General features: G+C 55.7%; 44 protein-coding genes. 11 read left to right on the forward strand and 33 right to left on the reverse strand.

The annotated features are described in order from the left end of the window. Positions 1-176 precede the first annotated feature (176 nt). From AC1Q6J_RS20470 to AC1Q6J_RS20490, 5 genes are all read right to left on the reverse strand, one after another. Positions 177-2,882 carry an ORC-CDC6 family AAA ATPase gene (locus AC1Q6J_RS20470; RefSeq protein WP_492281023.1) on the reverse strand — a complete coding sequence of 902 codons (2,706 nt, stop codon included), beginning with the start codon at positions 2,880-2,882 and terminating at the stop codon, positions 177-179. Beyond that, positions 2,861-3,670, reverse strand: a complete 810-nt coding sequence (locus tag AC1Q6J_RS20475) for a hypothetical protein (protein ID WP_492281024.1) — start codon at positions 3,668-3,670, stop codon at positions 2,861-2,863. Before AC1Q6J_RS20475 ends, AC1Q6J_RS20470 begins: the two co-directional genes overlap by 22 nt. Positions 3,671-3,839: 169 nt before the next feature. Then, a complete protein-coding gene (locus tag AC1Q6J_RS20480) occupies positions 3,840-5,036 on the reverse strand; it encodes a hypothetical protein (RefSeq protein WP_492281025.1) in 1,197 nt (398 codons plus the stop codon). Positions 5,037-5,092: 56 nt separating this feature from the next. Continuing rightward, on the reverse strand, positions 5,093-5,506 hold the full coding sequence (locus AC1Q6J_RS20485) for a very short patch repair endonuclease (protein WP_492281026.1): 414 nt from the start codon (positions 5,504-5,506) through the stop codon (positions 5,093-5,095). A 42-nt stretch (positions 5,507-5,548) separates the two neighbouring features. After that, positions 5,549-6,616, reverse strand: coding sequence for a DNA cytosine methyltransferase (locus AC1Q6J_RS20490; RefSeq protein ID WP_492281027.1), 1,068 nt, complete (start codon positions 6,614-6,616; stop codon positions 5,549-5,551). Positions 6,617-7,437: 821 nt separating this feature from the next. On the opposite strand from AC1Q6J_RS20490, the gene AC1Q6J_RS20495 reads away from it, so the two are divergent. The 3 genes from AC1Q6J_RS20495 to terL are packed head-to-tail and all read left to right on the forward strand — an operon-like array spanning position 7,438 to position 11,202. After that, positions 7,438-8,877 (forward strand): site-specific DNA-methyltransferase, encoded by a 1,440-nt coding sequence (locus AC1Q6J_RS20495; RefSeq protein WP_034459206.1) that lies wholly within the window; start codon positions 7,438-7,440, stop codon positions 8,875-8,877. Further along, positions 8,792-9,256 (forward strand): DUF5681 domain-containing protein, encoded by a 465-nt coding sequence (locus AC1Q6J_RS20500; protein WP_244434391.1) that lies wholly within the window; start codon positions 8,792-8,794, stop codon positions 9,254-9,256. Before AC1Q6J_RS20495 ends, AC1Q6J_RS20500 begins: the two co-directional genes overlap by 86 nt. After that, positions 9,256-11,202 (forward strand): phage terminase large subunit, encoded by a 1,947-nt coding sequence (terL, locus tag AC1Q6J_RS20505; protein ID WP_024921945.1) that lies wholly within the window; start codon positions 9,256-9,258, stop codon positions 11,200-11,202. The genes AC1Q6J_RS20500 and terL overlap by 1 nt, the downstream gene beginning before the upstream one ends. Positions 11,203-11,724: 522 nt before the next feature. Here terL and glcF read toward each other — a convergent pair. The 9 genes from glcF to gor all read right to left on the reverse strand — a co-directional run bounded on the left by glcF (position 11,725) and on the right by gor (position 24,101). Next, positions 11,725-13,026: a glycolate oxidase subunit GlcF gene (gene glcF / locus AC1Q6J_RS20510; RefSeq protein WP_002713027.1), complete on the reverse strand. Its 1,302-nt coding sequence runs from the start codon at positions 13,024-13,026 to the stop codon at positions 11,725-11,727. A gap of 18 nt (positions 13,027-13,044) precedes the next feature. Then, a complete protein-coding gene (locus AC1Q6J_RS20515; RefSeq protein WP_024921944.1) occupies positions 13,045-14,232 on the reverse strand; it encodes an FAD-binding protein in 1,188 nt (395 codons plus the stop codon). Between the two features lie 30 nt (positions 14,233-14,262). Next, positions 14,263-15,693, reverse strand: coding sequence for an FAD-linked oxidase C-terminal domain-containing protein (locus AC1Q6J_RS20520; protein WP_492281028.1), 1,431 nt, complete (start codon positions 15,691-15,693; stop codon positions 14,263-14,265). 98 nt (positions 15,694-15,791) lie between these two features. Next, positions 15,792-16,658 carry a VOC family protein gene (locus AC1Q6J_RS20525; RefSeq protein ID WP_024920872.1) on the reverse strand — a complete coding sequence of 289 codons (867 nt, stop codon included), beginning with the start codon at positions 16,656-16,658 and terminating at the stop codon, positions 15,792-15,794. A 125-nt stretch (positions 16,659-16,783) separates the two neighbouring features. Continuing rightward, on the reverse strand, positions 16,784-17,467 hold the full coding sequence (locus AC1Q6J_RS20530; RefSeq protein ID WP_024920873.1) for a glutathione S-transferase N-terminal domain-containing protein: 684 nt from the start codon (positions 17,465-17,467) through the stop codon (positions 16,784-16,786). Positions 17,468-17,512: 45 nt separating this feature from the next. Continuing rightward, entirely contained in the window at positions 17,513-19,150 is a 1,638-nt protein-coding gene (locus tag AC1Q6J_RS20535; protein ID WP_002713032.1) for an FAD-binding oxidoreductase, read from the reverse strand. 320 nt (positions 19,151-19,470) lie between these two features. Further along, entirely contained in the window at positions 19,471-20,919 is a 1,449-nt protein-coding gene (locus AC1Q6J_RS20540) for an NAD-dependent succinate-semialdehyde dehydrogenase (RefSeq protein WP_024920876.1), read from the reverse strand. Positions 20,920-20,962: 43 nt separating this feature from the next. Next, on the reverse strand, positions 20,963-22,504 hold the full coding sequence (locus AC1Q6J_RS20545; RefSeq protein ID WP_024920877.1) for a class I adenylate-forming enzyme family protein: 1,542 nt from the start codon (positions 22,502-22,504) through the stop codon (positions 20,963-20,965). 211 nt (positions 22,505-22,715) lie between these two features. After that, positions 22,716-24,101 carry a glutathione-disulfide reductase gene (gene gor, locus AC1Q6J_RS20550; RefSeq protein WP_024920878.1) on the reverse strand — a complete coding sequence of 462 codons (1,386 nt, stop codon included), beginning with the start codon at positions 24,099-24,101 and terminating at the stop codon, positions 22,716-22,718. Positions 24,102-24,458: 357 nt separating this feature from the next. Between gor and AC1Q6J_RS20555 the strand changes: the two genes are divergently transcribed. Beyond that, positions 24,459-25,190, forward strand: coding sequence for a FadR/GntR family transcriptional regulator (locus tag AC1Q6J_RS20555; protein ID WP_024920879.1), 732 nt, complete (start codon positions 24,459-24,461; stop codon positions 25,188-25,190). An 88-nt stretch (positions 25,191-25,278) separates the two neighbouring features. Here AC1Q6J_RS20555 and AC1Q6J_RS20560 read toward each other — a convergent pair whose 3' ends face one another. From AC1Q6J_RS20560 to AC1Q6J_RS20575, 4 genes are read right to left on the reverse strand one after another with little or no spacing between them, the layout of a single operon-like run. After that, entirely contained in the window at positions 25,279-26,265 is a 987-nt protein-coding gene (locus tag AC1Q6J_RS20560; protein WP_034459773.1) for a carbohydrate ABC transporter permease, read from the reverse strand. Next, positions 26,262-27,134 (reverse strand): carbohydrate ABC transporter permease, encoded by an 873-nt coding sequence (locus AC1Q6J_RS20565; RefSeq protein ID WP_024920881.1) that lies wholly within the window; start codon positions 27,132-27,134, stop codon positions 26,262-26,264. Before AC1Q6J_RS20565 ends, AC1Q6J_RS20560 begins: the two co-directional genes overlap by 4 nt. Positions 27,135-27,160: 26 nt before the next feature. After that, the gene (locus AC1Q6J_RS20570; RefSeq protein WP_024920882.1) at positions 27,161-28,522 is read right to left on the reverse strand and encodes an extracellular solute-binding protein; all 1,362 of its coding nucleotides are present in this window, start codon (positions 28,520-28,522) and stop codon (positions 27,161-27,163) included. Then, positions 28,482-29,642: an ABC transporter ATP-binding protein gene (locus AC1Q6J_RS20575; RefSeq protein ID WP_024920883.1), complete on the reverse strand. Its 1,161-nt coding sequence runs from the start codon at positions 29,640-29,642 to the stop codon at positions 28,482-28,484. The genes AC1Q6J_RS20570 and AC1Q6J_RS20575 overlap by 41 nt, the downstream gene beginning before the upstream one ends. 269 nt (positions 29,643-29,911) lie before the next feature. On the opposite strand from AC1Q6J_RS20575, the gene AC1Q6J_RS20580 reads away from it, so the two are divergent. The 3 genes from AC1Q6J_RS20580 (at position 29,912) to AC1Q6J_RS20590 (ending at position 34,098) form a co-directional block, all read left to right on the forward strand. Continuing rightward, positions 29,912-31,180 (forward strand): CaiB/BaiF CoA transferase family protein, encoded by a 1,269-nt coding sequence (locus AC1Q6J_RS20580; protein ID WP_024920884.1) that lies wholly within the window; start codon positions 29,912-29,914, stop codon positions 31,178-31,180. Positions 31,181-31,590: 410 nt separating this feature from the next. Beyond that, positions 31,591-33,231, forward strand: coding sequence for a GMC family oxidoreductase (locus AC1Q6J_RS20585; protein WP_024920885.1), 1,641 nt, complete (start codon positions 31,591-31,593; stop codon positions 33,229-33,231). 72 nt (positions 33,232-33,303) lie between these two features. After that, positions 33,304-34,098: a hypothetical protein gene (locus tag AC1Q6J_RS20590; RefSeq protein ID WP_024920886.1), complete on the forward strand. Its 795-nt coding sequence runs from the start codon at positions 33,304-33,306 to the stop codon at positions 34,096-34,098. Between the two features lie 86 nt (positions 34,099-34,184). Here the strand turns inward: AC1Q6J_RS20590 and AC1Q6J_RS20595 are convergent, their stop codons facing one another. The 11 genes from AC1Q6J_RS20595 to AC1Q6J_RS20645 all read right to left on the reverse strand — a co-directional run bounded on the left by AC1Q6J_RS20595 (position 34,185) and on the right by AC1Q6J_RS20645 (position 43,764). After that, complete coding sequence (locus tag AC1Q6J_RS20595; protein ID WP_024920887.1) at positions 34,185-36,014, reverse strand: AMP-dependent synthetase/ligase; 1,830 nt, start codon at positions 36,012-36,014, stop codon at positions 34,185-34,187. Between the two features lie 17 nt (positions 36,015-36,031). Further along, complete coding sequence (locus tag AC1Q6J_RS20600) at positions 36,032-36,904, reverse strand: ABC transporter ATP-binding protein (RefSeq protein WP_034459767.1); 873 nt, start codon at positions 36,902-36,904, stop codon at positions 36,032-36,034. 5 nt (positions 36,905-36,909) lie between these two features. Further along, on the reverse strand, positions 36,910-38,088 hold the full coding sequence (locus tag AC1Q6J_RS20605; protein WP_024920889.1) for an ABC transporter substrate-binding protein: 1,179 nt from the start codon (positions 38,086-38,088) through the stop codon (positions 36,910-36,912). Between the two features lie 19 nt (positions 38,089-38,107). After that, positions 38,108-39,148, reverse strand: a complete 1,041-nt coding sequence (locus AC1Q6J_RS20610) for a branched-chain amino acid ABC transporter permease (protein WP_002713047.1) — start codon at positions 39,146-39,148, stop codon at positions 38,108-38,110. Beyond that, entirely contained in the window at positions 39,148-40,026 is an 879-nt protein-coding gene (locus tag AC1Q6J_RS20615) for a branched-chain amino acid ABC transporter permease (protein WP_024920890.1), read from the reverse strand. The genes AC1Q6J_RS20610 and AC1Q6J_RS20615 overlap by 1 nt, the downstream gene beginning before the upstream one ends. Beyond that, on the reverse strand, positions 40,026-40,826 hold the full coding sequence (locus AC1Q6J_RS20620; protein WP_009737320.1) for an ABC transporter ATP-binding protein: 801 nt from the start codon (positions 40,824-40,826) through the stop codon (positions 40,026-40,028). The genes AC1Q6J_RS20615 and AC1Q6J_RS20620 overlap by 1 nt, the downstream gene beginning before the upstream one ends. Positions 40,827-41,103: 277 nt before the next feature. Next, positions 41,104-41,403 carry a DUF6166 domain-containing protein gene (locus AC1Q6J_RS20625; RefSeq protein WP_002713050.1) on the reverse strand — a complete coding sequence of 100 codons (300 nt, stop codon included), beginning with the start codon at positions 41,401-41,403 and terminating at the stop codon, positions 41,104-41,106. A 71-nt stretch (positions 41,404-41,474) separates the two neighbouring features. Then, positions 41,475-42,245, reverse strand: coding sequence for an SDR family NAD(P)-dependent oxidoreductase (locus tag AC1Q6J_RS20630; protein WP_002713051.1), 771 nt, complete (start codon positions 42,243-42,245; stop codon positions 41,475-41,477). A 66-nt stretch (positions 42,246-42,311) separates the two neighbouring features. After that, positions 42,312-42,503, reverse strand: coding sequence for a hypothetical protein (locus AC1Q6J_RS20635; RefSeq protein ID WP_024920891.1), 192 nt, complete (start codon positions 42,501-42,503; stop codon positions 42,312-42,314). Between the two features lie 15 nt (positions 42,504-42,518). Beyond that, positions 42,519-42,935, reverse strand: a complete 417-nt coding sequence (locus AC1Q6J_RS20640; protein WP_002713053.1) for a hypothetical protein — start codon at positions 42,933-42,935, stop codon at positions 42,519-42,521. A gap of 37 nt (positions 42,936-42,972) precedes the next feature. Beyond that, positions 42,973-43,764: a sterol desaturase family protein gene (locus tag AC1Q6J_RS20645; RefSeq protein WP_002713054.1), complete on the reverse strand. Its 792-nt coding sequence runs from the start codon at positions 43,762-43,764 to the stop codon at positions 42,973-42,975. A gap of 206 nt (positions 43,765-43,970) precedes the next feature. Here AC1Q6J_RS20645 and AC1Q6J_RS20650 point away from each other — a divergent pair, with 206 nt between their 5' ends. Beyond that, positions 43,971-44,672, forward strand: a complete 702-nt coding sequence (locus AC1Q6J_RS20650; protein ID WP_002713055.1) for a GntR family transcriptional regulator — start codon at positions 43,971-43,973, stop codon at positions 44,670-44,672. A gap of 282 nt (positions 44,673-44,954) precedes the next feature. Here AC1Q6J_RS20650 and AC1Q6J_RS20655 read toward each other — a convergent pair whose 3' ends face one another. From AC1Q6J_RS20655 to AC1Q6J_RS20665, 3 genes are all read right to left on the reverse strand, one after another. Further along, positions 44,955-45,320, reverse strand: a complete 366-nt coding sequence (locus tag AC1Q6J_RS20655) for a nuclear transport factor 2 family protein (protein WP_024920892.1) — start codon at positions 45,318-45,320, stop codon at positions 44,955-44,957. Between the two features lie 137 nt (positions 45,321-45,457). Next, complete coding sequence (locus AC1Q6J_RS20660) at positions 45,458-46,108, reverse strand: hydrolase (RefSeq protein ID WP_024920893.1); 651 nt, start codon at positions 46,106-46,108, stop codon at positions 45,458-45,460. A 180-nt stretch (positions 46,109-46,288) separates the two neighbouring features. Beyond that, positions 46,289-47,179 (reverse strand): IclR family transcriptional regulator, encoded by an 891-nt coding sequence (locus AC1Q6J_RS20665; protein ID WP_024920894.1) that lies wholly within the window; start codon positions 47,177-47,179, stop codon positions 46,289-46,291. Positions 47,180-47,394: 215 nt separating this feature from the next. Here AC1Q6J_RS20665 and AC1Q6J_RS20670 point away from each other — a divergent pair, with 215 nt between their 5' ends. Then, positions 47,395-48,342, forward strand: coding sequence for a LysR family transcriptional regulator (locus AC1Q6J_RS20670; protein ID WP_244434419.1), 948 nt, complete (start codon positions 47,395-47,397; stop codon positions 48,340-48,342). 454 nt (positions 48,343-48,796) lie between these two features. On the opposite strand, the gene AC1Q6J_RS20675 is transcribed toward AC1Q6J_RS20670, so the two are convergent. Then, positions 48,797-49,366, reverse strand: coding sequence for a hypothetical protein (locus tag AC1Q6J_RS20675; protein ID WP_002713060.1), 570 nt, complete (start codon positions 49,364-49,366; stop codon positions 48,797-48,799). 215 nt (positions 49,367-49,581) lie between these two features. On the opposite strand from AC1Q6J_RS20675, the gene AC1Q6J_RS20680 reads away from it, so the two are divergent. Both AC1Q6J_RS20680 and AC1Q6J_RS20685 read left to right on the forward strand, forming a co-directional pair. Next, the gene (locus AC1Q6J_RS20680) at positions 49,582-49,857 is read left to right on the forward strand and encodes a helix-turn-helix domain-containing protein (RefSeq protein ID WP_002713061.1); all 276 of its coding nucleotides are present in this window, start codon (positions 49,582-49,584) and stop codon (positions 49,855-49,857) included. Between the two features lie 132 nt (positions 49,858-49,989). After that, the gene (locus tag AC1Q6J_RS20685; RefSeq protein ID WP_002713062.1) at positions 49,990-50,211 is read left to right on the forward strand and encodes a hypothetical protein; all 222 of its coding nucleotides are present in this window, start codon (positions 49,990-49,992) and stop codon (positions 50,209-50,211) included. Positions 50,212-50,459: the final 248 nt, after the last annotated feature.

The following is a 50,459-nucleotide window of genomic DNA, read 5'->3' on the forward strand; positions in this document are numbered from 1 at the left end:
CTCTTCCGTGAACCTGCTCTTACGCATCGTCCGTCTCCTCGATTGGAGAACAGAACCCTAACTTATAATCGGGGGCGTTTCAGGGGAGCAGGTCAGTTTGGTTACCACAACTTCGATTCCCCGACGGAAACTACGCGATCGCCTTCAGTTTTGAACAGTAAGCTTTAGCCGCGCACCTATACGTCGCTTCGATCCAGCCGAAAGTAACGCGTCTCGCCCGCACCCTTTGTAAATCTCGCTGAATCGAATTTGGCCGGGCGTACGTACCAGCATTGCGTGATCTTACAGACTGACGAGACCGAGGCGCATGCTACGGCCTCCATTTTAGAGCCGGTAAGCCCGACCTCAAAATTAAAGCCCTGGCGTACATACCATTTGTTGAAGCCCCTGAGCAGGAATGCCGTCGCCTTTTCCAAGTCATCCGAATTGATATACGTCACCTCCGAACTGGCGCTGTCCGTCGCCGCAATCTCGGCAATTTGCTTGGCCACTCGGTTCCGAGGAGTTGATCCCTCCGGTGCGACCACCTCAAGACGGTCAATCATATGGTTGTCGATTAAAGAAAGAAGGCGCTCATGCTTCGGAGATGCGAATGCAAACAACACATTGCGCCTTGTTTCGTCGGCGTCGGCCTGAAGCAGCGGCAGACATTCATAGGGCCCGATCTCGCCAGTTAAGATGCCCGAGAGGGTATCGAAGAATTTTTGCCGGTTATGCTGCTCTTCCGCCTTGAGCAGGGCTTTCATATCGCGATCAGTCGGATAGTAGCTCTTTGCCTGCGTATGAGCGACCAGAACCGTGCCAGATTTTTGCAATCCATCGCGCACGGCATGAAATATGACGGGTTTGGCTAATCCCGTTACATCAATCAACGCGGGTTCACTTGTGAGCGGCAACCCGTCGGCAATCGCGGTGCGATATGGGATGAGCTTGATCTCGGCCCCCCAGTTCTTGAGGGTATCCAAAATCTCTTTTGACCGGCCCGAGTCCTCATATTGGATGGCAAGCACTTTTGTCGGCGGCAGCGCCTTGGTCAGGGCGCGCACGGACGCCAACGTGCGATCTTCAAAGCCGAGGCCAATGACAATTTGTGTCGGCTTTGCCGCGGCCGCTTCTCGACCGTTGAGTGTCTTAACTTTGATGCTTTGCGTCGGAAGGCGGGCGAGGTCCGGAGACGGCTCCTCCAGAGTCTTTCGCAGCGCGGGCTGTGCTTGCGGCAGATTCTCAAAGAGATCCATTGTGGTCTTGGCCGCAAGTGTCGTGACCGTCGGCTCGATGGCCGGTTCCTCCGCTTCGGTATCGTCCTCTTCCGCGAGAGGCCCCCCAAGGTTGCGCATCAGAATTTCTTTGCCGGCCGCCGGATTTGCGAGCCATTCTTCTAAGTTCGCTCCGGACAGCTCGAACCGATCTCTTTCGGCGAGACCGATGAAATTGGTCAAACCGTAGATGCGCCTGAAGGTAAGCTTGAATTGGAGTATCGGATCGGAGTCCTTTGTCTTCGTTCGCGGGCTTCCGCCTGTGAAGACGAACACTCCGGCATCGATCAGATCGCGAAGTTGGGCCATCTGCTTGCCAGTGTCGCCCGTGGTAACGCGTACATAGATGGAGGAATATTGCCGGAGGCGGCGCGCAGTCTTTCCGTTCTTCCTTGCTTCCTTGAAAGACTTGAGAAGTAGTTCGTAAGAGGCTTCCGCAAATGACCGCGCCACATCCTTCAGCTCGCTACGACGGCGGTTGAGATCGTAGAGACGATGCGAGCAGTGGTCCTGGAAGCAGTCGCACTGGACTTGCGCCGGGACGGGAATTCGGCCGTTTGCGGCTTTGATGATCCGTTCATACAGGCTGATTACGTCGCCGATGTCGCCGACGCAGACGTGGGCGAGCGCCGTGATGCCGCGATAGACTTCCTTGCGTTTGCTTGAGGTAGAAGCGCTCTCGGCGATTTCCCGCGCGATCGTCTCCATGTTCTCGTCGCCAAGCAGTTGTGACGGTGTCGCTCGCGGATGAGCGGAGAAATGTTCGGCACGCTGCTCCAGAATTCGCTCGACGAACTGCTTGCCCTGCGGGCCCTTTATCTTGTCGTAGACTTCTGAGCCGAGGTCGAATACGGAGTAATCGCGGCCCTCCCGGGCCGGGAAATTTTCCCCGGGCGTTTTAAGCTCCAATTCCATGGTTTGCACTTCAGAGGTGATCTTGAATGCGCAAACAGGATGTTGGAACAACAACGCCGAAAGCAACTCGCGGATCGGGCCACCTTTGAGGTAGCGGGTTGAAACGTCGTCAAGCAGAAACAGTACGCGACCTGCCATCCAGTGCGGGGAGCACACCCGAATGCTCTCTGCCAGATGAATGAACGCGTCGCTCGGGTTAACCTGCAAGCGCAGACTGTTGCCCGGCTGGCTGTGCTGCACAAGCGCCTTACTCAGGCGGGCATCGAAGTCGTCGAGATCGAGGGCGGCGGCCAGTTCACTAGAATTGGTGAGGATGTCGGTCAACGCCCTGCCGATCACTTTATGGGCATGCTCGTTGACGCCGGCGGCGTTGATATCGCGCAAATGCATAATCGAACGTACGGCTTCGACCGCGTACGCCAGTATCAGGCGCGCAAATGGATCAGCGTTTGTTGTCTGCCCGGGATCGCGCCGGTCGATAAGCCTTTGAGCCGAGACGAACAGGCCCATGTATCCATCGCTGCTGATGCGTCCAATGACGGCTTCGGCGCTTTCCCCGCGCGCCTGTGAAGCGCGTGCGTGAAACTGAAGCGCGCGCAGCAGCATCGTCTTGCCGCATCCGCGCATCCCTGTGATGATCTGGGGACCCGGCGTGCTGATCTGCTTTAGCCATGTTCCTTCCGGATCGATCAGAAGGCCGGCACATGCCACGGTTCGAGAGTCAACGCGTTGTAGGCGGAACCGAAGCTCGTCAAGGCCAGCGGCTGTCGCCAAGACCGCCACGAATGGCGCGGTATCATCTCATAGGCCAGTCGTACTTGGCGGATGAGGTCTTGCGCAGCCGGAAAGCGCGTGTTCTCGGCTGGCGCGGCCAGCACTTGAAAAATGTCTTGTAGCGTGCTCGCTAGGCGGAAATCATGATCGGAAACCTGATCGGGGTTTGCCAACAGTCGCGCGCTCAGGCGGGCAATATGCTCAGCAATCCGACTGATATCGCCTTCGCGTTGCTTGGTGGGATCGCTCTTAGTTTGTGCCGCGGCGGAGCCGAGATCGATGGCAACCGCCCGTATGGAGGGGTCTACCGCGTCAGCGCGAAAGCTGTCCTTCTTAAGCCCCTCGACGATGATATTTCCGGCATGCAAGTCATTGTGAAATACCTGCTTGCGCTCAAGCTCTTCGCGAAGGCGCAAGAGATCGATGGCCATCTGCGCCGCGATGGCCGCGGTCACCTTCTGCTCGCCGTCGAAGTAGTCGGTGAGAAGGGGACCGTCGACAAAATCGAGTTCGGCGACGCAACACGAGAGCGACTGGTCGCCGAATTGAACCTCTACATCGGGAAGCATGTCGCGGATTTTCACGAGGTGCTCGGTCCCCTCCGCCACATCGAGGTGCAACTGGCATTCTTGCTCGAAATTCTTCCCGGGGAAGAATTCGTAGAATGATTTCGGCGTAACCTTCAGAACGGACTTGTTGCGCAGTCCTATTTTGCGCTCGGCCACGTATGTCGCGGCATAAAAGCCCCGACCCAAAGGCCGGAGAATCCTGAACGGTCCTATTTCCGCAGGGGCGCAGCTTAGCGGGAAACCGAAAGGCCGGCCGCAACTCGGGCAGGGATCGGTCATCTCATTGTCGTTATAGGTCGCTGCGGGACAAAAGAAGCAACAATAGCTAGGCACGGACAAATTCCTCCAGACCGACAGCGTAGTCCATCAGCTCGATAACGTGGAAGCATTTCATTAAAGGCTCCGTGCAAGCGGCCCAAAGCGCGTCGGTCGCGCGAACCGATGCAAGTATTTCTCCGTTCTTAACGAAGCTGCCCGGTCTTTTGCGGAGAATCAGGCCGACGTTGTCCGGGAATGACTCTTCGTTGGTGGGCGCGTTCACGGCAACGAATACCGAGCGTAGCCCGGCGAGGTCGAGCGAGAAAAAGCCGCTCTGCCGTGCAGCGATCTCCTTCCGAGGCGATCGTGCAATCGACTCTGCCTTGTTGAGGAAGCCTTCCTCTGTCCCACCTTGCGCGGCAATGTTCTCGAAGAACGGCTTCGCAAGTTCCTCTGTGAGCGGTGATCGGCCGGAACGCAGAGCGCCGACATGCGCCACGAGCAACAAGCATCGATCGGCATGTTCGGAGAGCCAAGGATCGGGGTGACCTTCGACCAACTCACGAAGCGCCAGCAGAGATTCTCCCCGCCCAATGTACGGTTGATAAGGACTGCGAGCATCGGTCAGCCCGGCTACGGCATCAAGTCCCACCGTCTTTGCCGCCAAGCAGAACGATTGAGCCGCCTTCCTCGCTGTGGCGAAATTGCCGCCAAAGTTGCCGTGAGGAGCAACCCGGACATCAAGGCCAGCCAGCTTAACGCCACATGCTATCTTCTTTGCAAGAATGCTGGCCACCGCCAAGGGAGCCACGTCTTGCGCGCCCGCTTGCTGACGATATCGGAAGAGCGCCGCGTCCAGCGGCGTGAAGCTTGGACCGGCGAGGAAATGCGCGTAGCCGCATTGGTCCAAAACGGCCCGCGCTGCGGGAGCATCCAGGTCGGCTGTGTATCCGGGGATTTGGGCAAGGACATCGACACCTCCCGCCGGCCGGCCCGGTACGCCGAGCTTTGGGACCAGGAAACCGAGGTTGCGCAAATAAAGCGGACATAGCAGTGTCGATAGTGATGACGGTGCCCCGGTCGAGGCGACATCCGCGGTCACAACGTCATCGCGAAAAGTAAGAGTGTTTCCGCTGTGCGCCAGTACCTCCGCAAGTCGGCCGATCTCATCGACTCCCCATGAATCTCCGGCCGCCGAGGCAACAACGGATGCCATCGTCTCGTCGGACGGATTTCGCGCAAGGTCCTCGATCAACTTCAACAAGCGTATCTTCCCTGTACCGACTGTTTTTGAACAGGAGCATTGACGCAGCAGGCGGTCTAATCACCGGACCGAAGAATACTGTCGATGCGTCGAACGACTCGCTCCGGCATCCGCAGTTCGTGCTGCCACAGCCGCAACAATGTCCACCCTTGCTTCTTCAAAGTTCTGTTCACCAATAGGTCGCGTTGACGATTGCGATCCAGCTTCCGTTGCCAAAAATCACGATTTGTCATCGGCATTGTTCCATGGCGCGGACAGTTATGCCAAAAACAACCGTCGACAAATACCGCGATCTTCTCCTTTGGAAATACAAAGTCCGGCTTTCCAAAAACCCGTGATCGCCGCCGCCACCCCGTAATCCCGTTGGCGCGAAATATGGCGATAAGCCGCAGTTCGGTCGCCTTATTGCCCGTTCCTCTCACCCGGGACATGATCTCCGAGCGCTTGTGGGCGGAAAAAACGTCTGTCATCTGGCTCTGTCATCGCCGCGTCGTCCGAGGTCCCGGGAATTTTCAATCCCGAAGAGATCGGCGGGCCGCACGGCCGGGTTTCTCTTTTGCGTTCGCCAAGCTCTTTGCGATTTCGCTCGCGTGGCGGCGAATGAAGGTCGGTGGAAGCGCGTTACCGATCATCAGCGCGACTGACTCCTTGCTCTTGTCGGTCGGGAAGCGGTACCGACGCGGGAATGATTGAAGGACTGCCGCCTCGCGCAGCGTGATGGCGCGGTTCTCGGCCGGGTGAAGAAATCTTCCTTTTGAAGGATTGAAGCACCCGCCCGTGATCGTGGGAGCCGGCTCGTGCCACGCCATGCGGCCGTATACGTCGTTAAATCCGTCTGTACGCTTATGGCATGCAAGCTGTCGTGATTTCGGAAGATCGGTCCGGCTGCCGCCGTCTTTGGGAATGGCGCGTATCAGGTTCAGGATTTTCTCGCTCCGGTTCTCCGGCAGGTTCTGCAGCTTGTCACGGCTGCGACCGGGAGCCTTCAAATCACCGATCGCCTTCCAAACCGTCTTGATGTTGTTCGATTCCTTGGCAAGCGGGACATCGAAGCCGCGTCCGGCGACCAATATCAATCGTTTGCGTCGCTGTGGCACGCCATAGTGACGGGCATCCTTGACATCCCATTCGACCCGGTAACCAAGGCTTCGAAGGTCGCGGCAGAGCTTTTTGAACGACCAATGCTCCGCAAGTCCCGGCACGTTTTCCATCATAATCGCCTTGGGCCGGAATGCGCGAGCAAAGCGCATCATCTCAGTGATGAGACCGTTTCTCTTATCGCGCTTTTGCCTCGCGCCGTTTCGCGTGCGCAAGGCGGAGAAGCCCTGACAAGGCGGACAACCGGCCAACAGATCAAGCTCGCCGACCTCAAGCTTCAGGCGCTTACGGAGCGAGGCGGCCTTCACGTCGAGGATGTCATCGTGGCACACGACGACATCGGAATGGTTCGCCTTGTAAGTCTTGACGGCAAGAGCGTCTTTCTCGATCGCAGCGCGGACTTTGAAGCCCGCAAGCTTCAACCCCAGCGTGAGCCCCCCGCATCCGGAAAATAAATCTATCGCAGTATACTTGGCTTTCATTCACAGAACGCAATTTTGCCGAGGCGCGGCCGAAACAGCCGCGGCCGTATCTTTGACGAATCAGAGACCGTCGCTCAAGTGCTCCTGCAAGTCCTTGAAATGCATACGAGATCGCAGTCGCGCAACCGAGGGAGCAACGCACTATTCGCAGAGGTGTCGTATTTGCCGCTGCGGCGGTGATTCGGGCCGATGCTGAGGACACCGACGTATCGATTCGCTCGAGATCCGCCCGCCGAGGTTCCTTCGGCGCGGACAATCCGTGGTCCACCAGCAGGGCTGCCATACAGACCTTCTCGCGCGAGGAGATGCTGGCGACCAAACTCAGGGCCGTACCCCAGATACCCGCAGAAGAATGGGCGCGGGCGGCTGGCATGCGCACGCAGTTCGGGGTTGTAGAGCGCGATGTGCGAGGCTCACAGACTCTCTGCGAGCGCCGTCGTCGAGAACGGGAGAGGGATGACCGACGCGGATGCTTTGACGAGCGCAGTGGCAACCGGTCCGCCAAACGGTCCGCAGCAAAAATGGCGATTTTGCCAACTGCTTGATCTCATTGGTGGTGCACGCAGTGATTACCCAACCAGTCTCGCGGCGGAAATGGGACAAATAATGGGAAAATCGCGCAAATAGTGCGATTCGAATTTGCAAAATGCAGAAAACCCCCTGCGGCAGAGGCCAATTTTGCGGAATCCGGACAAAAAAATAATTGGGAAAACACATCGTAGAATTGGGAAAATCAGCCAAAGAAATGGGAGGCTTTCCCAATATTTTTGATTCGCGATTCGTGAGTGCACAATCTTTGCACATCAGGCTTGGGGGGCGCTTTGAGCACGCTGGCCATCAAATACAAAGACCCGCGCAAGCTCAAACCTCGCCTCAAGAATCCCCGTACGCATACGCCCCGGCAGATCAAACAGATTGCCGCCAGCATCCAGCAATTTGGTTTTATCAATCCCGTCCTGATCGATGGCTCGGACGGCGTCGTAGCGGGCCATGCGCGGATTACAGCTGCCATATCCCTAGGCATGGCGGACGTTCCGACTGTCAGGGTCGACCACCTCAGCCCAACCCAAATCCGGGCCTATGTTATCGCCGACAATCGGCTTGCAGAGAATGCGGGATGGGACCCTAACCTGCTTGCCCTTGAACTGCAGGAGCTTTCCGTCCAGCCGAATTTCGATGTGACGGTCACTGGTTTTGAGATGGCCGAGATCGATCTGATCGTCGGCCAGGCGGGCGACAGTGGACCAGACGAGGAAGATGCCCTCCCTGAGATCGATCGCTCCCTTCCCGCGGTATCGCGGCACGGAGACTGCTGGCAGATCGGCGACCACGTTCTACTATGCGGAGACGCCCTCAAGCCGGAAAATTATAAACGCCTCCTCCAGGGCAAACGGGCACAAGCGGTGTTTGTTGACCCGCCCTACAACGTGCCGATTGCAGGCAATGTTTCTGGTCTGGGCAAAAAGCAGCACCGGGAATTTGCGATGGCATCAGGCGAGATGAACCGGCAGGAGTTCACGAACTTCCTGCGGCGCGCCTTGAAGAACCTCGCCGCGTTCAGCGTCGACGGCTCAATCCATTTCGTATGCATGGACTGGCGGCATATTCGAGAATTGGCCGATGCTGCCGATGATGTATATACGGAACTCAAGAACATCTGCGTCTGGTCGAAAAGCAATGCCGGTATGGGTTCCTTATACCGCTCCGCTCACGAGTTCGTTTTTGTCTATAAGAATGGCCGCGCCAAGCACATCAATAATGTTGAACTGGGGCGCTTCGGACGAAGCAGAACAAATATTTGGCATTATCCCGGCATGAGCAGTTTCGGGAAGGACCGGGACACCGCGCTTGCCGGGCACCCGACACCGAAACCACTTGCACTGGTCAGCGACGCCATTCTCGATTGCTCAAAACGAGGCGGCATCGTTCTGGATGCGTTTGCCGGCAGCGGCACCACATTGCTCGCGGCTGAAAAGACCGGCCGGCATGGATACGGCATTGAACTGGATTCGCATTATGCTGATCTCATCATTCAACGGTTCAAAGAGATCTATAGCCTGAAAGCCATACATGTAGAATCTGGCTTGAGTTTCGATCGAGTTAAGGCCACGCGGACGGAGCACGACAAGAATGGTCAAGCGGGTACAACGGCTAACATCAGAGCAAAAAAGTCGGATCGACAAAAAATCCTCGAAGGAAAAGCAAAGGCCTCGCGCAAGAGCAACGCACGACACCGACGCTCCGGCCGAAAAGAAAGATAAATATTCGGTTGGACGCGGCAAGCCGCCGAAACATACCCAATTTAGAAAAGGCGATGGCCGACCTCGACCGGGTCGCCCCAAGGGCAGCAAGAATATCGTTACTCTCGTAATGGAAGCTGCGCGCGATCAAGTCACCGTCGCCATCGACGGGAAACGGCGGAAAATATCTAAAGCACAAGCAGCGGCGATACATTTGGCAAACGCAGGTGCAACGGGAAATGAAAAGCTATTATTGAAATTCATCGACGTGATTGCAGACATCGAAGCGCGTGCCGAGGCAGCCAGACCTTCCGAATATCCTTTTAGCGATACCGATCAAATAGTGATCCGGGCAATCTACAAGCGCCTGCGGCCATACGATCAGCGGGAGAGCGACTGATGACTCTATCTCCGGCAAGGATGGTGGCCGAAATCTATCGGCAGGATCTGCTTGCATTCATCCATCGTTCCTTTCTTGAGCTCAATCCAGCGGCGACATTCGAATACAACTGGCATCAGGAATTAATTGCTCGAGCCCTCGAAGATGTTGCCCACGGCAGTTGCAAACGTCTGATCATCAATGTTCCGCCGCGGCACTTGAAATCTCACTCCGCATCCATCGCGTTCCCTGCCTGGTTCCTGGGACACTTTCCGGAGAAGCAGGTGGCATGCGTCTCTTACGCCCAGGATTTTTCCGATACTCTGGCCCGACAGTCTCGTCGCCTCATGGGCAGTGCATTTTATCAGGCCCTGTTCAACACCAGAATTTCTAGCAAAAGAGACACCGTAGCTGATTTCGAAACCACACAGGGTGGCTTCCGGTTCTCTACGTCGGTCGGAGGTGGATTTACGGGTCGTGGCGCAGACGTCATCGTGATCGACGACCCTTTGAAAGCTGATGAAGCATTGTCTGACGCACGACGCCAAGGCGTGAACGAATGGTTCAATAACACCTTGCGCAGCCGTCTCAACAAGCAAGTCGAAGGTGCGATCATCATAGTCATGCAGCGATTGCACGCCGATGATCTGGTCGCCCATGTCCAGAAGATGGAAAACTGGCGAGTGTTATCGTTCTCGGCACTCGCCGAAGAAGACGAATCCTATGAAATTCGAACACCGTACCAAACGACCCAGTTTCGTCGAAAGGCAGGAGATATTCTTCAACCATCCCTGATGCCGCGATCGTCCCTAGATACGCTTCGCGCGTCAGTGACGCCATATCATTTTGCTGCCCAGTATCAACAGAACCCGCAACCGCCGGAAGGCCACATCGTCAAGCGCGAGTGGCTAAAATTCTATACGGCAAACGAAAAGCCTGACGATTTCGGAACAATTCTTCAAAGTTGGGATACAGCCGTGAAGGATACTGAAATTGCAAATTTCAGCGTCTGCACGACTTGGGGGGTTAAGGACAAAAAAGCTTATTTGCTAGACGTTTTTCGCAAAAGACTTTCATTCCCCGATCTAAAGAAATCCGTCGAAAGCCAAGCTGAGCGTCACCATGCGACGGTCGTTTTGATTGAAGACATGTCATCCGGGTCTTCTTTAATCCAACAACTCCGCTCCGAAGGCCTTTCGAAAGTGCAGGCCGCGCCGTCCTTGGACGGTAATAAGATCATGCGATTGTATGGCCAAACGTCGGTGATCGAAAGCGGGTTCGTTCTATTTCCAAAGGCAGCAGATTGGCTCGATACCTACTTAACCGAACTGCTTTCATTCCCGAGCTCCAACTATGACGATCAGGTCGATTCCACGGTCTACGCATTAGCTTGGATCGCTCAAAATCCTAGATGGTCCGGCAATCTCATAAAGCAACCGTGGTTTCATTATTACAGCGAGCTACCAGAGGATCAGCAGTATAAGCGCGTTTTTATGTCTTGGGACACTGCCCTTAACGATGGCGGGCAGAGTGACTGGACTGTGTGCACAATTTGGATGCGACTTGGCGACAAATATTATTTGCTGCACGTAGAGCGGGGCATCTACGAATACCCCCAGCTGTGCAAAGTGTTCGTCGAACTCGTACAAAAGTACGACCCAGAGCAGATCCAGATGGAGGAAACTGCAATAGCAAAAGCACTCAAACGCGAGCGCGGCTTACCACGGCGCGCGTCAATTAAACTTCAGCCTATCGAGCAAGATCGAAGAGGTCGGCTCTATACCCAGCAATCCAAATTTAAAGATGGCAATGTGCGGTTTCCCAAACAAGCTTCGTTCATGTCTCTGGTCGAAAGAGAACTTCTCAGCTATCCGCACGGCGAAACCGATGACATCGTAGATAGCATCAGTCTGGCTCTCCAATACGGTGGTACGGGGTATGACACCACTTTGGGTTGGGTAGGATGAGAAATCTTAAAATCTAGCGACTACGCTGGCATTTCTGCGATCCGGAAGTCTCGACAGGCATGCCTGCTATTAATCCAAGTCCGTTAGATGAGCCGTTTCCTCAGCCGTTAAGCTTATGCGAACGACGTAATAACTCATGTTCATTTTCTGGTCTTGATTTACATCGGCTGAGAAAAGCGTGCCGAAGCCTTTGACTTCTGGCATCGTCCGTTGAACGCGGCAAAGCGCATCACAATGGCTGCCCCACGCGTAACTGGTTAATATCTTGCGATGGCACCTTGGCTTCGACAGTTGATTGATAGGTCTCTGGAACGATCAACATCAGCGGCTGGTTGGCATTGGCTCCCCCAACCGCATGGATTTCCAATTGGTGTACAACGCCATCTTGAAGAGCTCGTATGTCGATGCGTTGAGTTGTTCTCCGGCAGCAACTTTGTACTCGACGAGCTCTGCATACTTTCCCTGAATTTCTCTGAGCTCTTTCGCGACCTTACTTCGGACGTCTGATATGCCTCACGCTACTTAGTCGAAATTACCTTCCATTGCATCTGGCAAGGGACCGCCGGTAGCCCAATCAAGCAACTCCACCGTATGAACAATCGGAATAGCCGTGCCGGCGCCGATTTGCGTTATGCACCCGAGATTGCCGCTCGCGATGATCTGTGGCTTCAGCTTTTCGATATTGGCTACCTTGCGCGACCTGAGCTGGCCGGCGATCTCGGGCTGCAGAACGTTGTACGTGCCTGCCGAGCCGCAGCAGATGTGGCCTTCTGGAACATCACTAACAACGAACCCCATTTGAGTCAGAAGGGATTTCGGTTGATCCACGATGCGCTGACCGTGCTGCATCGAGCAGGCCGAATGATATGCGACCAATTGCCCTGTAGCTCTAGTCGGGCCTTGAAGTCGAAGTGTATGAAGATATTCCGAGATATCTTGTGCAAGCTCGGACACGCGCGCAGCCTTGCTAGCATACGCCTTGTCCTCGCGAAGCATGAACCCATAATCTTTGACGGTCGTTCCGCAACCCGACGCTGTGACGATGATGGCATCGAGTCCATTCTCGTCTAGCTCGCGTGTCCAGACATCGACGTTGCGCCGAGCCGCATCCAGGGCTGAATCTTCATAACCCATATGGTGCACAAGCGCGCCGCAACACCCCTCACCACGCGGACTTGTCACCTCGATGCCGTGACGCCTCAACAACCGGATCGCAGCGTCGTTGATACCGGGAGCGATGACCTGCTGGGCGCAGCCTGTCAGGATCGCAACCCTGCCGCGCCGGTTTCCTTCGTTCAATTCCGGAGGAGCATGTTTACGCGGCCTCAAAGCCGGAGCGAGATCGATCATCGCGCCGAGTTGTGTCCCGCCGGGGAGCCGAACCAGCCATTTCTTTATCGGCCTGACAACCGATGCCGCGAACAGCGCAGGCCTGAGCCATTTCGGATTCGGCAACACCGCGGCCAGTGCGCTCCGCAGAACACGATCGATCAAGGGACGTTTGTAGGTCTCTGTAATGTGAGCCCGCGCATGATCCACCAGATGCATGTAGTGGACCCCTGAGGGGCATGTGGTCATGCACGAAAGACAGGAAAGGCAGCGATCGATATGCTTGACCACCTTCTCGCTTGCGGGCTTCTCATTCTCGAACATATCCTTGATGAGGTAAATTCTCCCGCGCGGACTGTCGAGTTCATCTCCCAGCAACAGATAGGTCGGGCATGTGGCGGTACAAAAACCACAATGAACGCAAGCACGGAGAATTTTCTCCGATTCACGCATGTGCGACTCGGCAAGCGCGACCAGCGAGAAGTTCGTTTGCATGGAATTCCTGTTTCTATCTCAGATGCCGGAATACATTCTTCCGAAATTGAGAATACGGTCGGGATCGAACGCGAGCTTGATCCTTCGGGTCAGCTCAGTAAGCGCCGGTGAAAGCGGCTCGAATACATCCACGGTGCTTCTCACCTGGGGCGATGCGCGCAGAAGCGTCGCGTGACCGCCGAGACCGCGCATCGCGTTCCGGACAACCGTCGAGCCCGCATCTTCCGATGCGTTGACAGCGAGCCAAACCAAACTGCCGCCCCAATCGTAGAAATGACGCGCATCCAGCACTCGTTTGATGTGGTCAATGACGCCGGGCGCCTTCGAAGGGGCCAGCGAAAGCCGCCATATGGCGCTCTCAGCAGGATCGACCAGCCACCGCGCATCCCGCACGTCCGACCAGACATCCGTGCCGACCGTCTCTTCCAGAAGATCTGCATCTCCATATGGCCGCCAAAGCTTGGCGATTTCCCCGCAACGATAGATCACGGACGATTCGAAGCCTTCGACGCGGACGATGGTCAGGGGTTCGGACACCACTTCCTTCGGCAGGTGCGCTGCTGCGGAAACGGAGAATGGAGATCCCATGGCCGCCGTCAATGCGGCAATCGCCGTCGCATCGTTCAATCCGCGCAGGACGAGCGAGGATGTCGATTCCGGTTTTGGCAAAACCTTGAAAATAACTTCACTGAAGACACCGAAGGTGCCCCACGCTCCGCAATTGAGCTTGACCAGATCGAGACCTGTCACGTTCTTCATAACCCGGCCGCCAGACTTCACGATGTCGCCGCGGCCATTGACCAGCCGTATGCCGATCAAACTGTCGCGGCAGGCTCCAGCCATGACCCGTCGCGGACCAGAAACATTTCCGGCCGCGATTCCGCCGATCGTCGGCTCGTGATCGCCACCCAGAAGCGCCCGATAATCCATCGGCTCGAACGGCAGCATTTGATTCCGGCTTGCCAGTGTCTCGTTGATCTCGGACAGCGCGGTTCCGGGAAGAGCTCCGATCACCAACTCTGTCGGCTCATAGATCGATACTCCTCGCATGCGCTGGGTTGTAACGGATGTCGCATATCCGTTCGGCCTGCCTATTTGCGATTTGCTGCCTGCTCCGCGGACGACGAGCGGTGCATTCCATGCGCCCGCCATTTTGATCGACTCGGAGAGACTCTTTTCGTCGTGCGGCTTCAAATCTCCTGACATGGGAAATTTCGTCCAGCGTTACGCTTGATTTCAGCAGTCAATAGGAAACACCTTGTCTCTGTTGAGTAACGATTTTGGATCAAACGCTTCACGCAAGCGCATCTGCTGGTCCAAATCGATCCTGTTGAATTGATATCTCATCAGATCGCGCTTCTCCAATCCGACACCGTGCTCTCCCGTGAGACAACCACCGACTTCAACACATAACTTGAGAATGTCGTTGCCTGCAGCTTCCGCTTTCGACTGCTCCGCCGGATCGTTGGCGTTATAGAGAATAAGAGGATGCATATTCCCATCGCCGGCGTGAAAGACGTTAGCTACACGCAATCCGTAGCGCTTCACGATCTCGGTGATCTGCGCCAACACGTAGGACAGCTTCCCCGTCGGCACGGTACCGTCCATGCACAAGTAGTCCGCAACGCGCCCGGTCGCGCCGAACGCCGACTTCCGCCCCTTCCATATGGCCGCTGTTTCAATCGCGGATCTGCTCTCCCGCACCGTCTGCACCCCGTTGGCTCGCGCGATCGATATGATCCGTTCAAGCGTCGCGTCCATTTCCGCCTTCGAGCCCTCCACTTCGATGATCAGAAGCGCTTCAGCGTCGAGCGGATACCCCGCCCTGGAAAAGGCTTCGCAGATTTCGATCGCGGCCTTGTCCATGTACTCAATCGCGACCGGAATGATTCCAGCCGCGATGATTTCCGCAACTGTGTTGCCAGCTCCATCGCATGAGGAAAATCCGAACAGAACGGGGCGCGCGGCTTCGGCAGATCTCAGTATCCGGACGGTAGCCTCGGTCACGACCCCAAGCTGACCTTCAGATCCAACCACGACACCAAGCAGGTCCAAACCGCCGCTATCGTGACTGTTTCCGCCAAGGTCGATGATCGTTCCGTCCATAAGCACCATTCTGACGCCGAGAAGATTGTTGGTCGTCACACCGTATTTCAGACAATGCGCACCGCCCGAGTTGTTGGCGATATTGCCCCCGATGGTGCAAGCAAGCTGTGACGACGGATCCGGCGCGTAGAAAAAGCCCCTGTCCGCGACCGCCGCGGTGATTTTTAGATTGGTGACGCCCGCTTCGACGCGTATGAAGCGATCATCATAGTTGATCTCCAGGACGCCGGTCATTCTTGAAAGCCCAAGAACAATGGAGTCCTCGGTCGGAATTGCCCCTCCTGCAAGCGAGGTGCCCGCGCCGCGTGGCACGACCTTCACATCGTGGTCATGGCAAAACTTGAGAACAGCACTGACTTCGTTCGTCGATGCCGGCAGCACAACGGCCAGCGGCATCTTGCGGTAGGCGGTGAACGCGTCGGTCTCGTACGCCCTGCACTCATCCCTGTCCGTGACAAGCCCATTGGACGAAACAAAGCGCGCCAGATGTTCCACGATGGCTTCACGGCGATCGAGTATGTCCTTGTTCGGCTCGGAAAACATGATCGCGTTCAAGAGCATCCCCTTCATCGGAACACGCGGCTGGGCACTTCAAGGTTCGAGAGAGAATCTTCCATCTCGTCCAACACGGATCTTGATGTCAGTGCACGCTCCAGCCTCTAGCCAGGAGCCAAGACACGCTCCGGGTGTCCGGACCATTTCCATGCGAGCGTCGGCCTGGAAATGCCAAGCATCATTCCATCGAGCGCACTCGGATGAAGCCAGATCTGTTCGGGCTCCCGGCCTTCCTGCTGCTCCTCCCGCGAATCCAGGGTGAGGCCGGCGCCGTCCGCCCGTGCTGCCCGCTCAATGCTGCCTACTTCATGGCTCTCAGCGTATGCCATATAGAATGACGCGCGCTCACGCTCGTAATATCGGCCCATCGTCTTGGACGCATCGGTGGGGGTGATGACTTCGAATCTATCGAGACGATCCGGAGAAAAGAGAGTGAGAACGCCGGTATATCCGAAGAGCTCCGACGTGATCGTAACAAAGCTCTCCTTGTTCAATCCGAAGACGCGCGAAATTTGGTTCACCGCGGCGGCTTGGTCCGCCGCGAGCAATGTGACTTCGTAGAAGAAATCCAGCTTTCCTGCCGGCTTCACGTCGCGTAGCGGCGAGATCACAAAGTGCACGGGGCTGCCTTCGATCTCGATGCGAATGAAATCCTGGTCACCCTCTGTGATGTGCTGGGCACCGGCATTGATCGCATTGCTGGCGAGGCCGGACATATCCAACGATGTCGCTCCGGCGCCGAAAACATGAGACCGCCCGCGCCGGACCAGTTCATGCTCCACAATCCCGGTGCCATCCGGCTCCAGAAGTTCGACTTCGCCTGTTCCTACGCGCAGCGTGGTCCGTCTGGCCCGAAGCGCCTTGATAAGGTCCGAGGAAATCTCCTCGGCGCCCAGTCTGCGGCGCCAGGTTTCCGCAACGCTCTTGGCGTCCCGCGTGGCAATCTGCACGCGATCGATCGTTGTCAACATCCCAAAAATCCCTTGTTGGCATTCTAAGGCAAGGCGCGATTGCTTCCGGTCGATCTACCGCATTCGTTATGTATCTCCGCGACGAACAGCCCGCGGCCGATGGCGTGATTGCCATCTCTTCGTTGTCACGCTTTCGCGCCAAACATGTTTTTCCAGGATTCCGTGCCCGGTTTTGCTTCCCACTTTTTCGTCTCGGACATGACGGCCAACCCCTCCTGCACAGCGGGACGAACCTTGATGGCGTCAAACCAGCGCTTGAGATTGGGATACGTGTCAAGCTCCTGTCCCTGCCATCGATAGGGCCGAATCCAGGGAAAGGTCGCAATATCCGCGATCGAGTAGTCGCCAGCGAGATATTCGCGGTCGGCCAGGCGACGATCGATCACACCATAAAGCCTGGCGGCCTCCTTCGTGTAACGCTCGACGGCATAAGGAATCTGCTCTGGCGCATAACGCCGGAAATGATGAGCTTGACCCAACATAGGTCCGGCGCCGCCCATCTGAAACATCAACCATTGAATGACTTCCATCCGTGCCCGCGCATCGGACGGCAGCAACTTGCCGGTCTTCTCAGCAAGATACAGAAGGATGGCCCCCGACTCGAAAACGGACAGCGGCTTCCCGTCCGGGCCATCATGATCGACAATGGCCGGGATCTTGTTGTTCGGACTGATCTTGAGAAACTCGGGGCCGAATTGATCACCCTTGGTGATGTCAATCGGCAGAACCCGATAATGCAGGCCGAGTTCGGCCAGCATTATCGTGATTTTGTATCCATTCGGCGTGGTCCAAAAGTAGAGGTCAATCATATACCAACGTCCTGCGAAACAGCCGAATGGATAATGTCGTTCGATTTAAGCCTTGGGCTTGTCGAACAGAATGCCTGGATTGAGCACCCAGTTTGGATCGATCTCGCGCTTGTTGGCTTGCATCATGCGGATGAAGCCCGGATCGATCTCCTTGTCATACCAGGGCCGGAAGCTGCGTCCGACGGCATGGTGATGCGTGATGGTGGCGCCGAGTTCGAGCAAGGCGTCGGAAGCCACCTTGTTCAGGGCCGCATAGTGCTCAATGTTCTTCTCGTGAGAAGACGGAGCCATGATCGAGTAGTACGGCGCCGGTCCATCCGGATAAAGGAACGAGAAGCGACGGCAGACAATGCCTCCACCGCAAATCTTCTTTTCCGCTTCAGCCACCCGCCGCATGACTTCCGTGTCGAGCGCCTCAAACTTGTCCCACGTATAGGCCGTTTCGAAGGTGAAGCTGACAATGCCCATGGCCGCGCGAACGTGCATGAGATAGGGCAGATAGCGGAACTGGTTGCGCCAGCTGCCCTGCGCGCCCGATCGGCTGGTTTCGAGAGCATCGCTGCCCGTTCCGGCCTTTTGCTTCACCGTACCGCCGAAATCCCTGCAGATTTCCAGCGAGCGATCCAGCCACGCATCGACCGGATGATCGGCCGATTCATAGCCGATCAGCAGCACCGATTCCGTGCCATCGCCAGCTCCATAGAAGAACGCGTCCTTCTCATCGAGATAGCGGCAGTTTGCGGGATAAAGACCGGCCTGGGTGATCTGCCGAACGGCCTTCGCACCCTCGTAGAAAGTCTTGAACGACACAGAGGCGTTGGCGCGGAACTTCACCCGGCCCTGTAGACGCATCCAGGCTTCGGTGATGATTCCAAGCGTACCTTCTGATCCGATGAAGGCGCGATCTGGGCTCGGACCGGCGCCCGAGGCCGGCAGCCGGCGGTTCGTGATCGTGCCGGTCGGCGTGACGACGCGCAGACTCTCCACCATGTCGTCGATATGAGTCAGATGCGTCGCATAGTGACCGGAAGAACGGGTCGCGATCCATCCACCGAGTGTTGAGAACTCCCAGGACTGCGGGATGTGGCGCAATGTGAAGCCGTGCGGCTTTAGCTGCTCCTCGAGCGAAGGACCGAACGTGCCACCCTGGATACGAGCAGCACGCGAGGTCGGGTCTACCTCCAGAACGCGATTGAGATTCTCGAGGTCGATCGTGACCACGCCCTTGTAGCTGCTGTCGTCCGGTGGATTGATGCCGCCCGTGACGCTTGATCCGCCGCCGAAAGGCACGGCCGCGTAGCCATTTTCACCGCACCAGTCGAGAACGGCCGCAATGTCTTTCTCGTCACGAGGATAGGCCACGACATCCGGCGGATTCGGATACTTGCGCTTGTAGATCATGGCCAGATCGCGGAAGCTCTTGCCATAAGTATGCGAGACGCGATCCCACTTTTCCGTCGTGCAGAAGCTCGCAAGGGACGCCGGTGGCTTGATCCGCGGAGCGCGCAACTCGATCTCGTCAAGAGTCGGATCCGGCAGAACTGTGAAATCGCTCATTCCGAGACGCTTGGCGACGCGTTCGTGCATCGACTTCACTTCAGACTCGGGAATGTCTTGGCCTTCGTAACCCCAACTCCAGAACTTCCTACGCTGCCCTTTTGGCATATTCAGGGGTGCATTCATTGCTTCGCTCCTTGTCCTCGCTTGTGTTGAACCAGAAAGTCAGTCCGACCCGATTCGTACGGCCCGATAATCGGGAGGGAAATCTTTGGTCGACTACTGGCCAATCCAGATTGGTAATACCAATTAATGCCCGGCGAGTTTACTTGTCAAGCGTATCTTCAATCGCCGATCGACAATTTCTTCGCTGCCGCAGGCCTTCTTGCGAGACCATGGCCCCATCAAGCGGGCGTGGCAGAGCAAACCCGCCGGCGTCCGCGCAACGAAGCTCTGGAATTTCAACTGGCGGGAGAAAGCCGCGAAGCCGCGATGACCTTCGCCGCTCAGCTATTCATTTGAGTAACGAACTTGGTGTTCAGATAAGCCTCCATGGCTTCCGTCCCGCCTTCGGAGCCGTAGCCGGAGTCCTTGATGCCACCGAACGGGGTTTCAGGCAGCGCAAGACCATGATGGTTAATCGACATCATTCCGCTTTCGACGCCCGTGCTGATGGCGCTAATGACGGAGGCCGATTTGGTATAAGCATAAGCAGCTAGGCCAAAAGGAAGACGATTCGCTTCCACGATGGCTTCATCGATCTCTGAGAAGACGCTGACAGGTGCAATTGGACCAAACGGCTCTTCATTCATGATGCGCGCGTTCAGCGGGACGTCCGTAAGCACGGTCGGCTCAAAGAAGAATCCCTCGTTTCCTATCCGCTTGCCACCGGCCCTGATGCGGCCGCCGCGCGATGTGGCGTCCGCGATCAGTGCCTCCATTGCCTCGATACGGCGATGATTGGCCAACGGACCCATCTGACTCGCGGCGTCGAGACCGTTGCCAATCACCAGATTCTCTGCAGCCGATGTGAAGTGGTCGACAAATTCCTCGTAGACACTCTTGTGCACGATAAAACGCGTAGGCGAGACGCAAACCTGACCCGCGTTCCTGAACTTCGCCGCCGACAACAATTTGGCGGACTGCGCAACGTCAGCGTCACCGAACACCAGCGCCGGCGCATGCCCTCCCAGTTCCATCGTCACGCGCTTCATATGGGATCCCGCCAGAGCAGCGAGTTGCTTGCCGACCTGGGTCGAGCCTGTGAAGGAAATCTTGCGAATGATGGGGTGAGCGATCAGATACGAAGACACCTCGGCTGGCACGCCGAAGACCAGGGTGAGCACGCCGGGCGGCAGACCGGCATCGGCATAGGCCCGAACCAGAGCGGCACAGCTGGCCGGCGTCTCCTCAGGTCCCTTGAGAATCACGGAGCAGCCGGCCGCGATCGCAGCCGAGATTTTGCGGACAGCCTGATTAATCGGGAAATTCCACGGCGTGAACGCCGCCACCGGACCGACCGGCTCCTTGATCACGACTTGCTGCACTGCTCCGGAACGTGAAGGAATGGCGCGGCCGTAGGATCGGCGAGCTTCCTCGGCAAACCAGTCGATGATGTCCGCACCCAGCAGCACCTCCAGCTTCGCTTCCGCCAGGGGCTTTCCCTGCTCGAGGGTGAGAATGCGAGCGATTTCCCCGGCCCGCTCCCGCAATTTTTCGGCAGCCGACCGCATCAGCTTGTAGCGGTCGAACGCGGACGTCTTGCGCCATATGCCGAAGCCGCGCGATGCGGACTCCAGCGCGCGGTCAAGGTCGTCGATGGAAGCGTGTGAAACGCGCCCAATCGCGAGCCCGGTTGCCGGATTCAGCACGGCGCCCGACTTGCCCTGCGATCCCTCGCACCAGGTCTCGTCGATGAACATTTTGATATCCGGATAGGCCTGTTCCTGATTCATGGCGATGTCCAACGGCGCGTGATGAGAATTGGGTCTGGAAGGACTAGACGGCTAGGCCGGCTGTTTCGGCATATTTCTTCAAGTCATGCTTCCGGATCTTGCCGTTTGGCGCGACCGGAAGTTGCGACATCACGATGATCTGCTGAGGCTTCTTGTATCGCGCAAGCTGTTCCTCGATAAGCGTGAACAGATCGTCCGTTTCTATGCAGCTTCCAGGAACAGGCTCAACAAAGGCGACGATCTCCTCGTTGCCTTCAATCGATCGCCCGACGACCGCAGAGTTGAGAACCATCGGATGCGTGTTAAGCACCGCCTCAATCTCCGGCGGATAAACATTGAACCCGGAACGGATGATCAATTCTTTCGATCGCCCCTGCATAATCATTTCGCCGCGCGCGTTGCGGCTGACGATGTCTCCGGTCTTCAAGTAGCCGTGCTCATCGATAGCATCTGCGGTCAGTTCCGGCTGACCGTAGTAGCCAAGCATCACATTCGGCCCTCGTACGAGAAGCTCGCCAGGCAAACCGTCTTCGACCTCGTTACCGTCCGCTCCGACAATCTTGATCTCGACTCCGGAAATGGGCGGGCCGATATTGATTTCGTCGCTTCCCTTTGCATATTGGGTTCGGCTGATCGTGGGTGACGTCTCTGTGAGACCGTAACCGTTGTGAAGAACGACCCCAAACACGCGTTCGACGTTTTGGCGCAATGAAAGGTCGAGCGGAGCCGTGCCGGTGTAAACATATCGAAGCGTGTTCGGTGTAAGTTTAAGGCCGGCTTGGTCAACGTGAGCGACGATGCGCGCCAGTAACGCGGGAACGGCGGTAAATATCGTGAGCGTCTTGCTTAAGATGGCTTCGATGGCCTGCGTGAGCGAGAATCTGGGCATGATTTTCAGATGCGCGCCTGCGAACAGCATGCCCTGCATGAGCGTCAGTCCATACGAATGGGAAATCGGCATCACGCATAGCGAGACGTCGTCCGGACGAATTGTATCGGTTCTTTTCCCCCGGCACGCGACAAACGCCAGACTACGATGACTGAGCATCACCCCCTTTGGGCGGCCGGTTGTGCCCGTCGTGTAGATAACAACGGCGACCTGTCGGGAGGGATCCTGGTGCGTCCGCTCCGCAACCGAGTTCGCATCGAGATCTCCGACTTTCACCTTCCCTATGCCGGTGAACGACTCGATGTCCGCATTCCGGCGACAAGCATGAGCATCAGCCTCGGATGAAACAGTATGGGTATAGAACACACGCCGTGGCCGGCAATCACGCTCTATCAAATTCAGCTCGTTCTGGCTGAGACGTGCATTGGTGATGACCGCCCAGGCGTCGAGCCGGCTTGACGCATAAAGCAAGACGATTGCAGCAATCGAATTTTCACACACGATCATGACCCGATCGCCTGGACGAACACCGAGCCGACTCATTTCAACGGCGACCAGTTCAACGACGTCTATCAAGCGGCGATAGGACCAATCGACACCGCGCTCGTCAGTAAACGCAACCCGAGAGGCGTCGCCCTTGGCGCCCTCATCGAGTATCCCGTGAATGCGGGCGGGCAAATTCGATATCAGATCCATGTTGTCAGCCTGTTTCTTGGCCGCTGCTAAGTCCGAGCCGCATCCGCATTGCGCCATCGGCACGTGGACACGGCTGCTGCTTAAGTCTGCAGCTCCATATTGGTACTACCAATTTGGTCTTCTCAATTGCGCGATGTCAAGCGGTATTTCTTGGACCGCGCCTGTTCGCCGGTCCGTCTTTTAGCGTCCGGGGGGCAGGAGTTCTGAGCGGCTATTCCGCCGCCTCCCGGACATAACGGTGGGTCGGCGTTCGCATCGTCACCAGTTCCTCGGCAGAGGTGGGATGCAGTGCCATCGTCGCATCAAAGTCGGCCTTGGTTGCTTTCATCTTAATCGCGATAGCGACAGCCTGAACGATCTCGGCAGCTTCCGGACCAACGATGTGGCAGCCGAGAACACGGTCGGATATTTGGTCGACGATCAATTTCATCAGAATGCGGCCTTGGCTGCCTGACAGCGTGGCCTTGATCGGCCTGAAATCGGTCTTGTAAACATCCACATGCGTGAACTGCGCCCTCGCTTCGGCTTCAGTCAGCCCGACTGTTGCGACCTGAGGCTGCGAGAACACCGCTGTTGATATCTCGGCATAGTCAACGCGCACAGGCCGCTTGCCAAACACAGTATCGGCGAAGGCATGTCCTTCGCGAATTGCGACCGGCGTCAGATTGACCCGGTGGGTGACGTCGCCCACCGCATAAATGTGCGGCACGCTGGTTTGCGAAAAACCGTCGACGGCGATGCCGCCGTTGTCCGGATTGAGCGCCACGCCCGCCTTTTCAAGCCCAAGGCCCTTGACGTTGGGATGACGGCCAATGGCAAACAGCACCTGGTCAGCAGCGATCGTTGTTTCCCCGGACAGATGCGCGGTAAAGCTCTCACCGTGCTTCTCGACCTTGGTCACCGTGCAGCCCGTGAGAACGCAAATGCCCGCCGCTTCGATCTCTCCGCGGACATGCGCGCGAACGTCCTCATCGAATCCCCGCAGGATGTTATCGCCGCGATAGACGAGCGTCACTTCGGTGCCGAGACCTGCGAAGATGCTGGCGCACTCCAGCGCGATATAGCCACCGCCCTGGATTACGATGCGCTTCGGAAATGCAGGCAAGTGAAAAATATCATCCGACGAGATGACATGCTCGATACCGGGAATCGCCGCGCCGTGATTGGGCGCGCTTCCGGTGGCGATCAGAATGTATTTCGCGCGCACCTTTTCGCCGGTCGACAGCCGAAGCGTGTGCGCATCCTCGAACACCGCACGTGCCTTAACGACACTGGCGCCGGCCTTCGCGGCATTGCCGGTATAGGCCGCTTCGAGCCGGGCAATTTCCCTGTCCTTGTTGGCGACCAGCGTCGGCCAGTCGAATGTCGCGTACGGAATGTTCCATCCGAAACCCGCGGCGTCTTTAATTTCCCCGTGGACGTGCGCAGCATAGGCAAACAGTTTTTTCGGCACGCAACCGCGAATCACGCAAGTGCCGCCCATGCGATACTCTTCGGCAAGCATGACCTTGGCGCCATGATTGGCTGCGATCCGCGCGGCGCGAACGCCGCCCGAACCGCCGCCGATAACAAACAAATCGACGACGTAGTCAGCCATGACGGTTTGGGGCTTGCTGGTTTGCCCGGTGGGATCCAAAGGCTTCAACATTTATCAACCTGATAGCAAGGAACTGTGCGCGAAGAGCATTTTTCGGGGTAAGGTGGCTTAGGTCCTACCAATTCGGTATACCAGTCTTACATGCTCGGTGAAGAGCAATCAAGCGACAGCCATGCGGGCCGCGATTTGGTTTGTGGATTCGGGGCGCCCGGTCCGGGCCCGGCGCGCAAAGCACCTGTCATGTCATCGCCACTCGAAATAAGGTGAATATCACTCAGATTCGTGACTATTGGAGAGGCCGGCATGAAAAGGCTTGACGTACCAGTCTCCTCACGAGCGCAGAAAGAGCAGACGCAGATGACCGAGCGAAACCGAACCGACAAGCCTGAGGCTCCCTCGAACGCCATTGGAAAAATCCTTTCGTTTATCCGTGAACGCCGCTATCAACCCTCCGAGCGCCTGCCGTCCGAACGAGACTTCGCGGAGAAATTCGAAACAAGCCGGGGCGCCGTCCGTGAGGCGCTGGCCGCTTTGGAAGTCATGCGCGTCATCGAGAGACGGCCCAACTCGGGCATCTATCTGCGAAACTCGGATGAAAGCAGCATCGAAGCTCTCGTCCTTCACGCCGAGTCCGGCCTTCCATTCCAAGCCAACGAGATCGCCGATGTCTTCGAGGTGCGGCGTATGCTCGAAGTACAGGCCGCTCGGCTGGCCTGCACCCGCAGGACGCCTGACAATATCCGCGATCTGCGCGCGATTTTAACCGCCACCGAGAAGCGTCTTGCGAAGAAGCAGACAATCGAGCTGGAAGACGAGGCATTTCACCTTGCGATCTTCGCTGCTACCAAGAATGATATCCTGCTTCGCGTTGTAAAATCATTCTACGAACTGTCCCGGCAGCGTCGCCGTGTTTATTTTTCCGATCACAGTCGCGGTCGCCGCTCCTATGAGGATCATTGCGAAATCCTTGAAGCCATCGAGGGACGGCGCGTCGGCCAAGCCGAACAGAAAATGAATGAGCACTTGTCTCAGACAATCGAAACCTGGCAGACGCTTCTGGGAGAGCCAAAGATACCCGTAAGACGATAAGCTTTCTCTGCAAGCTCGCGCCGCTCAAGCGGTACACGCTGGTTCCGGGCGCCTTGGCGCCCCGAACCAGCCCTAAGACAGATGCCGCCTACCCCTTCAGGGCCCCTGCCGTAAGTCCCGCGACGAAATAACGGTAGCAGAACGTAAAGATTACAAAGAGCGGTAATGCAATGAGGGATGCACCGGCGAGGATTTCGCCCCAGCGCAGATCCTGCGCTCCCAGCATCGACGCAAGGGCGACCGGAAGCGTCTTGTTTTGGTCGCTCATGATGAGAATGAGAGCGAATACATAGTCGGCCCAGGACAGCAGGAACGAAAAGATGCCGACCGTGATCAGACCCGGCGCGGAAAGCGGCAGGACAACCTTGATAAATGCGCTGAACTGCGAACAGCCATCCACCATTGCGGCTTCTTCCAGGTCAAATGGCATCGACTTGAAGAAACCCCACAAAAGCCAAACGCCCAAAGGAAGCGAGATTGCGAGATGAGCGACCAGCAAGCCCCACAGGCTGTCGGAAAGACCCGCCATGCGGAACAACGCTGACATCGGAATCGCGAGCATCAATGGCGGGAACATGTAGGCGAACAACATCGACGCGACCAATGTTGTCTTACCGCGAAACCTCAGCCGCGTCGCGCCATAGGCTATAAATGCCGAAAGCGTCGTGGAGACGATAATCGTCGCCATCGCCATCAGGGTGCTGTTGAGAAAATTGGCCGTGTAGTTCGTGAGTTCCAGCAAAGACCTGTAGGACGACAGATCCGGCGGCCAGAACACCAACGATGTGTCGAGAAACAACCGTTGCGGCGCCCGGAGACTGGATATGATCATCCAGTAAATCGGGAAAAACGAATATACGCAGATTAAAATGACAGCCGAATAGAGTGCGATGCGGCCGGCAAGTTTCTTGACCGGCCCGCTCACCCAGCCGAACGATTTCTGCCCGGATACAGGCGATGATATCTCCGTCGGCAAAGGCTCAGACCTGGATGAATGGCGAAGGAATGGCTTCTGCCGCGGATCGGAAACAGCCGCAACGACGGAAGGGTGTGAATATTGCTGTGTCACGGTCATCGCCCCTGCTTTGCTTCGTCGATCGGAAAGAATCTGAGATAGATCAGAATGATGGACGCCAGCAAAAGAAACGAGATCGTTGCAACCGCCGCTCCGCCCCCGAGATCGAATTCCAGGAACGCGCGTCGATAGGCCAAGATCGGAAGCGTCTCGGTCTGGTTCAGCGGCCCTCCCTTAGTCAGCAGCCAGATCACGTCGAACTTGTTGAACATCCAGATACCTCTCAGCAGAATGACCACAATCAACACAGATCGAAGTCCCGGCAGTGTGATATGCCAGAACTGTTTCAGGGCGCCGGCTCCATCGACCCGGGCGGCTTCATAAAGCTGAGCCGGAATTGTCTGTAGACCGGCAAGCACGCATGTCACCACGAACGGTGTCCATATCCAGACACTGACGAGAACAACCGTTCCCTTCGCAGTCGCGGAGTTTGCGCCCCAGTCGAACATGCTGGATCCGAACGACGCGAGGACACTCTTGATAAGCCCATAGTTTGGATCAAGCATCCATTGTGCGATGAGACACGCAACAACCGTCGGCAAAAAGTACGGAACTATCGACAACGCCCGTACAATCGTCTGCCCGACGAACTGACGATTCAGAACGAGCGCAATAGACACGCCGAGCACGACTTGCGAAATAATCGCAAAAATGGAAATCACCAATCCATTCATGAGCGCGGCCCAGAAGCTCGGGTTCTTGAGCGCGGTCAGGTAATTATCGAGCCCGACCCACCGCGGCGGAGCGATAAACGACTCCGCCGCGTAGAATGAGAGCTTGATGGAATACAGGAGTGGCCCGCCGACAACGGCGCCGAGTATCAAAACACCCCCGACGAACAAGCCAATAATTCGCCAATCCTGCCTCATGAAGAACCTACTTTCCCGCCAACAACTCAGCCTATCGCCCGTATGCGATCGGCGGCCGTTTTCACACAGTCGGCCGACGACATGTTCTTGAGCACCTTGTTTTGCAGCATTTCCGGCATGATGTTGCCGTCAAATACCTTGCAAGGCCGCAGATCGATCGAAGGCCCGATCAGATCGACGGACGAAAGCCTGACCTTGCTCTCTGGATCGATGAACGACTTCATCTGCATCATCGTTGCCCAATGCTTCTGAATCATCGGGTGTTTCTTCCAGCGAGGGTCTTCATAGACATCCAGGCGCACAGGCTGGAAGTTCATCCAGGCGGAATGCAACCAGTCGATATAGTGTTCGTCGATGAACCATTTGAGGAACTTCATTGTTTCCTCACTCTGCTTGGTCTTGAACGCGACGAAGCCATCGAAGGCGAAGGGCAGCGCAGACTGTTTGCCACCGCTATCCGGCGCAGCGAAAATTCCGTACTTGTCTGCGAGTTCCGGATTTCGTGCTTCGAGCGCTTCGACCACTCGTCCCGAGTAAAGTGTATGCGCGACCTTCCCTGTAACGAAGAGACTCATAAGCTCCGCGTAACCCACCGTGTTCAATCCGGGAGGCATTGTCTTGTAGAGCTCGCCGAAAAGATCGAGGAAGCGGCCTGCGCGGCCGGCGTTCTCCGGCGCATCCAGAACAACGTTCCACTTGTCGTCGTAGAACTGCGGAGCTTCCGCAAACAGATTGCCAAAACTTGCCCAGTTGGTAGCGCTGTCGCTCGCCAGAGGAATAACGCAACCGCCGCGTTCGATATTTCCGTCTTTTGAAACGGTCAGCGCCCGGCAGTTTTCGAGATACTCTGCCCAGGTGGTCGGGACTTTCAGACCCTTCTCGGTATAGAGATCCTTTCGATAGTAGCACGTCACCAGGTTGTAATCGTAGGGATAGAACCAGTTCTCACCCTGGTACGTCCACGCACCCATCTTGCCCCACGAATGCTGCTTTACAAGCTCCGTCATCGGAAGAAGATGACCACCACGGGCGTACTGAAGAATATGAGCGATATAACCTTGGGTAGAAAGGTCATAAGGCGTGCCCGCATTGATCGCCGCCATGGTCTTCGCATAGGCACCGCTGATCGGCGTCGAATCGACAATGATCTTGACGCCGAACTTGCTCTCGTACGCACTGCAAGCATTTCGCAGGACAGTCTGGCTATCGGCCGCGGTCTCATTGTTCAGAAATCTAAGCGTTACCTTTGCCTGCGCATTGACGTAAGGAGCCGCAAAGGAGCTTGCTGCCCCAGCCATAACAGCCGCAGATGTTTTCAGGAAGTTTCGCCGATTAAAGCTGGAAGACTTATTCTTGAATTTCCATTCGCTTGGATTGTACTTGGTCATGATTCTCCCTCCCTTTGTTAATTTCTTTTATCGATTTTGATTGCCTCAATGTTTTTCCGCCGTCGCGCGAGAACAAGTGCAGCTGCTGCGCCGGCAGATAGACGGAAATTCTGTCGCCGGCCGCGAGCACGTCGTCACGCGCGAACACCGCACGAAACTTCTGATCGAATATCGTCCCGAGAACATATGTTTGCGCACCGATTTGCTCGACGAGGTTGACCACCATCTCGATGCCAGATGCTGAATCAGCGCGCGTAATGTGTTCTGGCCGAATACCGAATGTTACGTTCTTCTCAGTCTCGGAGAACTCACCATCTGGAAGTTCGAGCACCAGTTGACCTGAACGAACCTTCATTCCAGCGCCGTCGCGGATCAACTCACCCTCAGCAAGGTTCATCTCGGGTGAGCCGATAAACGCTGCCACGAAAGCGTTGACCGGCCGGTCGTAGAGATCAAGTGGACTGCCGACTTGCTGAATCCAGCCGTCTCGCATGATGACAATCCGGTCACCGAGCGTCATGGCTTCGACCTGATCATGCGTCACGAAAATCATCGTGGCACCAAGCCTGGCATGCAGCGTCGCAATCTCCTCGCGGGTTTTTACGCGTAACTTGGCGTCGAGGTTGGAAAGAGGCTCGTCCAGCAAGAAAACGTCGGGGTCGCGAACGAGCGCGCGACCGAGCGCGACGCGCTGCATCTGACCGCCCGACAACTGTCGCGGCTTCCGCTCAAGCAACGGCTCCAGACCAAGACTCGACGCAGCGCTTCGCACACGACGATCGATCTCATCCTTCGACTCGCCCCGGACACGAAGGCCGAACGCCATGTTGTCGTAGACGGTCTTCTGAGGATAAAGCGCGTAGTTCTGGAACACCATCGCGATGTTGCGATCTTTCGGCGGCAACGCGGTTACATCCCGCCCGCCGATCAAAATCTTGCCGGACGTCACATCGTCAAGACCGGCAAGCATGCGCAGCGTCGTCGACTTCCCGCAGCCGGATGGCCCGACAAAAACAATCAGTTCACCGTCGGCAATATCCAATGAGAAGTCCTGAACGGCCCAAGGCCCTCGATCTCCGCCAAAGGATTTCGATACATTCTGGAGAGTGACCCGCGCCATATAGAAAACCTCACTTCGCGTTGCCTCTAATTATTATCGTTACGCGGGAACTAGCCACATAACCGTCATCCAAATTGGACAGACCATTTTGGTCTTCCATACGTCCCCCTTTATCGACTGTCAAGCAATCTCCCCGCTCAGCATCAGCAAAATCCGGATCGACCTCAATTTTGTTTGGTTTGACCAATTTGGTAAATCCAATTATAGATCCAAGAAACATGCGATCTCTCGAGAGCAGATTTCGCCGTATAAACTGACAAGGAAATGTCATGGCTGGACCTCTGGTTGGTTACCGAGTGCTCGATCTCTCAAGAATTCTGGCGGGGCCATGGTTGGGCCAGTTGCTTTCTGATCTCGGCGCGGAGGTCTGGAAGATCGAACGTCCGGGCACCGGCGACGACACGCGGCAATGGGGTCCTCCATTCCTGAAGGACAGAGACTCCAACGACACGACCGAAAGCGCCTACTTTCTCAGCGCTAACCGCGGCAAGCATTCGATCTGCGTCGACATCGCAACCGAGGAAGGCAGCGAAATTGTACGCTCGCTGGCGCAGCAAGCCGACATCGTGATTGAGAATTACAAGGTCGGCGACATGCGACGGTACGGACTGGACTACGAGTCCCTCCGGAAACTGAAGCCGGATATCATTTATTGCTCCATCACCGGTTACGGTCAAACCGGTCCGATGAAGGACGTCGCAGGATACGACATGGCCATTCAGGCAACCGGCGGCCTGATGAGCATTACCGGTGAGAGCGACAACAAACCGGGTGGAGGACCTCAGAAGGTTGGCGTTCCGATCGTCGACATTCTGACTGGCATGTACAGCGCGACGGGTGTCCTTTCGGCACTGCTGCATCGCGAACGCACCGGCGAAGGCCAACACATCGACATGGCTTTGCTCGATGTTCAGGTGTCCGTGCTTGCCAACCAGAGCTTGAACTATCTTACGACGGGGCGTTCGCCCAAGCGTTACGGCAACGCGCATCCGAATATCGTCCCCTATCAGGTATTCAAGACAAAGGACGGCTCATTCGTGCTCGCGGTCGGCAACGACCAGCAGTTCAGAAAATTTTGCGCGACGGCGGGATTTGCGGAACTGGCCGCCGATACCCGTTTTGCCACGAACACCGACCGGCTTCATAATCGTGATCAACTCATCCCGCTTCTCGATGTCCATCTGGCCAAGCAGACGACGCATCACTGGGTATCGTTGCTGGAACCGGTCGGCGTTCCTTGCGCGCCGATCAACACGCTGGATCAGGTGTTTGCTCATCCGCAAGTGATCCATCGGGAGTTGCAGATCAATCTTCCGCATCCTTCCGGCGCCATTACGCCTCTCGTCGGCAACCCGATCAAGTTCTCGAAAACGAAGATCGAATATTCGAAGAGCCCGCCGCTTCGAGGTGAAGACACCGAACAAGTTCTCAAAACCGTGCTAAAGTTTGATCAGGCGAAAATTCAGAGGCTCAGCGACCGCCGGATCGTCGATACTGGAACGCATCCGCAGCATTCCAAATCCGGGCTGCCCGAATAATCCGGGTGCATTGTTGGCAACCACGGACGTCCGCGCCGATACGCCAGGCCGAATATCTGGCAGCGGAGAGCCTCACTAGTGACCGAGGGCCCAGACCGTCTTTTCAAAGGCCGATCTTTCTTGTGGCGACATACTCGCCTTCCAATGCTGCAACCCTTTCGCCGACCAGAGAAAAACGGCACAGGCTGCCGCAACAAGCATGACCGTAAACACACGAGTGATCACCGAAGCACCTCTCTGTTGACGCCAGAGTCGCTGTTCTTATAATTGGACATACCAAAATGGTAATCCAAACTGACCTAAAAACAATGGCAAAAATTCGTCGCCGCAATCGCAAACGACTGACGCTACGCACTTCATGCCAGATCAGCCGCACCTGCCAGCCGCACGCGTTCCCAGGGGATTCGAAAATGAAACTATCCGGATATGATTACATCATCGTCGGCGCGGGATCCGCTGGATGCGTGCTGGCTTCGCGGCTGAGCGAAGATCCAAATGTCAACGTTCTGCTGATTGAGGCCGGTGCTCCTTCCGCGTCCATCTTCGTCCACATGCCCGCTGGCATTCGGGTTCTCTATACGAGCCCAAAATATAACTGGCAGTTCTGGACGGAGCCTCAGGCAAATCTCAACAATCGAAAAATTTACATTCCGCGTGGACGGGTTGTGGGCGGCTCGTCCTCCATCAACTCCATGATTGCAATCCGGGGCAATGCCTGGGACTACGACTCGTGGGCCGCGCAGGGCCTACCGTCATGGAGTTACGAGAACCTGCGCCCCTATCTTAGAAAAATCGAGGACGCGACTCTAGTCACCGGGGAGAGAGATCAGGATCGAGGCTACTCCGGCCCTATCCGACTGTCCTACGGCACTCTGCAACACCCCATTTCGAAAGCATTCATTGAAAGCGCGGTGTCGGCCGGCTTGCCGGAAAACAACGGCTTCAACGGACCGTCCCAGGTAGGCGCGGGCTTCTACGAACTTACCATCGCAGAAGGAAAGCGATCCGGAGCCTTCAAGTATCTTGATCGAGCGAAGGGACGGCGTAATCTCACTCTTATGGCCAACTGCAGAGTTCGCCGGATCGCTATGGAGGGAACGCGGGCGCGGGGCGTTGTGATCGAAAAGGGAGGACGCGAGGTCACCATCCCGGCGGAGCGCGAGGTGTTGCTGACATCCGGAGCCATCAGCTCACCACAGCTGTTGATGTTGTCGGGCATCGGTCCGGCGGATCACTTGCAGTCGCTTGGTATCAAGCCTGTTCTTGATTCCGCAGGCGTCGGAGACAACCTGCAGGACCATCTCGACTGCGCGATCCGCATGGAGGCATCTCAGCCGGTCACGCTGACGCCTTATCTCGGCTTGATCAAGGGAGGCCTCGCAGGAGCGCAATACATTCTTCGGGGTACCGGCCCTGCAACCTCCCAGGGGGTCGAGGCCGGCGCCTTCTGGGGACCCGACCAAGGTTCGTCGCTGCCGGAGTGGCAAGCTCATCTGATCGTCGCGCTCCGGAATCCTCCACCTAATGAACGCATCGCTCATGGCTTCGCGATACGCGTTTGCCAGCTTCGGCCTAAGAGCCGTGGGACCCTGCGATTGCGGTCGGCTAATCCATCCGACACTCCAGCTATCGATCCCCGTTTTCTCTCTGACGAGTCGGATTTCGTCAGCATGCAGGAAGGGGTTAGACAACTGTGCGGAATCATCGATCAGCCGGGTCTGAAAAAATTCGTCAAACGAAAAATCGACATCGATGCGTTTACCAGTGTCGATTCCCGAAAAAAATGGATTCGCGCGCGCGCCGAAACGATCTACCATCCTGTTGGCACTTGTCGCATGGGCGAAGACAGCAACGCTGTTGTCGATGGCCAATTGCGAGTCAGGGGAATCGACAACCTGAGAGTCATCGATGGTTCAATCATGCCGACTGTGATCAGCGGAAATACCAATCTGCCGATCATGGCCATGGCCGAGAAAGCTGCCGAGTTGATTGCAGGTAACAACAAGACGAGCCAATTTCAGGCGCACAACAGCAAAGCCCGGTCCGCCTGACTCCCGCTATCCGGCCCTAACATTTTGGAATGCAGAGCACACGGCTTGGCGCTCGCATCGCGAGGATGAATCATGACTGAGCGGCTAGAGCCGTATCGTGTAAAAGCTTACAACACCGCCAAGCTGTCGGAAAATAAGATGCACGACGACTCCGTGGCCCTGAAATATGGCTTCAAGGGCGGATTGGTGCCCGGCGTCGATGTGCTCGCCTACATGATCCACGTTCCCGTTGCGAAATGGGGCCGGGCATTTCTCGAACGAGGATTGATCGAAGCGCGCTTCGCCAAGCCCGTCTATGACGGCGAGATGGTGCTGGTTCAGGCCGAGGAGTCCGGCGAAGTGATGGCCCTGACTGTCGGAAGCGGTGAAATAGCAGCAACCGGAACAGCCTTACTCGCCGCCAAAGCGCCGTCATTTTCTCTCGCTGACTATCCCGACACCGCGCCTGTCGAGACGCGAACGCCTGCCGACACCAACTCCTATCGGCTCGGTAAGTGGCTCGGCACCGCCCCAAGATCTTGGCAAGGTGAGGTAGGCGCGGAGTATCGCGCCGAGGTGCGAGACGCTGAACCAATTTATGCGCGCGAAGGTCTCGTCCATCCAGGCGTGCTACAACGGATCATGAACAGAGTCCTTATGGAAAATGCTCTCCTTGGACCATGGATTCATGTCGGCAGCCGCATGCAGATGTTGTCAGCCGTGGCGGACAGCGACAACTTGGCCGCCCGCGCATGCGTAACAGCTAATTACGAGAAGAAGGGTCATTTGTTTGTGGAATTAGACGCACTTATCGTGGCCAACCAACGCATTCCTGTCGCCCATTGCCAACATACGGCAATTTATCAGCCCCGCGCAGAGGCCTTATGAGGTGCCATGCCAACCTCAAATCCCCAAAATGGGTGAATCGCCCACTGTTGACTGCCTGAATGATGTCTGCGGGCACCTTAACTGCTCTATTTTTCTGCCATCTCCAGTTCACGAACGACATAGAGATTTTCGATTTCCAGGGCATACTTCTTCTGAACGTTGGCGCGGCGAACTTTCATCGTCGCGGTCACTTCGTCATCGTCGTGATCCAGCTCTTTCGTCAGAAGATGGAATTTACGAATTTGCGAAACCTGCGCAAGCTGACCATTCGCCGTATCGATCTCTGACTGAATCAACTCACGGAGGCTTTCGTTCTCGGTGAGATTCCTGAAGTTGGTATAGGCGATGCCCTTCTCTTCCGCCCACTTGCCGGCGAGGTCGTAATCGATCTGGATCAACGCTGAGACATACTTGCGCGCCTCACCGATGACGATGCATTCCTTGATAAAAGGGCTGGCCTTGACGGTATTCTCGATTTCCGACGGACTGAGATTCTTCCCGCCAGCCGTGATCATGATGTCCTTCAGGCGATCCACAATGCGGAAGTGGCCATCCTTGAACTCCGCGACGTCGCCGGTATGCAGCCAGCCATCGCGGATTGCGACATTGGTGGCTTCGTCGTTTCGATAGTAACCGACAAAAACCGTATCGCCGCGCAACAGCAGTTCGTTGGAATCTCCCAGCCGCGCATCCATTAAGGCGATGCCATAACCGACCGTCCCCACCCGCCGATCCGTCAGCACTTGCCCCAGCGCAATCCCGGAGCTTTCCGTAAGACCATAAACTTCGATCAGCGGCACACCGATGGTGCGGAAGAAGTGCACGATAGCCGGCGAAATCGGTGCGGCACCCGTCATAGCAATGCGGGTTTTGCGCAACCCGATAAAATTCTGCAGCGCCCGAAAAATCAGCCAGTAAGACAGGCCGAACCTGATCCTCTCAGACAATGTCCTGTCCGCGGCGTTCTTCTCCGCAAACGGCTCGCACGCAGCATAAGCGCGTTCGAACAGCGCCCGGCGAATGCTTCCGGCTTCCAGCAATTTGATATGGATCGACGAATGCAATTTCTCCCAGATACGTGGCACGCCGAGAAACATGCTTGGCGCAACCTCGCGCAGGTCTTCCTGCACAGTGCGGATCGATTCTCCGAAATTGACCAGCGAGCCGAGATAGATCGGCACCATCACCGTTGTCATCTGCTCTGCGACATGGCACAGCGGCAGATAGGACAACAGACTTTCATGTCGCGACAAGTCAAGACGATCCACCGAAGCCATCGCCTGCGCGCGGATATTCTTGTAGCTCAGCATCGCGCCTTTCGGCTTTCCCGTTGAGCCCGAGGTGTAGATGATGAGTCCTATCTGCGCGAGTGTCTGCCCATCGATCGTCGCATCAACCAGCCCGGCATGGCTCGTCTCGAAGTCAGCACCGAGAGCTTCGAGCGCATCGAACGATATGACCTGATCGGCGGGATAGTCCCTGATCCCTTTGGTTTCGATCACGATGATCCGCCGAAGCCTTGGAAGTTCGTCGCGGCGTTCCAGAACCTTGTCGACCTGCTCCTGATCTTCGCAGACGATGACTTCGGATTCGGAATGCGCCAGAACGTAGGCCACTTCATTCGACGGGCTCGTCGGATAAACGCCGACCGCGATCCCATCGACAATGTTGGCGCCGAGCTGCGCCAGCACCCACTCGATCCGGTTTTCGGACAGGATGGCGACATGGCCGCCTTCGTTGAGCCCAAGCGCGCGAAAGCCGAGACCCACATGGCAGGCGCGCTGGTAGTAGCGCTCCCATGTCGAGGGATTCCAGATGCCAAATTCCTTTTGGCGGATCGCCACATCTTCCGGCGACCGGCGCGCATTTTCGCGCAGCATCTGCGGCAGCGTGAACTCTGGAAATTTATCGCTCATGCAATCCTCACACAGCCTCAGGACAGCCAGCGCTTGCGGCGCTTGTAATGCTTGATCCCGCGAAAGCCCTTTGTCTCGGCATTTGCCGCGCCCACGCCGAGATAGAACTCGCGAACGTCCTGGTCGCGGATCAGTTGCTCCGTTGGCCCATCGGTCACGATCTTTCCGGATTCCATGATGTAGCCGTAGGTGGAGACGGCAAACGCCACCGCGGCGTTCTGTTCGACCAGAAGCATCGAAACTCCCTGCTCCCGGCTGATGCGCGCGATGATGGTGAAGATTTCTTCCACCAGTTTTGGCGACAGTCCGAGCGACGGCTCATCCAGCAGCATCAATTCCGGCTGCGCGATCAGCGCGCGGCCGATGGCCAGCATCTGCTGCTCGCCGCCGGAGAGATAGCCGGCGCGGCCGGTGCGCCGCTCGAACAGCCGGGGGAAATAGGTATAGACAAGATCGAACGGCGTTTTCGCTCCGCTGCGGCCGGACATTGCATATGTCGCAGCAGTCAGATTTTCCTCAACCGTCAGATCCTCAAAAATCCGTCGCCCTTCCATCACATGGAAGAGTCCGCCCCGCACCAGTTGATGCGGAGCGAGACGCGATACGGAATTGCCCTTGAACAGGATTTCACCTGTTGTGACCTTGCCATCTTCCAGTTCGAGCAGATTGGAAATGGCCTTCAGCGTGGTCGACTTGCCTGCTCCATTGGAGCCCAGCAATGCGACCACCGCTCCCTTGTCGACTTTCAACGACAGGCCGCGAAGCACCTGGACCGTCTTGTTATAGACGACCTCGATATTATTGACTGAGAGAAGGTCATTCTTCAGCGAAATCGCTGCTTGTTGATACTGCGCTTGCTGCATTTCAGCAAAGAGATTTTCTGCGAGCATGCTCGTCACTTCGCAATCTTGATCCAGTCGGAGACCGGCTTCATGGTCTTGTTCGCGCCGTCATATTGATAGACGCGGCCGACGGGCACCGTGTTGCCGGGGATCGAGATCGGCACGCCGATGATGCCGCCGGTGTCGAAGTCCTTGATGGAGTTCAGCGCCGCTTTCATGTTCGTTGCGGTGAGATCCTTCTTGGCATCGAGCGTGCGCTTTACAGCCTCGATCATCAACATCGCGGTCAGAAAGCCCTGCGTATAGTACGTCGGCTGATATTCCCGGTGCAGCTGCCGGATCTTGTCCAGCATCGGTGAAGATCCCTCTGTATCAAAATAGTATCGATATGGCATCACGCCCATGTAGCCGTCAGCGACTTGAGCCGAATTCGCCCAAATCCCATTATCCATCGACCAGAATGTGCCCATGAACTTGCTCTTGAGGCCCAGCTGCTTCATCTGCGCCATGAATTCCGGCAGTGGTGCAAGAACGTAGCCGTGGAAGATGGTGTAATCCGGATCGGCACGACGCAGCTTGAGTACTTCGGTGGAGACGTCGATGCTGGTTGGCGGCGTCGCGATCTTTGCGACGATCTTCAATCCCAAATCACCCGCACGCTTTTCGGTTGCTGTAACCGGATCGCGGCCGAACTCGGTGTCCGAGTTGACCAGAGCGATCCTCGCGCCCGGCTGGGTCTTGGCGATGTATTCCAGCAGAATGCCGATCATTTGCGAATAATCGGGTCCAGGAATGAATTGAAAAGGAAATTCTTTCGGATCGTTCAGCTCGGTCGCGAAGGACGTTCCAGCCATAAGAATATTGCCGCGCCGGTTCAGTTCGGCATTGACGGTTTTTGCGAAGCCCGTGGAATCTCCGTAATAGAGGCTTATCTTCTCGCTGGCGGTGATCCGGTTAAATGCTGCAATGGATTTATCAACTGCGTAAGAGGTATCCTCGGGTATATATCTGATCTTACGACCATCGATTCCACCGGCGTCGTTGATGATCTTTACATAATCCTGGAATCCTACGTTGAGAGGAATACCAGCAAATCCAAATACGCCCGTCATCGGCATCGACGCGCCTATTACAATATCATCAGCGGCCCACGCCTGCATATTGATTCCAAATGCCAGGCAACCTGCTGCTGCGTAGGATAGAATTTTTCGACGCCTCGGAATGTGTTTCATTACTGTGTCTCCCTGTGTGTTATTTCTTGAATGGCCATAAATGAAAGAAACGTCTGACGCGGCGCCAGATTTCGGCGAGGCCCTGCGGCTCGAACAGCAGAAAACCGATGATCAGCAAGCCGAAAACGATTGTCCGGATCGGCGACAGTTGCGCCACCGCATTCGGAATGAACGTCATGTAGGACACCGCAATCTTGAGAATCTCCGGCACCATGGTCATGAAGATCGCGCCAAGGATCGCGCCGAGGATCGTGCCCATGCCGCCAACGATGACGGCGGCGAGGAAGAAGACCGAATAGATCAGCGGAAAGCTCTCCGGCGTCACGACGCGGAAGAAATACGCCCACATGCCGCCCGCGACGCCGGCGTAGAACGACGACAGTGCGAACGAGAGCAGCTTGTATCTCAAGAGCGGAATGCCGAGCACTTCGGCGGAAATATCGCGATCGCGGATTGCGATAAAGGCGCGGCCGATCCGGGTCCGGAACAGGTTGGCCGCGGCGAATACGGCGAGCGCCGTCAACGGTATGAACAGCCAATAAAGCTGGAACGGACGCGCCAGATCGTAACCGAACAGCCGCGCAGGTGGCATGCTCAGCCCTTGCGTACCGCCAAGGAATGCAGGGCCATTGGCAAATATGAAGTGCAGTATGAAGGATGCGGCAATGGTCGCGATGGCGAGATAAAGGCCCTTCACGCGCAAACTCGGCACGCCGACAACAAGACCGACGGCGGCGGAAACAAATCCCGCGACAACGAGATTAATGAAGAACGGCGTACCGATCCGGATTTCCAGAATAGCGACAGTGTATGCGCCGACGGACATGAAGGCCGCTTGGCCCAGGCTGACGAGGCCGGTATAGCCGGTGAGAATGTTCAGGCCGGTCGTGCTGACAATGTGGATCGCCACCAGACAGGCGAGATAAATCCAGTACTGATCCACGAAGAATGGAAACAGCACCAGCGCCGCGAGCAGCGCGACCATCATTAGACGCTGCACGTTGGTATCGAGCAGCGATTCCGCCTGGGCGTAAGTTTCGTGTACCGCGCCGATCCGCATCAGAGTCGCTCAATTTCAACTGTGCCGAACAACCCGTAAGGACGGATCATCAAGGCAACCACCAGAATGCTGAAAGTGACGAGCAGCTTGTATTCGCCGCCCATGTAGGTTCCGACCAGCGCTTCAACGACACCAATCGCGAGGCCAGCGACAAGCGCACCAGCGATCGAATCCAGACCGCCTACAATGACAGCGACCAGCACCGAGAGGCCGAACACGCCCATGTTTGGTGAGATGCCGCCGATCGAGCCAATAAGAATACCCGACCCGGCTGCCGCCATCCCTGCGACAATCCACGACACCGAGAACACCGCTGGAACGTTAATGCCGCAGGAGAGCGCCGCGCCTTGATCCGTTGCCGTCGCGCGGAGCGCAACGCCACCTCGCCATGTCCGGAAGACCAAAAGAAATACAGCGATCAGGATAGAAGCAATCGCAAAACACACGGCGATCTTCGGCGAGACATAAGCATCGCCGATGAAGATCGGCTTGGATGGCAGGAAACTGGGCAGCGTCCTCGGATCGCCACCCCAGATGAACTCGACAAAACCGATTAGCACCGAGCTCAGACCGACCGTAACCATGAACACCGAAATCGGGCTCTCGCCGAGCATCGGACGGATCAGGACGCGCTCGAAGACGCCGCCAAGAATGCCCCCACCCACCAATGTCAGGATAACAGCGAGCCAAATCGGGAGCGTCAGGGAAATCGTTAGACCGAAGAAAAAGTAAGCACCGAGCATCAGCATTTCGCCGACGGCGAGATTGATCACCTTCGTCGCCTTGTAGATCAACACGAAGGCAATGCCGGTCAGCGCAAGCAATGCGCCCGACCCCAATCCCGACAGCACCACCTCGAAGAGAAACAGCCAATCCATCACGCTGCCCTCTCGCCTGCGATCCGACGCGACAGATCGCCGACGTCCCCCGAACCGAGATAGGCCGCAATCACGTTCGGGTTGTTCTGGATTTCTGCGGGCTTTCCGGCCGCGATCACCTGCCCGAAATTCAGCACGACGACATGGTCGGAAATGTCCATCACCAGACCCATGTCGTGTTCGACCATCAGAATGGTGACGCCCCACTCCTCCTTCACATCGAGGATGAAGCGCGCCATGTCTTCAGTCTCTTCGCGGTTCATGCCCGCCACCGGCTCATCGAGCATCAGCAGGCGTGGCTGCATCGCCAACGCACGGGCCAACTCGACCCGCTTGCGCAGACCATAGGAGAGCGACGCGACCGGCTGGTCACGAATATGTTCCATCTCAAGAAAATTGAGAACCCGTTGCTCGATCTCGGACCGCAGCGCAAGCTCCTCGCGCCGCGCGCGGCCGAAGTACCACAACGCATCGAGCACGTTGGTCTGCATGTGCGCATGACGGCCGAGCTTGATATTGTCCAGCACGGTCATGCCGCGAAACAGCGCAATATTCTGGAATGTGCGAGCGAGTCCGATCTTGGCGCGTGCAGGTGGGTGCAGCTTGCTGATGTCCTCGCCGGCAAACTCGATCGCACCCGCCGAGGGGCGATAAAAACCGGAAATGCAGTTGAACAGCGACGTCTTGCCGGCGCCGTTCGGGCCGATCACCGCCGTGATCGATCCCGGAGCAACTGAGAACGAAACATTGGTCAACGCCTTCAAACCGCCAAATGACAACGACAGACCGTTGACGTTCAAGTCAACGGAATATGATTCCGCTTCTCCGGACAACTACCCCTCCGTTAAATTTGGCGCTTTGCACGCTCTTAGGACTTATTGTTTTCGACGCTATCTCCGCATGATCCAAACGAATTTCATTTGGATGCTCCAACAAGTTCTTGGGCGAATTGCATCTATGGAGTTAACCGCTCTTATTCATCGAATCTTTCTCCTGCATTTCATCTCTGAAAAGCACGAGATGTCGCAAAGAACGTCTGAAAGATTCTGGTGAGTATCTGCATATCGGCGCAAACCGTCAGTTGACATGCAGATTCAGCAACGCTGTTCGAATGTCGTCGCTTGTGAGTTGCCAGTCATTTCCCAGGTTCGCAACGATCTCTTTCATGAATCCATTAGCGAGAGAGAGTGCCTTCTGCGAATCGCCAAGATACTCACTAAGAATCGCTAGAGACAGTTGCATCGGCGCATCGCCTTCGTAACCCCACTCGAAGAAGCCGCCATCATACGTTTTAATCTGGAGAGCCCGATCCAACGGTCGCCCATCGACAGTCACTTCCACGCCGTTAATCGTTCTCGAACCTTCAAACGTACTCATGTCCTTGCCCTTGTGGTTTCTTCCCCGCGAGCGAATAAAAATCGCTCAATGAAAACCCGTCATCCCCCCGCTCACAGCTGCTGGGGAAACCCTCGATATGCCAAAAATCCACCGTCGACCGGCAGCTCTGCCCCATTGATGTATGAAGCCGCATCAGTCGACAGAAACACTATTGCTTCAGCGACTTCAGGAAAAAGCCCAGTACGACCCAAGGGGACGGACTGCAAAAGTTTTGGACGTAACTCCGGGTCCGCAGATGCAACGGATGTGCGCATTGGCGGCATCCAACCGGGAATAACGGCATTCGAACGAATATTGTCCTTTGCATAGCGCCCCGCCGCAGATTTCACGAGCAGGAGTATCGCCGCCTTTGCGGCGTTGTAGCCCATGTGAACGTAATCCGCGCCGATCTTTCCAGCGATGGATGACGTGGCAACAATAGAACCGCCACCCGCCTGCGCGATCACCGGCGCAGCATGCTTAATGCCAAGGAATGTTCCACGAGCATGGATCGACATCAGACGATCGAAATAATCTGTATCCATGACATCGGGAATCATTCCGCTGATTCCCGCATTGCTAACAAGTCCGTTGAGTTTGCTATAAGTTGACACAACAGATTTCACGGCATCAATCCACTCCGGCTCATTACGGACATCTAGATGAACGGTTGATGCGGATCCGCCGTCAGACACGATCGACTGAGCAACGCGGGAAGCCTCTTCGTCGAGTATGTCACCAATCACGACATTGGCTCCCTCTTTGGCCATAAGGCGAGCCGTACTCTCTCCAAGGCCACTTGCTGCGCCCGTCACAAGGAATGTTCTGCCTTTTAACCTCATCGACTCCCCTTACTCCGCGTTGACATCGCCGGAACTCATTCCACCGATAGGCCCTTTGTTGTTGAGTTAGCTGTTACGTTTGACGTTGCCTTTGCGTTTGACGTCCGGAAATACCCAGATGGCAAAAACCACAAACATGCCGACCCCCAATGCCACTGCGGCGGGTGGGTATAGTCCGATGCGATAGTCATAAAACGCGATGCCGGCAGCGACGAGAAGAACGAGAGTCGAAATCACAAGCTTTATCTTGACCAACATGACCTTCTTCCTCGCTCACAACGACAGTGCATTTGCGAAATGTGCGGATTGGCCCAACATCATCACTGCCGCTGCTTGAATACAGAGCAAGACCAGCAATCCCGCGTAACTGTCGAGCCACCGCTGTGGAACGACGTTAAAAATGGCTGGCGCAAAAAGAAATATCCAACTCCCCATCAGGATGATGCTCGATAAACGAAGGGTGGATGCGGCAAATACAACCGTTCCTATCAGCAACAGGACCAGCAATATTGCGTTGCCAATCACGAGGCCAAATCCCAACGGCGCTGAACTATTTGCGCGAGCACCCAACGGCAGCAGACCAGAAATAATCAACCCGCTAAGAGAACAAGCCGCCCAAAGAATAGCGAAGCATCCAAGTGACCTGAGGTCCGGCTCAACCGAACGAGCAACCGAAAGCACAGCTTCCATCGCTTTCCTCCAACGTTACGAGGGCACTTTCGGTGGATTATCTGCCGGCCACTGCAACCTTGGGAGGAAGCTTGTCAGCTGCCTTCGCTGTTCGCCGCAGATTTGACTTCACATGTTCCCAGCTATTGCCATTGAAAACGTGACCAAAGAAGCCGCGGTCAAGATCGGACGTACCGTAAACCCAATCAAAGATCGGCGTCCCGATACCCATGTTGACCTCCATCATGATCGAGTGATCATGATGGGCTCGATGGTGTCTGCGGGCAGTATTGACGATGGGGCAATACACGAGGAACCAGTTGTCCTCGACATGGCAGCAGAAATGAACGAACTCGTACCACATATAGCTGCCAATCACGCTCGCCATCACCAACCAGCCGGCGTTCGATGAAATGAGCAAACCCACGATCACCGCGCTGGGCAACGCAATGAGAAGCATCGTCGCCATTGTGAATGGGGGAAAGAAGGTCACGCGCCAATCCATATGATCGGCGAAGCGCATCTCGTCGTCCGTAAAGAACTGATGATGCTGCAGTGTGTGGCGGTTGTAGAGCTCCCGCAGCGCTCCATTACGCGCAGGCCGATGAAGCCACACACGATGGGCCCAATATTCTCCGAACTGATACGTCAAGAAAACAGCAGGAATGACGCCCCACTGCCACCAAGCAACGTCGCTCAAATTAGCAGAGCACACGTAAATGATGGAGAAGCCGGCAATAAAGATAACCGAGACATGCAGCCAGCCGTTGTACCACGTCGCAATCTGCTGACGATAAGTCGCGCGGAAAGCACGCTGCCTGTTGGACATAGATGAGTTTCGCAGTTCCATGGCGCTACCTCCGATCGAATACAGCCGGCCTATATGCCGACATGTGAAATATCAGTTGTCGTCAGACAATACGGTCGTGCCAATACGCTGTCAAGTTGGATTGCAACTAATTATTAATCAGCCGCCTTCGAAATGTTTGTGTCGTTGCGATCGGACAAATGTGGGCTAAATGTGTTTTTGGATATCGAACAAGAAAGTCTCTTTTGATGCTTCGCAAAACTGACGTCCGCCAACGGCAAAAGCCTGTCGCCCCCGAGAACGCCGACGCTAATTCAGACATCAGTTTAGCTGAACACGCCTACCGCACCTTGGAGGAGCTGATCATCACCTTGCGACTGCAACCGGGGGCAGCTCTTTCCGAACAAGCTCTCGCCAGTCAATTGAACATGGGAAGAACACCGATCCGCGAAGCTTTGCGACGATTAGAACGCGAAGGACTTGTTCTCATTCTCCCTCGCAGGGGAGTCCTTGTGAGCGAATTGAATGTTCACAAACAGCTTAGTCTTCTGGAAATGAGAAGGGAGACGGAGCGTTTGCTTGCGCGACTATCCGCTGAACGCGCTACCCCTGAACAGAGAATGGAGTTCGCCAACATTGGCTTGAGTTTGCGGAGTTTCAGCGATGATGACGATGAGACGCTATTTAGTCGTTGGGACAGCCGTCTAACCGAACTTGAATACGAAGCTTCTCAAAATGAATTTGCTGCAAAATCCATGGCACTCATGCATGGCCTATCCAGACGTTTCTGGGTAAAATATCATAACAAGCATGCAAGTCTCGCCGAAACTGCCGCCCTGCATGCCAATCTGGCTGAACAAATCGCTCGAGGCGATACGAGCGCAGCAGCAGCGGCCTCCGACGAATTGTTGGATTACATCGAAGAATTCACTCGAAATACGGTGGCTTGACATCGACACTACCCGCTTGACGCTCCTATGAGCATTAGCGAATTCCGCCGGCAAGCCGTAAAATAGTATCGATGCAGCCAAACCTCTGCCCTGCGGCATGTCGTTGTGCTGAGGGAAAGCACGCCTGATCCGTGAGTCCGGTCTGGATGAAGCGCTCTGGTGGGCCAAATGTAGACAGGCTGGCGCTGCCGAATGTCGAGCTTTCCGAGAAAATTCCTGCCGAGCTTTACAAGGGAGTCGCGGCAATCTTTTTCTTGTGATGCGGTTGACGAAAAAATTGCGCTAAAGTGAAGGCGGAGGTCCGAAAAATCCAATCATCTTGATCAAGCGACCGTCGGGCCCGATTTCGCCGACGTCGATCGATGTATCTCCAAATGTGGCGTCAGCGTGCACTAGACGCCAGAGAAACCGTAGCACATTGTGATGCGTTTCAATGCCGCTCATGAACTCGAGATGCGCACCGGGACGCCCCATCTGCACTTTGGCGATATGACGTGAAAGATTTTCACGTCCCAAAATCTCGACATTTGGGTCCACATAAATACCGTTGTCAGCCCAGCAGGCGGCCAGCAATGCGTCGCGATGGGTGGTATCAGCCTCATTCCAAGCTGCGGCATATTTCTTCACTTTCTCGGCTGTATCGCTCATTGGCTTTATCTCTCCGTTCTTTTGAATGATAAGGTGTTTCATTGTCGTGCTTTAACACGAAGCACGCCAGTTGCCCGCCAAATTACGTCATGACGATCACTACAGCGGAGACTATTAGGTGCCGCTATCTTCTGGCACTAGGGGGTGCGCTTGATCGCTTGCTCAGCAACCTTCTCGACGTTGAAACCGTCATAGTTGTCGAAGACGCCCATAAATCCCGCAACGGTCCCGTCGCGCATCCAGTCGCGCTGGAGCTCGCAATACATCTGGACGCGGCTTATGAGGTTCGCTCCAGCCTGCTCGACGCGCCGCAACGCTGCCTCATGTGCAGTCACGGAAGTGCCGCCTACGGCGTCAATCGGTACATATACCTCAAAGCCCTCCTGAATTGCATCGAGAGCTGGGAAGGTCAGACAGGCCTCGGTCCAAAGCGCGGTCATAATGAGTTTTCGGCGGCCGATCGCCTTCACCGCCTGCTTGAAGTCAGCATCTTCCCAGCTATTGATGGAAGTTCGGTCATAGGTAGGCAGATGACCTATTACATCCTGCAAGTCTTGGATCGGTGGTTTATTACGCCCAGTCGCAACGTTAACCGTCGAATGGACGATAGGAAGGTTGTAGTTTACTGCGGCCTTAGCAACACTGACGATGTTAAATACGAGTTCCTCGCGCGGCATCGAACGGATCGAAGAAACTTGGATCGGCTGATAGTCGATAATAATGAAAGCAGCGTTCTCTGGCGTGAGGAGATGATCGGTTTTAGGATTTCGAATTACTTCGCTAGTCATTAGCAGGTCCTTTCCTCGATTGGATAAATCGCGCAGGGAACGGGCAAATGCCCTTGATCATATGGAGGAGCGAGCGCGGTGCCCCTCCGCTAGAAGGGGCCAACCCCAATGGGAAATCCGCTCCTGAATTGCCTTGCCACCGCTGTGAAGAAGTGACCGCCGCTGAGGCCGACGATTCGGTCATATCCGTGGATTCCTGGCGGATTCATCATTTTTACCCGTCGCTACAGGGATCGTTCCGCCAAGCGCCAATGTTATTTCGATGGCGACCTCCTGGACGAGCTTACCGAGTATAGGCAATCGATCATCGGGAACCCGCGACGCCGTACCTGAGACGGAAATGGCGGCGAGCGGCTCACTGCAATTGTCATAAATTACGGCGGACACACAGCGCAATCCAATCTGCGCTTCCTCGTAATCTACGGAATAGCCGCGCTGGCGAATGTCATGTAGAGATTTGCATAGGTCTCCGGCGCGGACGATTGACCTTGATGTCAACCTCGGCATGCCTTCTCGGTGAATGATCGCGAAAACGTCTTCCTCGGTGTAAGTAGAGAGCAACGCTTTGCCAAGTCCCGATGCAACCATTGGCACACGACCACCGACTTTGGTTACAGAGCGCATAATCTCGCGGCTTTCGAGACGGGTGAGGACCAACATCGCGCCGTTGTCGACGACGGCGAGATTTACAGTTTCGCGCGTTTGGTCTCGCAGCTTACGTAGATAGGGGATGACCTGCGTTAAGAAATTTCTTCGGCGAACGAATGTCGCGCCGACCGCGAAGCTCTGAGCACCAATATGCCAACTAGCTTGCCCGCGGTCGAATTGTACAAAGCGGCGCCTTTCTAATGTGATGAGTAAGCGGTGAATCGTTGACCGTGACAAACCTGTGCGAATGGCTAGGTCCGTCAGCCTATAGCCCTCATCGTCCTCGGCCAAGGTCTCGATCAGCAGCATTGCGCGATCAACCGATTGCACGCCACTGTCTTTAGCGTGTGCTTGATAATTGGATTGATCACCGGACTCGGACTGGAGTTCAACGTGCTTGCGCCGGGCAATATCTCTTTTCATCGCGTCGAATTCCGCCAATGGAATATGAAGGTCGCCTGGCCAGTCCAACTCTAGGCGAGGGAATTCCCAATGTGCTGCATTCACACCCTCGCGCGAAGGACACAAGGACGATATCAGTTATTCCAAAACCTTGTTTAACGGAGCTTTGTGGTTGCTCCTTTACCTAATATTACTAGATATTTGGCACCGACTGCCTTCGCAGACGCAAGCTTAATTTGGACAAGAACGAATTCTGCGAGCAATACACCGTTATGGATAGAATTCGCGAGATCGGCGTTTTTACAAGAGTGGTCGAACTCGGCAGCTTCTCTAAGGCTGCTGACGACCTCACAGTTTCTCAGTCGACTGTAACGAAGAGTATTGCCCAGCTTGAATTGCAACTCGGGGTACGGTTACTCAATCGCAATACGCGTGGTATCAGTCTCACCGAATTAGGATCATTATATTATGAGAAGTGCAAAGCGGCTTTGCACGAACTCGCCGAAGCTGAAAACATCATCAGCCAGAGACGTGTTCAGCTTGAAGGTACATTGCGAATCTCTACATCGGTTGCGTTTGGTCGACGCATCGTAACTCCTCTGCTTATTGATTTCATGAATCGTAATGCTAGTCTTCGAATTGATCTAAGTTGTGATGACAACTACGTAGATCTTGTCTCGCAAGGCGTCGATATCGCACTCCGCATGGGCCGACTTGCAGATTCGTCACTTGGGGGAAGATACCTCGGTCGCAATCCATGGGTTATGGTGGCTTCACCAGATTACGTCGAAAATCGTGGGGCTCCCTCTGAACCAGCTCAGCTGAATAAACACGACTGCATCGTTTACACGACCGTGCAGGGGGATGCTGTCTGGCACCTCCAGGAGTCAAATGGCATTTCTTTTCCTGTTTATGTTTATGGAAGATTGCGATCAAATAACCTTTCAACAGTCCTGGCAGCCACAGAAAATGGACTTGGAATTTCTATCTTGCCCCAATATGTCGCACAGAAGGCCCTTCGCCGTGGCCAACTCGTGCAAGTTTTAATAGATTACATTTTACCGGAGCAAGAATTACATGCGGTGTTTCCCTCGCCAAAATTGGTATCTAACAATGTTTTGTCTCTGATCAATTTTCTCAAACCGAAATTTCAAGGCGATTGGTGGTTTGATCTGTCGGCTTAGTGTTGGCGGAAATCCGTCAACTCCAAGCAAATCTTGGCTCGGGCTGCCAAGACAATCATGGGCTGCAAGTTTCCCAAGGCCACTTTCGCTTGCACGTCAGCATCGTCATCTGATTTAAGACATACAAGGTTACGGGAAGCAATTTCACTCACGACCGAACATGTTTCGTCACAAGAGTTGCTTTCGAATTCAGCTGCGAAAGCTCTAGCGCTTTAGGCGCAATATCCCGCAAGACCTTTGCTTGCTTTCAAAGCGGCGCTGAAGAAGAATCGAGAGGCGCAACAGTAACGGGAATTTCCTTGGAGACGATAAGCAATTTGCCCTAGGGGCGACCTACCTCGAAAACTGGCACATCAAAGAATTCAGAATGGAATGATCAACCGTCTCATCATCAAAATGCCGCCTCGGTACCTAAGTTTTTGACGGTAGGGCAACGAATGGACCAGCCTTACCGCTAAAGTTTGCGGATCGATGAGAAGCGCATGGTGAAGACCGGGCTCCTCATCGACCCTGCCAGGGTCACGCTCATTTCTCTCACGCAATCGACTTTTGATGGAAAGAAATCACCAGAGAACCGGACGGTATCACCTCTCTTCATTGCAGCCAGAGACTTAAAGAGCTGACTCTCCGGATCGATCAAGGTTTTGTCAGAAAAATCAGATACGGCGTTGTTCCAGGTCGATACCTGCAAGTTTGGGGCAAGCTCGAGGGTAACCACACCTTTGCCATCCCCATTTGTTGATTGATCCGCAACCTTCGCGATCCAGCCGGAAACGTAATTGCCTTGGAGGGCGTTGCAAACCGCCTGCTGTCTGCTGTTGCGAAGACCTCCTGCAGCCAGCTCATTTGCGGCCGCAATAAACTGGGAGCGCGCCTTTGTGACGGCCTCAATAAAACGGGCCTGATCAGAGGGAAGGGGCACGCTCGGAGCTGGCGGAGGAGCGCTTTTCCCGCCGCCGACCAGAGCTCCGACAACGATAAATCCAAGTGCACAGCCCAAGGCCGCCTTCACCGCAATATTCATGGACCATCCCCGCTTACTACTCGATTTGCCCTCCCGCCGCCTCATGAACGACCCGGCGTGGACAGGTCAGCACATCGCTTCCCTTATTACCGAAGTCCACAAAACCCTCGGCTGCCGCGATCACTATCGGTAGGGTCGGTTAATATAATCCTATTTTGGGATAATCCGTTTTCGGGATCAGATTACTTGCCGCCGATTCACGGCCTTGGCGGCAAATGCAGAAGACCCTCAAATCCGCAGATTATGCCCGGCTGATCGACCTGCTTGTCGCAGTGCGGAAATCAGCGGACATTCGCCAGCAGGCGTTGGCCAAAAAACTCGGCCGCCCTCAATCTTTTGTCGCAAAGTATGAGAATGGCGAGCGTCGCCTTGATATCATCGAGTTCACGGCCATTGCGCGCGCTCTTGGCGCCGATCCCGTTAAGCTTTTTAAGGACCATGTTGCCGGAAAAGGCGCGCCGAAGGCCACCCCAAAGCGTCCGACCAAATAGGTCGTAGAGCCTTGGGCTCTTTCGGATCATTTTGTGATCCGGACCGGCTGATAAGAGCCACTAGATTGCTGCGTTTCCGCTCGACTTCCCCGGCACGTGGAGCGTCACTGTCGCCGTAAATCGGAGGCAATGATGGATCGCAAAGTTACCGAACAGGCAATTGGCCTGATCTTGACCGAGATTGGTATTCGCCTCGGCGAGGCCGCACGGATTGCCAAGGCTGCCGAGGCCTGCGCGCTGGCCGGTAGTGTAAGTGAAGGAGTGAGAGTTTCGATGGATCTCGAGCAAATGTTCTACGAAACGCACCGGTTGCAGGACGCAGCTTCGCTGCTCAACCGTTTGTCGGGCGAATAGGAGCTCTCCAAATCTCAAGGCTCCCCTGCCCGTCAGCAAATGACGGGCCTGCGGCCATGGCAGCACAAGATGCTGTCGCTTACCTCGGCCGCGTCAACGGGATCATTGAACGCTCGACCTGGGCGACCGCATTCAATCGCGCCTGAACCAATTCACGCGTCAAAAAGCAGATGTTGCAACAAAGTTGAGATGTCTCGATCTCAGCAAAGTTAAAATGTCACGGGGCGGCCTGTCAGGGGACGGAAGAC

This window comes from Afipia sp. MLSD5-FHT05B12 (genome assembly GCF_058793355.1).

Excerpts from the sequence above, each read along its gene's own strand:
- AC1Q6J_RS20485 (WP_492281026.1), bottom strand. The coding sequence starts at position 5,506 with ATGACAGACGTTTTTTCCGCCCACAAGCGCTCGGAGATCATGTCCCGG.
- AC1Q6J_RS20490 (WP_492281027.1), bottom strand. The coding sequence starts at position 6,616 with ATGAAAGCCAAGTATACTGCGATAGATTTATTTTCCGGATGCGGGGGG.
- terL (WP_024921945.1), top strand. The coding sequence starts at position 9,256 with ATGACTCTATCTCCGGCAAGGATGGTGGCCGAAATCTATCGGCAGGAT.
- glcF (WP_002713027.1), bottom strand. The coding sequence starts at position 13,026 with ATGCAAACGAACTTCTCGCTGGTCGCGCTTGCCGAGTCGCACATGCGT.
- AC1Q6J_RS20515 (WP_024921944.1), bottom strand. The coding sequence starts at position 14,232 with ATGTCAGGAGATTTGAAGCCGCACGACGAAAAGAGTCTCTCCGAGTCG.
- AC1Q6J_RS20520 (WP_492281028.1), bottom strand. The coding sequence starts at position 15,693 with ATGCTCTTGAACGCGATCATGTTTTCCGAGCCGAACAAGGACATACTC.
- AC1Q6J_RS20525 (WP_024920872.1), bottom strand. The coding sequence starts at position 16,658 with ATGTTGACAACGATCGATCGCGTGCAGATTGCCACGCGGGACGCCAAG.
- AC1Q6J_RS20530 (WP_024920873.1), bottom strand. The coding sequence starts at position 17,467 with ATGATTGACCTCTACTTTTGGACCACGCCGAATGGATACAAAATCACG.
- AC1Q6J_RS20535 (WP_002713032.1), bottom strand. The coding sequence starts at position 19,150 with ATGAATGCACCCCTGAATATGCCAAAAGGGCAGCGTAGGAAGTTCTGG.
- AC1Q6J_RS20540 (WP_024920876.1), bottom strand. The coding sequence starts at position 20,919 with ATGAATCAGGAACAGGCCTATCCGGATATCAAAATGTTCATCGACGAG.
- AC1Q6J_RS20545 (WP_024920877.1), bottom strand. The coding sequence starts at position 22,504 with ATGGATCTGATATCGAATTTGCCCGCCCGCATTCACGGGATACTCGAT.
- gor (WP_024920878.1), bottom strand. The coding sequence starts at position 24,101 with ATGGCTGACTACGTCGTCGATTTGTTTGTTATCGGCGGCGGTTCGGGC.
- AC1Q6J_RS20555 (WP_024920879.1), top strand. The coding sequence starts at position 24,459 with ATGACCGAGCGAAACCGAACCGACAAGCCTGAGGCTCCCTCGAACGCC.
- AC1Q6J_RS20560 (WP_034459773.1), bottom strand. The coding sequence starts at position 26,265 with ATGACCGTGACACAGCAATATTCACACCCTTCCGTCGTTGCGGCTGTT.
- AC1Q6J_RS20565 (WP_024920881.1), bottom strand. The coding sequence starts at position 27,134 with ATGAGGCAGGATTGGCGAATTATTGGCTTGTTCGTCGGGGGTGTTTTG.
- AC1Q6J_RS20570 (WP_024920882.1), bottom strand. The coding sequence starts at position 28,522 with ATGACCAAGTACAATCCAAGCGAATGGAAATTCAAGAATAAGTCTTCC.
- AC1Q6J_RS20575 (WP_024920883.1), bottom strand. The coding sequence starts at position 29,642 with ATGGCGCGGGTCACTCTCCAGAATGTATCGAAATCCTTTGGCGGAGAT.
- AC1Q6J_RS20580 (WP_024920884.1), top strand. The coding sequence starts at position 29,912 with ATGGCTGGACCTCTGGTTGGTTACCGAGTGCTCGATCTCTCAAGAATT.
- AC1Q6J_RS20585 (WP_024920885.1), top strand. The coding sequence starts at position 31,591 with ATGAAACTATCCGGATATGATTACATCATCGTCGGCGCGGGATCCGCT.
- AC1Q6J_RS20590 (WP_024920886.1), top strand. The coding sequence starts at position 33,304 with ATGACTGAGCGGCTAGAGCCGTATCGTGTAAAAGCTTACAACACCGCC.
- AC1Q6J_RS20595 (WP_024920887.1), bottom strand. The coding sequence starts at position 36,014 with ATGAGCGATAAATTTCCAGAGTTCACGCTGCCGCAGATGCTGCGCGAA.
- AC1Q6J_RS20600 (WP_034459767.1), bottom strand. The coding sequence starts at position 36,904 with ATGCTCGCAGAAAATCTCTTTGCTGAAATGCAGCAAGCGCAGTATCAA.
- AC1Q6J_RS20605 (WP_024920889.1), bottom strand. The coding sequence starts at position 38,088 with ATGAAACACATTCCGAGGCGTCGAAAAATTCTATCCTACGCAGCAGCA.
- AC1Q6J_RS20610 (WP_002713047.1), bottom strand. The coding sequence starts at position 39,148 with ATGCGGATCGGCGCGGTACACGAAACTTACGCCCAGGCGGAATCGCTG.
- AC1Q6J_RS20615 (WP_024920890.1), bottom strand. The coding sequence starts at position 40,026 with ATGGATTGGCTGTTTCTCTTCGAGGTGGTGCTGTCGGGATTGGGGTCG.
- AC1Q6J_RS20625 (WP_002713050.1), bottom strand. The coding sequence starts at position 41,403 with ATGAGTACGTTTGAAGGTTCGAGAACGATTAACGGCGTGGAAGTGACT.
- AC1Q6J_RS20630 (WP_002713051.1), bottom strand. The coding sequence starts at position 42,245 with ATGAGGTTAAAAGGCAGAACATTCCTTGTGACGGGCGCAGCAAGTGGC.
- AC1Q6J_RS20635 (WP_024920891.1), bottom strand. The coding sequence starts at position 42,503 with ATGTTGGTCAAGATAAAGCTTGTGATTTCGACTCTCGTTCTTCTCGTC.
- AC1Q6J_RS20640 (WP_002713053.1), bottom strand. The coding sequence starts at position 42,935 with ATGGAAGCTGTGCTTTCGGTTGCTCGTTCGGTTGAGCCGGACCTCAGG.
- AC1Q6J_RS20645 (WP_002713054.1), bottom strand. The coding sequence starts at position 43,764 with ATGGAACTGCGAAACTCATCTATGTCCAACAGGCAGCGTGCTTTCCGC.
- AC1Q6J_RS20650 (WP_002713055.1), top strand. The coding sequence starts at position 43,971 with ATGCTTCGCAAAACTGACGTCCGCCAACGGCAAAAGCCTGTCGCCCCC.
- AC1Q6J_RS20655 (WP_024920892.1), bottom strand. The coding sequence starts at position 45,320 with ATGAGCGATACAGCCGAGAAAGTGAAGAAATATGCCGCAGCTTGGAAT.
- AC1Q6J_RS20660 (WP_024920893.1), bottom strand. The coding sequence starts at position 46,108 with ATGACTAGCGAAGTAATTCGAAATCCTAAAACCGATCATCTCCTCACG.
- AC1Q6J_RS20665 (WP_024920894.1), bottom strand. The coding sequence starts at position 47,179 with ATGAAAAGAGATATTGCCCGGCGCAAGCACGTTGAACTCCAGTCCGAG.
- AC1Q6J_RS20675 (WP_002713060.1), bottom strand. The coding sequence starts at position 49,366 with ATGAATATTGCGGTGAAGGCGGCCTTGGGCTGTGCACTTGGATTTATC.
- AC1Q6J_RS20680 (WP_002713061.1), top strand. The coding sequence starts at position 49,582 with ATGCAGAAGACCCTCAAATCCGCAGATTATGCCCGGCTGATCGACCTG.
- AC1Q6J_RS20685 (WP_002713062.1), top strand. The coding sequence starts at position 49,990 with ATGGATCGCAAAGTTACCGAACAGGCAATTGGCCTGATCTTGACCGAG.